This is a genomic window from Shimia sp. R10_1, assembly GCF_017744095.1.
Classification (GTDB): Bacteria; Pseudomonadota; Alphaproteobacteria; order Rhodobacterales; family Rhodobacteraceae; genus Shimia.
Genome location: NZ_JAGHQX010000006.1, coordinates 1 through 57671, shown reverse-complemented (window position 1 = coordinate 57671; position 57671 = coordinate 1). Strand labels below are relative to the sequence as shown.

The window sequence follows — 57671 nt, the reverse complement described above, 5'->3', positions numbered from 1 at the left end:
TTGGTTCGATTGGCTTTATCGGTAGCGTTCTGACGCGTCCGCTGTTTCGGTTCGTCACCATGGCGAACCTGCGGGAGGTGTTTGTCGCCACGGCGCTGGCCCTTGTGGTGGGGATTGCCTTGTTGATGTCGCTTGTGGGGCTGTCGCCAGCGCTTGGCACATTCTTGGCGGGTGTTGTGCTTGCCAACAGTGAGTATCGCCATGAACTGGAAAGCGACATCGACCCGTTTCGCGGCCTGCTGCTTGGGCTGTTCTTCATGACAGTTGGCGCGGCGATCAACTTCGGTCTCTTGGCGGATAACTTCGTGTTGGTGGTTGGGATCACGCTTGGGGTGATGCTGCTTAAGGCGGGCGTGCTGTATGTCTTGGCGCGGGTGTTCAAACTCGCTGGTGCTGACCGCTGGCTGTTCACACTTGGATTGGCGCAGGCTGGCGAGTTTGGATTTGTTTTGCTGAGCTTCACGGTCGCCAACAATGTGATCCCTCAGGACATTGCGCAGATCGCGCTCTTGGTGGTGGCGATGTCGATGTTGCTCACCCCAGCACTGTTTATCGCATATGAGCGCCTGATACTGCCGCGTTTGATTGATGCACAGGAGCAGGCGGCAGATGAGATTGATCATCGCAGCAAGATCATCGTGGTGGGTTATGGGCGCTTTGGCGGCATTGTGGCCCGGATGCTGCGCCAGATTGGTGAGCAGCCGGTGTTGGTGGACTATTCCGCCAAACAGCTGGAAGCATTGCGCAAATTTGATGTGAAGGTCTTCTTTGGGGATGGCACGCGGGCTGATCTGCTGCACGCTGCAGGGATTGAGGACGCCAAGATGTTGATCATCGCCATCGACGGCAAAGAGCAAGTGACTCATCTGACGGAGCATGTGGCACGCCACCATTCGCATGTGCATATCGTGGCGCGTGCTTACGATCGGCCGCATGTGTATGATCTCTATCAGGCAGGTGCGCATGACATTATCCGTGAAACTTTTGACAGTGCTGTGCGTGCTGGGCGCAGTGCCTATGAGGCGCTTGGCATACACCCATTCCAAGCTGAGAGGCTGGCGCAAAAGTTCAAGAAAACCGACCGCCAATTGCTTGTGGCCACCGCATCTGTGCACAAACCTGGTGTACCTGTATCCGAGAACGAGGATTTCATCGCGCTTGCTAAAGAGCTGAATGCGCAGATGGAAGAAGAGCTTCAAGGGGCGAAGGCTGGCTTTGGTATTGAGGGGGCCGACGGCTGGACGCCGCCACCGGCGAAAATTGCGGTGGATACACCGGAAGAGAAAGACTGAGACATGGCAAAAGCGGTGTTCCTGAAAGGCTCTTTGATGCGCCATGTGACTGTCATGTCGCTGACCTCTTCGGTGGGGCTCATGGCGATCTTTGCGGTTGATTTCGTCGATATGATTTTCATTTCGATGTTGGGCAACAAAGCGCTGGCGGCAGCGGTGGGCTATGCGGGCACACTGTTGTTTTTCACCAATGCCATAAACATAGGGTTATCGATTTCAGCGGGCTCGCTGGTGGCGCGCGCCATTGGGGCTGACCGGTCGCAATTGGCACGAGAATACGCAACATCGGTGGCGGTTGTTGTGGCGTTGATTGGCCTTCTGGTGCCGATAGGGGTTTTGAACGCACTTAATCCGATCATCACCTGGCTAGGTGCTGAGGGGGAGACCCTTGCGCTTGCCAAACGCTATGTCAGCATTGTGCTACCCACCATGCCTTTGATGGGGATTGCCATGGCCAGCATGGCGGTTTTGCGCGCCTATGGTGATGCGCGTCGCTCTATGATGGGGACTGTGTTTGGCGGCGTGGTGAATGCCGCGCTCGACCCGCTATTGATATTTGGCTTTGGCTTGGGACTGAACGGTGCTGCCTATGCATCGGTGACCGCGCGGATCGTGATGTGCGCCTATGCGCTTTTGTGTGTGATCCGCATTCACAATGGCTATACACGACCAGCGGCAGCATTGCTCTTGCGCGATGCAAAGGCGGTTGGCGGTATTGCGGGGCCTGCGGTGCTGACCAATGTGGCGTCGCCTTTGGGAACTGCCATCGTTACGCGTGAAATGGCGCGCTATGGTACAGATGCGGTGGCCGCTATGGCTGTCATTGGCCGGTTGTTGCCCGTGGCCTTTGCGGTGGTGTTTGCTCTCTCAGGGGCCATCGGACCAATTGTGGGACAGAACTTTGGCGCAAGCCAGTTTGACAGGGTACGTGGCACGCTGCGCGCCGGGCTGCAGTTTCTGAGCGCTTATACACTGTTGGCCGCTGCGGTTCTCTTTGTATTGCGCGTGCCGATTGCCGATATTTTTGATGCGGAAGGAGAGATGCGAACGCTGATCTTCCTTTTCTGTGGCCCCTTGGCGCTTTTGCAGTTCTTCAACGGTGTGATTTTTGTATGCAACGCCTGTTTCAACAATCTCGGTCATCCGATCTATTCGACCTACGTGAATTGGGGGCGCCATACGCTTGGGACCTACCCCTTTGTCTTGTTGGGCGGCGCGTATTGGGGCGCCTCTGGCGTTCTTCTTGGGCAAGCCTTTGGCGGTGCCGTCTTTGGGATTGTTGGTCTGATTGCGGCCTCAAAAACCATCAACCGGCTCAGTGTGCCTGCGCCGGTTGATCCATTTGCGGAAGAAAGCACGCTGCACCATGTGAGCGGCCGTCGGAACTGGTAGACGGGCTAGCGCGGGAGCTGTGAGGCTTCTTTTGCCAAAGCTTCGATTTCATCCCACGCACCTGCTTTGACCAGCTTGGACGGGGCAACCCAACTGCCACCTGCGCAAACCACATTGGGAAGCGACAGGTAGTCCGGCGCATTCTTCGGGTTCACGCCGCCGGTTGGGCAGAAAGAGATCTGCGGCAGAGGGCTGGCGAGGGACCCAAGAAATTTTGCGCCTCCTGCGGCTTCTGCGGGAAAGAACTTCAGCATGTCATAGCCGCGCTCCAGCAACGCCATGGCTTCGCTGGCGGATGCGGCGCCGGGCAAGAGCGGCAACCCTTCGGCTTCACAAGCGGCCAGTAGCGTTTCTGTGGCTCCGGGAGAGACGCCAAAGGTTGCGCCCGCCGCTTTGGCTGCTTTCACGTCCTCTGGCGTTAACAACGTGCCCGCCCCAACCATGCCACCGGGCACCTCAGCCATCGCACGGATCACCTCCAGTGCGGCAGGGGTGCGGAGCGTGACTTCGAGGGCCGGGAGGCCTCCAGCAACCAGTGCCTCGGCCAATGGCTTGGCGCTTGCGGCATCTTCGACAACCAGCACTGGTACGATAGGCGCCGCATTACAGATGTCTTGCGCGCGTGCGCTGGCCTCTTGGGGGGTGATGGTCATCAGTAAGATCCTTCAAAAACAGAGGCGCCGGTTGTGGCGGAGCCAACAGCGTTTCGGAACATGCCAAACAGCTCACGGCCTGTGCCTGCATGGTAGTCTGAGAGATCGGCGCTTGCCGCTGCGCGATCTTCTACACCTTTGGTTAACACCTCAAGCACGCCGGCCTCGGCATCGACGCGGACGATATCGCCGTCGCGCAGCTTGGCGATGGTGCCGCCATCCAGAGCTTCGGGGCAAACGTGAATGGCCGCAGGGATTTTTCCAGAGGCTCCAGACATGCGCCCATCAGTCACAAAAGCAACTTTGAGGCCCTTGCCCTGCATGATCGACATCAGAGGTGTCAGGCTGTGCAGTTCGGGCATGCCGTTGGCTTTGGGGCCCTGGAAGCGAACAACGATCACCACATCTTTTGTCAATTCGCCTGCCTGGAACGCCGCTTTCACCTCGTCCTGATCGTGGAACACACGGGCTGGGGCTTCGACAAAGCGGTGTTCTGGCGCAACGGCAGAGATTTTCATCACCGAGGTGCCAAGATTGCCGGTGAGGCGGGCCAGACCGCCTGTTGGCTGGAACGGATCTGTGGCTGGGCGCACGATTTTGTCGTTCAGCGACACCGTTGTACCGGGTTGCCAGACGAGCGCACCGTCGATGAGCTTGGGCTCATGCGTGTAGTTTTCAAGGCCCTCACCAGCGACGGTTTTGGTGTCGTCGTGCAAGAGTCCAGCTGAGAGCAGTTCGCCAATCATATACCCCAGACCGCCAGCTGCGTGGAAATGGTTCACATCTGCGAGGCCGTTGGGATAGACGCGCGCCAGAAGGGGCGTTACGTCTGAGAGTTCAGCAAAGTCTTCCCATGTCAGCACGATACCACCAGCGCGCGCCATGGCGATGAGGTGAATCAGAAGGTTGGTAGAGCCGCCCGTGGCGTTCAGGCCAATCATGCCGTTTACGAAGGCTTTTTCGTCCAGAATATCGCAGGTTGGGGTGTAGTTGTTGCCGAGTGCCGAGAGCGAGAGGGCGCGGCGAGCGCCTTCTTCGGTCAGGGCATCGCGCAATTCGGTGTTGGGGGTCACAAAACTGGAGCCGGGCAGGTGCAGCCCCATAAATTCCATCAACATTTGGTTGGTGTTTGCAGTGCCATAGAAGGTGCAAGTGCCTGGCCCATGATAGGCAGCCATTTCTGAGGCCATCAGCTCTGCTCGGTCAGCCTCCCCAGCGGCAAAGCGTTGGCGCACTTTGGCTTTGTCGTCGTTGGAAATACCGGAGGTCATCGGGCCTGCAGGCAAGAATACCGCAGGAAGATGTCCGAAACTCTGCGCCGCAATCACAAGGCCGGGGACAATTTTATCGCAGACACCGAGATAGACCGAGGCATCAAACGTATTGTGGCTGAGGGCAACCCCTGCCGCAAGCGCGATCACATCGCGGGAAAAGAGGGACAGCTCCATGCCTGCCGCGCCTTGGGTGACGCCGTCACACATGGCAGGCACGCCACCTGCCACTTGGGCTGTACCACCGGCTGCGCGTGCGGCATCGCGGATCAGTGTTGGATAGCGTTCAAACGGCTGGTGGGCGGACAGCATGTCATTGTAAGCCGTGACGATGCCAAGGTTGCCTGCGGTGCCTGTCGCGAGCGCTGACTGATCTTCGCCAGCACCCGCATAGGCATGGGCTTGGCCAGAGCAGCTGAGATGGGCACGCGCGGGGCCCTGACTGGCCGCATTGGCCATGCGTTCAAGATAGGGGGTGCGGTGCGCTTTGCTGCGCGCGATGATACGCTCGGTGACTTTCTCTACAGTTGGGTGGAGCGGCATGGGAGCCATCCTTCCTAAGTTGGGCCAATGTGACCTCAGTTACCGACCGGGCGCCAGCGACGCCCACCTTGATGCATCAACATCAGCGCTTCTTCTGGGCCAGAGCTGCCCGGGTCGTAAGGCACCGGCCGCTGATTGCTGTCTTGCCAGGCAGAGATCAGAGGGTCTGCCCAAGCCCAGGCGGCTTCGACTTCGTCGCCCCGCATAAACAATGTCTGGTCGCCGCGAATGACGTCCATGATCAGACGTTCGTAGGCGTCTTGGGAGATGAGGTCTTGGCCGAGCGCCTCAGCAAAAGACATATCCATCGCAACTTCAGTAAGGCGCATGCCGCCGGGGCCCGGCTCTTTGATGGTGGTGCGCAGGGTGATGCCTTCGTCAGGCTGCAGGCGGATGATCAGGGCGTTGCCTTTGCGCCCCTCCATCTTGTTTGGAAAAATGTTGTGGGGTGGATCACGGAAAACCACCGCGATTTCAGAACAACGATCCCGCAGCCGTTTGCCTGTGCGCAAATAAAACGGAGTGCCCGCCCACCGCCAGTTGCCGACGGCCAACTTCATCGCGATGAAGCTTTCAGTGCGGCTGTCGGGGTTTTCGACATCCTCAAGATAGCTGTCACCATCACGTCCCGCCAGATATTGGCCCCGCACAATATCGTTCAGCGCCACAGGCTCAAGAGCCTCGATGACTTTGACCTTCTCGTCTCGCACCGAGTTCGGCGTGAATTTGGAAGGGGGCTCCATTGCGATCAGGCACAAGAGCTGCATCAGATGGTTCTGCACCATGTCCCGCATGGCGCCGGATTGATCATAGTACCCGCCACGCCCGGCCACACCGATGCTTTCAGCCACAGTGATCTGAACGTGGTCGATATGGGTAGAGTTCCAAAGCGGTTCAAACAGAGAGTTGGCAAAGCGCAGCGCCATGAGGTTCTGCACAGTTTCTTTGCCGAGGTAATGATCAATGCGGTAGATTTGCTGTTCGTCAAAATGCGTCAGCAGGTCTTTGTTGAGGGCCTGGGCGCTGCTGAGATCGTGGCCGAAGGGTTTTTCAACAACGATGCGGCTGTCCGCTGTGGCGATGCTGTGTTGGTTGAGACGCTGTGCAATTGCGCCGAACAAGGATGGGCTGACCGAGAGATAAAAAGTGCGAATGGTGTCTTCGCGCAGGCTTTCACTCAGGTCTTGCCATCCGTCCTCGCCGGTGGCGTCCACATGAAAGTAAGCGAGGTGCTCTAAGAAAGCGTCGAGTGTATCGTCGGGTCGTAAGCTTTCATCGACAAACTCTTCGATGGCGTCTTTGATCAGCCGACGAAACGCGGCGTCGTCCATGTCGGACCGCGCCGCGCCAATGATGCGTGCTTCTTCGGGCATTTGACCGGCGCGAAATCGGTGAAACAGACCCGGCAAAATCTTGCGCCGGGCCAGATCACCGGTGGCCCCAAAGATCACCAGATCGAAAGGAGCTACCGGGATAACGCGCGCGACCATCTGCTTTAGCCTTTCAACAGCGCGCCCATGCGGCGGCCGGTGTCTAGCATGCGGTTGGAGAAGCCCCATTCGTTGTCATACCAACTGACCACACGCACGAGGCCATCTTCGGTGACGCTTGTTTGAGCCGGTGCGAAGACGGATGAATGGCTGTCGTGGTTGAAATCTGCAGAGACCAAGGGGGCTTCCTCATAGCCCAGAACACCTTTGAGTGGGCCTTCTGCTGCAGCTTTGATTGCCGCGTTTACCGCTTCGACTGAGGTGTCTTTGGCGGGTACGAACACAAGATCAACCATGGAAACATTCGCGGTGGGCACCCGAATTGCCGAGCCTTCCAGCTTGCCCTTCAGATGGGGCAAAACCAGAGAAATCGCACGGGCGGCACCGGTTGATGTTGGGATCATGGAAAGCGCCGCGGCACGCGCGCGATAGAGATCCTTGTGGTTTGTGTCGTGGGTTGGCTGGTCACCAGTGTAGGCATGAATGGTGGTCATGTAGCCGGTCTTGATGCCGAATGCATCGTCCAGAACCTTTGCCACAGGGGCCAGGCAGTTTGTGGTGCAGGAGGCGTTGGATACGATCACATCCTCGGCCGTCAATGCGTCGTCGTTCACACCAAAGACGATTGTTTTGTCGGCGTTGGCACCCGGAGCAGAGATCAGCACACGCTTCGCGCCAGACTTCAGCAACAGCTCGGCTTTGTCTTTGGCGGTGAAAATGCCGGTACATTCATATGCCACATCAACATCAGACCACGGCAGATCCTGTGGATCCCGAATCGCTGTGAGGCGGATTGTTTGGCCCGCGACTTTCATCACGTCCCCATCCAGCGAGACGTCAGCATTCAGTCGGCCGTGCACACTGTCATATTTTAGCAGGTGTAGGAGATGGTCATTTGGTGAAAGGTCATTAATTGCAACGACTTCAATATCGTTGGCTCCGCTTTCAATCAGGGCACGCAAAACGCCGCGTCCAATGCGGCCGAACCCGTTGATGGCAATCTTGGTGGTCATGTCTTTCTCCAAAATTCACAATTGGGCGCTTGTGGTAGCGCCACCGTTAGCGCTATCGGTATACGCTAACGATGATGGAATCAAGGGGCCTGTTGAACTTCGGCAAACTGCGCTTTCGGGGTTGCTTTGTCGGGGCGAGTATCAGACGATCCGCGCATGGGGAAAAAGCTGCTTCTCAAAGATATTGCAAAGCTCGCAGGTGTGAGTGAAATGACCGCGTCGCGGGCCATGCGGGGGGCGCAGGACGTCTCTGAGTCCACGCGTCATAAGGTCGAACAGATCGCGCGTGAAGTCGGCTATGTGCCGAATCGGATCGCGGGTGCACTTGCGTCGAGCAAGGTGAACCTTGTCGGTGTGGTGGTGCCGAGCCTGAATTCTTCTGTTTTTCCGGAAGTTTTGTCAGGCATCAGCTCCAAATTGAAAGATACGCCGCTCAAACCGGTGATTGGCGTTACGGGATATGACCTACTTGAGGAAGAAGAGGTCATTCGGGAAATGCTCAGCTGGCGCCCAACGGGTGTTGTGGTCGCTGGGCTTGAACACAACGACGCCGCGCGCAAAATGCTTGCAGCTGCGGAATGCCCTATTGTCGAGGTCATGGATGTGGACGGTGATCCCGTAAAGCACTGTGTGGGTATCTCTCATCTCGAAGCTGGGCGTGTGATGGCGCAGGCAATTCTGAAAGCGGGCTATCGCAAGATTGGCTTTATCGGAACGAAGATGCCGCAAGATTATCGAGCTGAAAAAAGGCTCAAAGGGTTTGAGCAAGCGCTTGAAGCAGAAGGCATTTCTCTTTTCGATCAGGAGCTCTATTCTGGCGTTTCCTCTATCGAAACGGGGCATCAGCTGACTGAAATGCTGCTCGCGCGTACACCCGAGCTTGAGTGTATCTATTTTTCCAGCGACGTTTTGTGTGTTGGTGCCTACATGCACTGCCTGTCAAAGGGCATTTCTGTGCCAAATGAGCTTGCTTTGGCGGGATTTAACAACTTGGAATTGCTGCGTGGCTTGCCAATGGAGCTTGCCACAACAGATGCGCATCGTTTCGAAATTGGTCAGAAAGCGGCAGAGATCATCCTGGAGACGCAAAGCGCGGGTGCGGCGGCGCGTACTGTGAAACTGGAGCCACAGGTCACCACCGGACAGTCGCTTTAATCGACGTTTCCAAACGCATGGGCAACCATTTGTGCCGCTTCTGGCCAGGTCCCGAGCGGGGGCATTAAATGTCCTGAAAACGCCGCGTCTTCAAGGGCTTCTGGGATATCTTCCCGACAGTGCTCCCCCTCCAATGCGAAGAATGGCAAGCAAAGACTTTGCGCTGGAAGGTCGCGCGCGGCGTCGGCGATAAATGGGGCTTCTTCGACAAAGCCGGTGGAGATTTGCATGCCGGGTAGGCGCGCTTGCAGGAGCTTTGCAAAAGCATTTGCGGATTCCGCCGCTTTGGGGCCGCGGGCGGACCCATGTGCGGCGAGCAGCAAGTGGCTGTCTTCAAGCCGCCATCCGCGGCTGTCCAGAGCCTTACGGACGCCGAGCGCGGCAACGTCAGGCAGCGCGGAATGAAAACCTAGCGGTGGCAAGATTTGTAGATCCGCGCCATTCAACCGCTTGGGCAGGACTTTGGAGACAAACCAGCCGTCTGCCATGAACATTGGGAAAATAGGAGATCCCAGAGGCATTTCAGCAGCTTGTCGTTCAAGCGCGTCGGGCATGGCAAGCGTTGCAGCGCGGATTTTCCAATCGGGTAGGTGATGCCCTACCGCCGCAGCAAAGCCTTGTAGCCACAGTTCTGGAGGCACAGGGACGGAGGGTTGCCCGTGGGCGACGATCAAAGCTTCGCGTTGTCGTCTGATCATGCCGAGGGGGCCTCAAATGCAGCAGCAAGATCTGCTGGAAGATCGAATTCTGTGAGCACACGCAGTCGTGCTTCTTCGGACATTTTGCGTGCGGTTTTCACGACGATATCGCGCACTTTTTCTTGCGGATGCTTGGCCGCAAATGGTGCGAAATACCACTTCAAAAAGGTGAAACATATAATGTCTTCAAGGGCTTGAACTTGATCGTTGCGTTTGATGCCTTCTTTGCGAAGCATTGCGCCGACCTCTGCAATGTCTTCATCAGAGTAATCCGCATCCGCCATAATCTGGGACACGCGATCAGCATGGTGCACGCCCAATTCACGGCGCCACTTCAGATAGCCTGCACGTCCTTCTGGAAAGTCTGCGCGTTTCAGCACCCAGCGTTCGATGTGCTGCCCGCGAGCGGCGATCTGTAAACCATCAGATGCATTGGGAAAAAGCCGATTGGCTTCCTGCGACATGCGTTGGCCATATAACAACGCTTCGGGCTGACCCTCGTCCAGTCGTGGATCTTTGGCGTTGGCTTGGTCAATGGCGTCCAAGGCAGTTTGAAGACGTGTCATGGCTGGCTCCCGGCTGGTCGTTTCTATTGAATTTAGGCGGTGGTCGCGCTGTGTAAAAGGGCAAAACAACATCGGTTTGCCGTCGGTATTGCGTCGGTAATGCGGGGGTATCGCGTCGGTGGTCTGTCGGTTTTGGTGTGTCGCGTTAGTGCGTCGGGTTTGGCGCGTGCTGGAGGGCATCGCGCAGTGCGCTCAGGTCGAGGGGTTTGTGTAACAACGGTGCCTTGAGGGATGCACAGAGTACGGCAAGATCCGGTGTGCGATTGGCAGAAATCACGCAGGCGGGCACTGGTCCATATAGCTGGCGTAAGAGCACAATCAGGTCGGTGCCAGTGGCGTTGTTGTCGAGCTGATAGTCGACCAGCACGACATCTGGAGCAATGTCAATTTCGCGCAGCAAGTCCAACGCTTCGACGTCGCCACGGCAGGGCAATACATCTGCTCCCCAGTTTTCCAACGTCATCGTGATCGCTTGGCGGAGGGCGTCATCGTTTTCCACGAGAAGGACAATGCGGTGGTTTAAAGGCTCCGTGTTTTCTGAGGGGAGGCTGTCGCCACCCTGCGCCGGTTCATTTGGGGCGGCGAGCGGGAAAGTGACCCGAAACAGCGTGCCACGATCTGGTTTGGAGCGGAGTTCCAGCGGATGGTTCAGCAATCGGCAAGCCCGATCAACAATCGCAAGCCCGAGCCCCAATCCCTCCGCAGGACTTGCAGGGGCGTGGACACGGTGAAACTCATCAAAGACTTTCTTTTGCTGCTCATGGGGAATGCCGGGCCCGGTATCCCATATTTCCACGGCAATGTTGTTGCCGCGTCGCCGTGTGCCCACGAGAACGCGGCCCGTTTGGGTGTAGCGCAGGGCATTGGCCATCAGATTTTGGAGAATTCGACGCAGATAGGTGGCATCAGAGGTGACGGCCACATCCGCAACGCGCAGGTCAAATCGCAACCCTTTCTCAGCGGCGGCCGGGGAGAGATCATTGTGAATCTGCTGTAGCATATCTCCGAGTGAAATCCGCCCGAGATGCACGGCTGCGCGTCCTGAGTCCAAGCGGGATATGTCTAGGAGCGCACCAAGGATGTCTTCGACGCTTTGGAGCGCACCAGTCGCTTTGCCCAGTCGTGCGCGTTGGTCGTGGTCTGCGAGATCATTGTCCAGTGATGCGAGATAGAGTTTGGCGGCAGAAAGCGGTTGCAGCAGATCGTGGCTGGCCGCCGCCACAAAACGTGACTTTGACGCATTGGCACGTTCAGCTTCTGCCAGCGCGGCTTGCAGTTCCAGAGTGCGTTCCTGAACGCGGCGCTCCAGGGTTTCGTTGACTTGGGAAATTGCGTGCAGGGCCTGGCGTTCGGTTGTGATGTCGGTGAAGGAAATCACAAAACCGCTGTCGGGCATGTGTTGGGCAAAAACGGCGAGGGTGCGATCTTCGCCCAGTGCTACCTCAAAGGAAAGAGGCGCACGTCTGCCCTGATGCGCGGCCCAATCCAACAGGTCAACCGCCGCAGCCGTGTTGTGAAACGTGACGCTTCGCGACAGCTGTTCATAGACTGTCTGAAACGGCAGCCCTAAGCGAAAGCGGCGCAACGGAATGGAAAGAAGCTCGCCCAGACGCCTGTTCCACCCCACAAGCCGACCGCTGGGATCAAAAATGCCGACGCCCTGATTGAGATGTTCGAGCGTGGCTTTCACGAGGCGTGCCTGATCGTCGAGCAGGCGTTCGCGTTCCTGTCTCTCCATCAGCATCATGTCGGTGACATCGGTTTGCAAAACGACCGTGCCGCCATCCCGAGTGCGGTGTTCAGAAACCTGAAGCCACCGGTCACCGGCCATGCGTGCGTTGAACACAACATGCTGCTCACGGTGGCGGATCATCCGGCGCTCTTGCCATGCCTGAGGTGACGTCCCTTCTGGCAACTCCAAGTACGGGCTTTGCGACACAATGCGCACGTATTCAGAAAACGGCAGCCCCGGTTTGAAAAGGTGATGCACGTCGCGCATGTGTTTGCCAAAGCGGCTGTTGCACAGGACCAGTTTTTCATCCGTATCAAAGAGTGCGAACCCTTCCTGCACGGTTTCAATTGCATTGGCGAGATTGGCGCGCGCGGCTTGGGCTTCTGCGTTGGCCTTCGCAAGGGAGGCATTTGAGGTGTTCAGCAGATCAAGCGCGTGTTCCAGCTCTTTCGTGCGGGCGCGGACTTCCTCTTCAAGCATCACTGCGCGCTCAAACTGGGCATAGGCAACGCCTGTTGTGTCCGGGCTCGCCTCTGCGCGGCGCATGAGGGTTTCCACAATCGTGAGTAGTTTTTGATTCTGACGTTCGAGCGGATCTTTGGGGTTGATCAGAGACAGAGGAGGCATCGCTTAGCCATCCTCTGGGGGGTAGATTGCGACGCCTGTGAAGGTTTGGTTGACATGCATCGAGTTGATCTGTTCGCCATAGGTGGAGAAGCCGACAACCTTATGCTTGGCAAGCACGCGGGAGATTTCTGTTGTGACCTGTTTTTGTGTGGCCTCGACACGGCGCAACAGGCAGTCACATCCCAATATCATGTCGGGGGTGCGCTGGGCGGCCAGCGTAGAAAGCTCCCGATCCAGATGCGCGACCATATCCTCCGGTTCTGCCAGTGTGAGCACGACGCCCTCGTCGATGGCAGAGAAAAACACCAGATCGCCATTGTCTGCGACGCGTTGAATGGCGCGGACATGGGTTTGATCGCCGATGCGCACCACAACGGGATGGGCCGCAAAAGTGAAAGTGGACAACTGCTCTGGGTCTTTGCCTAGGATACGGGCATATTCGCGCGCCGCGGGTTCTGCATTGATTTCATGCACGAGTCTGCGGGTTGGGTTTGCTGCGGTCACCACCATACGCTGCTCGGTTGGATTGAGATGGTCGGTCTTGAACACCTGCACCGGACAGTTTGACCGCAGTTGAACGAGCACGGCTGCGTTGGTGTGAAAGGCACTGTCGTGCAGGATGTGCGTGGTAGAAAAACTTTCGCCATCGCCAGCGGAACCGCCAAACAGTGGCACCGGGCCAAGGCCCAGGGCGAGCTCTGCGGTGAGCGCGTCTTCCCGTGTGGAGAGGCCATCCACCATCAGAAATGCGAACTCTGAGGTCCAGTCAGGGTGGTCAGCAGCGAGTGCGTTGCGGTTTTGGATCATTGCACGGATCCGCTCTTGCGCGCGCAGATCGCCCAGATCTTTGATGCAGAGTGTTTTGGCCGCAAAATGCGCGGCAGGCAGGCCAATGGCAACGATTTCACCTTCGGTATAGCCCGCTGCGCCCAATTCGCCGGCTGTGGTGCAGCCGATGACATCCGTTTCCGGGAAAGCCTTCTGGGTCTGTGCTGCGAAGTTGGTGAGGTCCGTGGCGGGTGACACAAAGAAGATCACCAAGGCGAGCGGTTCCGGGCCAAGCGCCATGGCGATTTGCGCAACGGCATCCGGCGCGCGGCAATCCGCGAATGCGGTGCGCACGATTTTGGTGTTTGCAAATGGTGTGCTGGCATCCATAGCTGGCATTCTCCTCCCGTGGCCACTGGCGCGGTCACGAGAATACCGTAGCCATGCTAGCCGCTGCTGCGCAAGTGCTGCTCAAAGCTGGCTTCTTTGGCGATCAGCACGGCCTGTGTGCGGCTGTGTACGCCAAGTTTGCGCATGATTGCCGTCACATGGGCCTTGACGGTGGTCTCTGCGATAGAGAGCTCGTAGGCGATTTGTTTGTTGAGTTTGCCTGCACAGATAAGATCCAGAATACGGGCCTGCTGTGTGGTGAGAGACGCGAGCCGGGCGACGGCGTCATTTGTGTTGTCATCGGTGTTGGTGCAGGGCGCGTGGCCTTCCGGCACAAAAACGTGACCTGCGGCAATCGTCTCAAGCGCGCGGCGGAACATGTCGCGTTGGCTGTGTTTGGGCACAAAGCCTGACGCGCCAGCTTGAAGTGCGGCGCTGATGGTGCGGCTGTCGGCCATGGACGATACCACAAGTACCTGCGCTTTGGTTGTGCTGCGCAGGCGCAACAAACCATCGAAGCCGTCGACATCAGGCAGGTTGAGATCCAGTGCAATCAGGTCTGGCTGTGGGTTCTGCGACAGCCAGCGCAGTGCGTCTGACATGCTGGCAGCGGTTGCCACCTGTTTGATGGGGGAAATGGCTTTTAAGGTCATCACCAGCGCGTCGCAAAACAGCGGGTGATCATCCACCACAAGCGCACTGGTGGCACGGGGCTGGGGGGACGGGCTCTCGGTCATGGGGCCACGGTAGCAGAGAACGGGGGGCGACCAAGAGGGCCAAAGGTCGTATGCGCAAAAATTTTCATGGTGGCCCTGATGGGCGGGGGACTGCCGGGCGGGCGGCCATTGCTTGGAAACGATATGGCGCTGTGTTTAGGTTGCAGAGAGCCGTAGCGGTATTCAGAAAACGAAAGGCGAGCTTCATGCAGATTTTTGAGAAGTTTAGGGGGATAGCGTGTGGATGCGGGCTGGTGGCGGCGATGCTCGGAGGCAGTGCAATGGCCGAGATACAGGATTTGCATGGCAGTGTAGGCTATCGTGAGCGGATTGGGTTGCCGCCAGAGGCCGTGATTGAAGTCACGCTGGAGGACGTCAGCAAGATGGATGTGGCGTCCATTGTTTTGGCGCGGCAGACTTTGCGCCCCGAGGGCCGGATCCCTGCGGAGTTTCGCTTGGCCTATGATGACCGCATGGTTCAGGAGAACGGGCGATATTCGGTGCGCGCTGTGATCCGTGTGGGTGAGGAGGTGCAGTGGCGCAGCACGCAGAACTTTGCCGCTTTGACACAGGGAGCCCCGGAGCGTGTGGATGTGGTGGTGCAGCGTCTGGTTGAGGCAAGTGAGGTGGATCTGACACTTGGGAATTGGCTGGTTGTTGAAATGAACGGGGCGGTTGTGCAGGGCGACAGCATTCCCCAGATGGATTTTGGCGAAAATGGTCAGGTGAGCGGAACCAGCGGCTGCAACCAGTTTACCGGCAGCTATACCTATGAGGATGGCAAATTGGCCTTTGGGCCGCTTGCCAGTACGCGCAAGGCCTGTTTCGGGGAGCTGAACACGCAGGAAGTGACGTTTTTTGAAACACTGACACAGGTTGCTTCGGCCGGGGTACAGTCTGGGGGAACAGTTTTGATGGACAGTCAGGGCAATATTTTGATGCGCTTCCTTGCAGAGTGAGCCCAAGGAGCCGCGGGTGTGGGCCAAGTCTGATCCAAATCAAGGTCTTGGCCCGCGCTTCTGATAAGTGTGTCGCAGCAAACAGAACGGAGCCAATCCCATGCTGAGACTAGCCCTTATTCTTCATATCTTCATCGGATCCACACTCGCTGGTGTGGGCGTGATCGCGGCACTGGTGGCTGGGATCAACACAGGGCTCGGATTGTTTGGCGCTGCGTTGGTTGGCTTTCTTTTGGCCTTCCCTGCGAGTTGGAAGGTGGCTCAGGCGCTCTATGCGCGCTGACGCCTGATCGGGGCAGGCGTTAAAGATCCAGCCAAGCCTGTACCGAGGCAATAAACTCGCGTGGCTTTTCGGCGTGCAGCCAATGACCGGTGTCTCGAATTTTGGCAAAGCGCGCTTTTGGAAACTTCTCCCGTATTGCTGGTCGATAGTCTGGGATCACATAGTCCGAGTTGGCCCCGCTCAGAAACAGTGTGGGGCCTTCGTAGGACCCAGAGACTTCTGGAAATTTCAGAATTTTTGGCATCTCGCGGTCCAACACATCGAGATTTAAGCGCCAGCGCTGCTCTTTCACATCCAGAGATTGGGTGAAGAAGGTCTGAAGCGTTGTGTCGTCCAGATACTGTGCCAATTGTTCCATCGCATCTGAACGCTTTGTCACGGTGGAAAGGTCAACTGCGCGCATGGCGGCGATGTTTTGATTTTGGTCGTGGGTGTAGTCAACCGGCGCGATATCCGCGACAATCAGGCGGTTCACAAGCTCTGGGCGGGTGAGGGCAAGCAGCATTGATGCTTTGCCTCCCATCGAATGTCCAAGCACATCCATCGGTGTGCCCATATCTTCGATCACCTTTGCCAGATCTTCGGCCATGTCTTCGTAAGAATGGCTGTCATACCATGGGCTTTGGCCGTGGTTGCGCTGATCAACGCAGATCACGCGACGGCTTGCAGAAAGTCGCTTTGCGATGGCGCCCCAGTTGCGGCCGGAGCCAAAAAGCCCATGCACGATCAGCAGGTCAGGTTCGTCGGTGGCGATGCCGTGGATAATCGAATTCAACATAAGAGCGTGATAGCGCGGCTTGGTCAGGGGTTCCAGCGTTGAGTGTCGCGCGGGTGCAAGCTAGATTAGGCGCATGATGACAGGTGATGAAATCGACGCAAAAGTTGCCCAGCTCTTGGATTTGGCGCGCGAAAAATATGGTGTGCGTGCAAAGACACTTGAACGCGCCATGCGAAAGATCGGGCGGCGCGCGCCAAAGCGGCTGCATCGACAGGCTGAGGTGATTGCGCAGGCGCACAAGGTGGGTCATCACCCCAAGCTCATGGTGCAGGTTGATGGCGCGGCTGTGACGCGGGCTTTTGGGGAGATAGAAGCGCATTTGGCCGCGATCGATGTGGGCAGGCGGCGTGTTGATCGCATTTTGGATGTGTTGGGCTCTGTCAGCTTTAATCTGATCCTGTTTACAGCATGCCTGGTTGTGTTCCTACGCTGGCACGAGGTGTTTTAGGCGTTGGGCGCTGCGCACTGCCAGCGCAGCTCTGATGTGCCGATAAAGCGCCCCATACGCGCAAGTTCAGCATCCAGTTTCTTGGCGCGTGCTGCCGTCCAGCGCACGCCGGGCTCCGCCCAGATTTGCGCTATGGTGAGGTTGCCTTTCTTGCGATCCGCCTTACATTCGATCCGTCCGACAAAGCGATCCCCCTCCAGCAGCGGATAGACATAATATCCCCAAACGCGTTTGGCGGCGGGCACAAAGATTTCAATGCGGTAGTCAAAGCCAAAGAGGCGCGACAGCCGCTCGCGATCTCGGATCACCGGATCAAAGGGATTGAGAATCCGCAAGCGGGATGTGGGGACGGGTGCGGTTTGTAAATGGGTTTCGATGTCCGGGGGCGCCAGCATCGGGAGCCACTCCTGATTTGCGGTTTGCACTTCCACTGGGATGAGATCGGATGCAGTGACCCAAGCACGCACATCCGCAGTATCAACGGCCTCCCAAAAGCGTTTGATGTCGCCGGGGGTGGCAAATCCAAGGCGGGCCATCGCCTGATGGCATAGCCAGTTGATTTGCTCTTCGATGGGCACGTCTTGGTTGCGGTGGGGGGCTGGGATGACCCTTTCGGGCAGGTTGTAGAATTTCTTGAAATTCTGGCGATAGCAGGTTGCGAGTTCTCCTGCATACCACATGTAATCCAGCGCGCGTTTGTGCGGTGGGCGGGACCACATCTCGCGCGGGCCTTCGATTTTGGTGTCAAAGGCTTCTGTGGAAAGTGCGCCTTCGGCGGTGATGCGCTCTTTGATACCGAGATCGGCGCAGGAGGCCATAGCGTCCGCATACCAGCCCTTGGCGTCCATACGCGCCTTGCGTCGCGAAAATTGCGCGCGCCAGTACGGGTAGGTTTCGATGGGCAAGACAGACGCGTCGTGGGTGAAATGTTCAAACACGGCACGGTCTTTGGAGAGCAGCGTGTCGAGCATGGGTTCGCGGTAGTTCTGGTTGCGTGACCACAGGATGTGGTGATGGGCGCGGGCCAGCACCTGAATGCTGTCGAGCTGCACAAACCCAAGTTTGCGAATCGTGTCACGCGGGTTGGCGGGGCCGGTGGGCGTGGCCGCCAAGCCCTGAAGAGACAGCCAAAGCCTGCGGGCGTCACGGTTTGAGATGCGAAGAACCATATGGAGAGGCTATCGCCGCAGTCGGAACAAATAAAGAACAAAGTTGGCGATTTCGGGAGATGGTTTGAGATATTTGGCTGCTCAACCTGTAGGCTCTGAAGCGACGTTCAAAAGCCACTTGCGAAAGGTGCGAAGATTCGCGCTGTCTCGACCGGGTAGCGTGACGATGTGGTAGCCAAGGTCTGCACGCGGCAAAGAACAGATGTGGATGAGCGTGCCAGCGGTGACATCGCGTTCGACAATAGAGCGGGGATGCACGGAAACGCCCAGGCCTGCGAGGGTGGCGGAGATGATCAATTCGTTGCTGTCCAAAACATTGAGGTTCACCGCACTCAGATCGAAACCGGTTTCCTCGATCACCCGGCGCAGCTCCAGCATCTGAGCGTCGAGCAACCACGGATCCTGCTGAAGCTCCGGTAGGGAGGTGGGGTGGCGCCCTTCCAAGAAATTCGGCGCGGCCACCACCCAGAATTCCCCACTTGTGAGCGGGGTGCTTTCAAGCCCCGGCCACTCCCCGTTGCCAAAGCGGATCGCCATGTCAAATCCGTCGTGGCGCAGATCTACCAAGGCTGCACTTGGCGTGAGGCTGACGGTGATGTCGGGGTGAGTCTGCCAGAAGCCGCCCATACGCGGCATCAACCAGTTCATTGCAAATGAGGGGGTGAGACTGACCGTAAGGGGGCGGGTCGCAGACTGTTCACGCAAGGCGTCGACTCCTTCTGCAATGAGAGCGAAGCCTTCGCCCAGTTTTTGGGCCAGCTTTTGTCCAGCCTCAGTCGCGGCAACGCCCCGGCCTGCGCGAAACAAAAGCTGTTCAGACAGGTCAGCCTCCAGATGGCGCACGTGTTGCGCAATGGCGGCATGGGTGACGTTCAGCTCACGCGCGGCGCGGCTGAGGCTTTGGTGCCTTGCTGCGGCTTCAAAAGCGCGCAGAGCTGACAGTGATGGGAGCGAGGACCAATCCATAATGTAACCTATACTTACAATATGGAAATCATAGTGAGTCGCATTCCGCGTCTTTGTCCAGACATATTGGGCACATCACATCGTAAGGAGTGCGCGATATGTTGGGAATAGTTTCAGGTGCGCTGCGTGTTGCAACGCGTGAAGAGTCTTGGGGTGGTCGCGACCGGATGCAGGATGGGGCGACAATTTCGCTAGATCTGGTGCGAGACAGTGATCATTGTGTGCAGTCCGCGCAGGCTAAGGGCCGCAAGCGGTTTTGGTGGCGGTGAGCAAGGAGATGACGCAGCGAACGTAATGTTCGCAGGGCGATTGAGATCAGGACTTGCCTTTGAACGATCGCAAAACAGCGCGGGTTGCGGCCACCAGCGGCTCGTGCGTCTCTTTCAGAATTTGCACACGGTCAAACCGTTCCGGATCTGCATTGACCGCATCACGTAAGGCCGCGCCGAAAGCCATGCGCAATTCGGTGCCAATGTTGAATTTGCAGATTTTGGACCCTTGCGCCAAGGCAGTGCGCTGGGCCACGGGCACGCCAGATCCACCATGGATCACCAGCGGCACGTTGGTGAGGGCTTCGATGGCGCGAATGCGCGGCTCATCCAGCCCGCCCTCTTTGTCCTGCTGTAAGTGCACGTTGCCCACTGAAATCGCCATCGCGTCGACATTTGTTTCGCGGGCGAATTGTGCGGCTTCCTCGGGGTCTGTTCCGGCGGAATTTTCGCCGCCAGAATAGCCGACAAAGCCGATTTCCCCCTCGCAGGAGACGCCTGCCGCATGCGCCATTTTCGCGATGGCTGCGGTTTCCGCAATGTTTTCGGAAAGCGGCATGCGCGAGCCGTCAAACATCACGGAGGAAAAGCCGCTTTCAATGGCAATGCGACACTCATCATGGGTGTAGCCATGGTCAAGATGCGCCACGACGGGCACAGAAGCCTGTTCCGCGAGATGGGTGAACATTTTGCCAAGCACAGGCAGCGGCGTGTGTTCGCGGCAGGATGGGCCCGCCTGCAAGATTACAGGCACATTTTCGGCCTCTGCCGCAGCAACATAGGCGCGCATGTCTTCCCAACCAAGCGTCACAAGCCCGGCCACAGCGTGCCCCTGTTTCAACGCGGGTTGCAGCACATCAGACAGCGTCACAAGGCTCATTTGAACTTCGCCACCATATCCATGATGCCCGGAATGGTGTGCAGTTGTTCCGCATGTGTGGGCTGAAAATACTGCTTCAAACTGCGTTGGCTGAGACCGCCGAGGATTGTGAAATAGTACATTTCATAGCCCGGCAGGGCGGCGCAGGGGTGATACCCTTTGTCGATCAGGATCGTTGAGCTGTCCATGATGTGGTAGGCGTCGCCGGGTGTGTTGTCCTCGCGCTGAAGCATCTGAAGCCCCGAGCCGTAGTTTGGCTTAAAGCGGAAATTATAGGTTTCATCATGGCGGGTTTCGATCAACTCGCCCGTTTCGTCAGTGCGATCGGTGTCATGTTTGTGGCTCGGGAAGCCGGACCAGCCGCCAGCGCCCACGGTGAATAATTCACTGACCAAAAGGCGGCCAACCTTGTCATGGTGGCTTGCGCCAAGAATGTGTTTGATTTTGCGATGAGTTTTTGTGTCATCGGACCCATATTGCACGAGGTCCAGCTCCGGCACGCGCACGTCAAAAGGTTCCAGAACCTTGTCGTATTTGGCTCCGGCGATGAAGGTTTCTGTGGCGTCGGTCACGCAAGTGATGCGCACTTTTGCACCGACAGGCACATAGACGCCTTCTGGGTCACCATCCCAAACATCAATGGTGCGGTTGCCGAGGTTTTCATACAGGGCCCCCTCGACATCCACGTGGACCGTGCCTGTGGCGGGCACGACGCAGGTTTCATATCCCGGCACCGAGTATTCAAAGACCTCGCCTCGCTTCAATTTGATGATGTTGAAATAGTTCAGCGGCACCAGATCGTGGTCGACGTCGACGATGGGTTTGTTGTTGTTATCATAAGGCGCGATGTGCATGGGCCTCTCCTTTAAGGATGGGTGGGGCCAGCGTGCGCGGCGAGAAACGCCTCAAGCTCGACCGATGTGGGCATGGCCGGGGCGCAGCCCGGCTGAGAAACGACAATTGAGGCGCAGGCAGATCCGCGAAGCACCGCGTCGCGCAAAGGCAGATCATCGGCGATGCCAGCCAGCAGGCCCGCCATAAAGCTGTCCCCCGCGCCGTTGGGTTTCACCGCTGTCACCGGGAAAATTCCGGTGCGGATCTCTTGGTCGCCTGAGAGTGTGATCGCGCCGTCCTGGCCCATTTTGTAAATCACCAGCTTGCCGGATGCGGCTAGCTCGCGGGCTTTATCAAGGCCCTTTTCGATGCCACCCGCCATGAAGCCGAACTCTTCATCGTTGCCAACGATCAGATCGCTGGCCTCGCCTGCGCGGGAGAGCACCTCGGCCGCTACTTCAGGGGAGGGCCAAGAGTAAGGCCGGTAGTCGATGTCAAAAATCACCGGCATGTTTGCGGCGCGGGCGTTTTCAAAAGCGCGGAAAGTGGAGCTGCGGGACGGCTCGGCTGCAAAAACAGTGCCTGCGGTGATGAGTGCGCCAAATGCGTCGTAGTTCACCCGGTCCACATCTTCGTTGGTGACCTGAAAATCCACAGCGCCATTGCGATAGATGACATTTTGGAAGTCGTCGATGCAGCTCTCATAGACCGCAAGGGACAGGCGGTATTCGCCCCCCAACACGCGCAGGTACTGTGTGTCCACGCCATAGTGTGTCAGGCGATTTTGGGCGAATCGTCCCACAGCATCATCTGAAACGGAGGTCACCAGCGCGGCCTCGCAGCCCAGTTTGACAAGCCCTGCGCAAATGTTGGCAGAAGATCCGCCAAGATCTGCGCGAAAGGTTTCGGCGACCTCAGATTTTGTGCCAATGGGATCGGCAAACATATCCATGCCTGCACGGCCAAAGACCACGAATTTGCGAGACTTGATGGCATCAATCAGATTGGGCATTACACCCCCCGGCGCTGTTTGGCGCGTTCTGCTTCGATTTCGCGGTGCTTTTCGCGCACGCTATCGCTGTCTGAAACTTGTGGCGTGCCCACTTCCCACCATGTGTGGCCTTCTGTTGTCCAGCCGTCGTAGGCATCCACATCCATCACGATCACATAGGTCTTGTCGCTGGCTTTTGCGCGTTTGAACGCCTCGCCAAACTCCGTAGGGTTTGACACTTTCTCAGAGGTGGCCCCCATAGAGGCCGCATGTGCAGCGAAGTCGACGCCAAACGGCTCTGGGATGGTTGGGCAATCGGACAGCAAATTGTTGAAGCTGGCATTCCCAGTGTTGTTCTGAAGCTTGTTGATGACGGCAAATCCGCCGTTGTCGAGCACCAGAACGATCATCTTTTTGCGGCTCAACACCGACGAGTAGATGTCTGAGTTCATCAATAGATAAGAACCGTCGCCGCAGAAGGTAATTGTGTCTTTGTCAGGTTCGCGTTCTGACTGCGCGATGCGCGCGCCCCAGGCACCGGCGATTTCATAACCCATGCAGGAAAAGCCGAATTCCACATCGACGGTGCCGATATCCAGTGTGCGCCAATTTGCTGTGACTTCGGCTGGTAGCCCGCCTGCCGCGGCCACGATGCGGTCGCGTGGATCGCAGAGCGCATTCACCACGCCAATCGCCTGCGCGTATGAGTTTGGTCGATTGCCATGCGCAACGTTGCTTGCGACATATGCCTCCCATTTGCTGCGTTCTGAGCGCGCGAGATCCAGCCAGCTTTTGGGTGTTGATAGGCTGAGTGCAGCGTCAATTGCCTGCAGCGAGAGTTTGGCATCGCCCACAACAGGCAGAGCCATGTGTTTGCCAGCATCATGTCGCGCAGCGTTGACCGACACAAACTGTGCGTTTTCATCAAAGGCGGTCCAACTGCCGGTTGTGAAGTCTTGCAGGCGGGTGCCGACCGCGAGGATTACATCTGCCTTAGCTGCGAGCGCATTGGCGCTGTCAGATCCGGTGACTCCGATTGGGCCGCAATTCAACGGATGATCTGCGCGCAAATTGGCGCGCCCGGCGATGGTTTCGACCACCGGGATCTGGTGTCTTTCTGCAAGGTCTGTCAGCTCCTTGGTGGCTTTTGAATATTGCACCCCGCCACCGGCAATGATCATCGGGCGCTCTGCCTTTGCAAGTGCGGCGATGGCATCTTCTATCTCTGCGCGATCAGGGGGCTGGCGCCGGATCCGATGCAGTTTTTTCTCAAAGAACTTGGTGGGGAAGTCATAGGCCCAGCCCTGAACATCTTGCGGGAGACCCAAAAAGGCGGGGCCGCAATCCGCCGGGTCCAGCATGGTGGCGAGCGCATTTGGCAGAGATTGAATCACTTGCGCGGGGTGGGTGATGCGATCCCAGTATCGCACGACAGGTTTGAATGCGTCATTCACGCCGAAGGTCGGGTCGTTGAAATTCTCCATTTGTTGGAGCACCGGATCCGGTAGGCGCGTCAGGAAGGTATCGCCACATAACATCAACATGGGCAGTCGATTGGCGTGGGCGAGACCTGAGGCGGTCAGCAGGTTGGCTGTGCCCGGACCTGCGGACGCGGTGCAGAACATAAAGCGCTGCCGCAGCCATTGTTTGGCATAGGCTGCAGCGGCAAACCCCATGCTTTGTTCGTTTTGCCCGCGGTAGAGTGGCAACTCCTCTTGCATTGTGTTGAGGGCCTCTCCGAGGCAGGTCACATTGCCGTGGCCAAATATGCCAAATCCGCCCCCACAGACGCGCAGTTCCTGGCCATCAATCTCGATAAATTGATTGGAGAGCCAACGAATGATGGCCTGTGCAGTCGTGAGGCGGATCGTGGAGTTTTCTGTCGTCATGGGGCGCGAACCTTTTGGAGATTTTCGAGGAAATGGTGGCCTTCCTCGAATGCAGCTTGCGAGCTTTCGATTCCCACGATACAAGTTTTGCAACCGGTTGCAAATTGAATTTCAGACACGGAGCGGACGCGGTGACAGAGATTGGTATTGGAATATGTGGCGGCGGCTACATGGGCAAAGCGCATGCGGTTGCCATGTCTGCTGTGGGGGCCGTGTTTAACACAACCCTGCGTCCCCGGCTTGAGATGGTCTGTGCGTCGAGCGCTGAGAGCGCGGAGCGGTATCGCTGCGCCTATGGGTTTGCGCGCGGCACGGCGGACTGGCGCGCATTGGTTGAGGACCCAAGGGTCGAGGCGATCGTGATTGCGACCCCGCAAGAGACACATCGGGAAATAGCTGAAGCGGCGTTTTCCCTTGGCAAACCTGTCTTTTGTGAAAAGCCGCTCGGCGCCTCTATCGATGACAGCGCCGCGATGATGGCCGCTGCAGATGCGGCTGATGTCGTTAACATGGTTGGCTTTAACTATGTGCGGACCCCAGCAACACAGTTTGCACGTAAGCTGATTGCTGAAGGTGCGATCGGGGATATCACCTGGTTCCGGGGGGAGCACACCGAGGATTTTTATGCGGATCCAAGTGCGCCAGCGACGTGGCGCACCACGGGGATGGCCAATGGCACAATGGGGGATCTGGCGCCACATATGGTCAACGCGGCTTTGGCGTTGATGGGACCAATTGCCAAAGTCATCGGAGAGATCGAGACAGTGCATGCAGAGCGGCCCGGTGGGCGCGTGACCAATGATGATCACGCCCAGCTTATGTGTCGCTTCGAAAATGGCGCGATGGGTCACATGTATTTCTCACGTATCTCGACCGGGCGAAAGATGGGCTATGCTTATGAAATTACGGGAACAAAAGGTGCGATCCGATTTGATCAGGAAGATCAAAACGCGCTGTGGCTCTATCGGATGGAGGGGCCGGAGGCGACGCGCGGGTTTGTGAAGGTGCTGACTGGGCCGGCGCATCCGGACTATGAAGCGTTCTGTCAGGGACCGGGTCATGGGACTGGGTATCAGGACCAGATTATTATTGAGGCGCGGGATTTCCTGCGCGCGATTGAGGCAGGGAACGCCCAATGGCCAACCTTCCGTGATGGGCATGAAGTAAACCGCGTGATCGCGGCAGCTTTGGCATCTGATGCCGCCAAAAGCTGGCAAGATGTCAACAGCTTCTGAATTTTCGGAGTGAGAGCAAGATGGCGATGAGAATTGGCAATGCGCCCTGTTCCTGGGGTGTCGAGTTTGCGGAAGATGACCGCAATCCAAGCTGGAAAACTGTTTTAAAGCAATGCGCTGAGGCGGGCTACAAAGGGATCGAACTGGGCCCGGTTGGTTTTATGCCCGAAGATCCGTCACTGCTTTCGGAGGCTTTGGCGGAGCATGATTTGGAGCTGATTGGCGGTGTGGTTTTCCGGGCCTATCATGACCCGAATGCCTGGGAGGATGTGCTGGATGCCACCCATCGTACAGCCAAAGCGCTGAAGGCGCATGGTGCGCAACATCTTGTTTTAATTGATTCAATTTCACCACGCCGAGCACCGACGGCGGGGCGCGCGGGTGAGGCTGAGCAGATGGACAAGGCGGAATGGACAGCGTTTCGGAATCGTATCGCAGAGTCGGCGCGGATTGGGGTGGAAGAGTATGGTCTGACAGTCGGCATCCATGCACATGCTGCCGGGTTCATGGACTTTGAGCCAGAGCTTGAAAGATTGCTCAGTGAAGTCGATGAAAGCCTGTTGAAGATCTGTTTTGACACCGGGCACCATTCTTACGCGGGCTTTGATCCGGTTGCTTTCATGAAGACACATATCGACCGCATTTCTTATATGCATTTCAAAGACATAGACCCCAAGGTGAAGGCAGAGGTGATTGCCAATCGCACTGGGTTTTATGATGCATGCGGGCAGGGGATTTTCTGTAACTTGGGCGATGGGGATGTAGATTTCCCGGCCGTGCGACAGGTGCTTGTGGACGCTGGGTTTGAAGGCTGGTGCACGGTTGAGCAGGACTGTGACCCGCTGTTGGATCCGGATCCGGTCGGCGATGCACGCAAAAACCGAACCTATTTGGAGCGCATCGGTTTCACCTAAAACGGCGTCGGTATCGCATCTGTATCACGTCGGTAACGCGACAGTATTGCGGAGGTGCATCGTCGGTCTACTTCCGGCGCATCTTCGGTGGCTTCATGAGGAGGAGACAGGCTCATGACAACGTTCAAATGGGGTATGATTGGCGGTGGCGAGGGCAGCCAGATTGGGCCAGCGCATAGGTTGGGTGCGCTCGCGGATGGTCGCTTTGAATTTGCGGCTGGGGCGTTGGACCATCGGCCCGACGTCGGGCGGGCGTATGCGCAGCGGCTTGGTATTGCAGCGGACCGCGCTTATGGCGACTGGACGGAAATGTTGGCTGGTGAAAGCGACAGGGACGATCGCATAGATTTGGTGACGATCGCGACCCCAAACGCCACGCATTTTGAGATCACCAAATCTTTTCTTGAGGCAGGGTTTAACGTGCTGTGCGAAAAGCCGATGACCATGACCGTTGAGGAAGGCGAAGAGATTGTCAAAATCGCCAAGGCCTCAGGCAAGATCTGCGCGGTGAACTATTGCTATTCGGCATATCCGATGGTGCGCCAAGCCCGTGCGATGGTGCGGGCGGGGGAGATCGGCAAGGTGCGACTGGTGGTGACGAACTTCAGCCACGGTCACCATGGCGATGCCACGGATGCGGACAATCCTCGGGTGCGCTGGCGCTATGATCCCGCGATGGCTGGTGTGTCTGGGCAGTTTGCGGATTGCGGGATTCATGCTTTGCATATGGCGAGCTTCATTGCGGATGATGAAGTGGAACGGCTGTCAGCTGATTTTGCTTCGACCATTTCCAGCAGAGAGTTGGAAGATGACGCCATGGTGAATTTCCGTATGATGGGTGGCACGGTGGGCCGGCTCTGGACCTCATCTGTTGCCATTGGGCGCCAGCATGGTTTTGACATCCAAGTCTTTGGGGAAACGGGTGGTTTGCGCTGGGCGTCAGAACAGCCAAACCAACTGATTTACACGCCAGTAGGTGGGCGTACGCAGGTGATCGAAAAAGGCGAAGCCGGTCTTTGCGAAGATGCGCAACGGCTCAGTCGCGTGGCAATTGCCCATCCAGAAGGCTTCCCGCTCGCAGTGGCCAATATCTATTGTGATTTGGCGGATGCGATAGCGGGCGAAGCGCGTGATGGGTTGCCTGATGCTGCGGCTGGGGTGCGCTCCATGGCGGCGGTGTATACAGCTGTGGCCTCTGCCAAAGACGGCGGGGTATGGTTGGATGCGCGACCGCCGATGTTTAGATAAGCGGCTGATAATGAAGGTTTAGCGAGAGCCCAGTTCACATTTAGAACGAAGGATTTGGGGTACGGCGCAATGTGCCGCGCTCTACCACCGAGCAGGGGAAGATCCGCGTTTCTGGATAACGCTGCGGTTCATCCAGCATCGCCACCATCAACTCTATGGAAGAGGTCACAATCTGGCGAATGGGTTGGTGTATGGTGGTGAGGTTGATGTTTTCCCACCGTGCCATTTCCATATCGTTTAGGCCGATTAGACCAACATCGTCAGGGCAGGACAGCCCGCTGTCACTGATTGCGGAAAGCGCGCCGATGGACAGCACATCATCTCCGCAGAAGAACGCTTCAGCGTGTGGCTTTTCCAATAGGCGCAGCATTTCACGGCGTCCGGCATCAAAGGAATATTGATCTGCGTAGGAGTGGCTGACCTTTATCTCTGGGTGCGCTGCCATTTCAGACATGAACCCGGCAAAGCGATCTTGCGTCGAGGTCGCGTTTTCCGGTCCGCCCATAAAACCAATGTGTTGATAGCCGCGTCCGACCAATTCACGCGCGGCCATACGTCCGCATTCTGCGTTGTCGACCCCCACCACATGCACTTGCGGGGTGGAGGTTGCGCGACCAAAGGAGTGCACGACAGGCACGCCAGCATCCCGGAACGCCTTGGCAAAACCGGGTGGCAGGGTGGAGGAGGCAACGACGACGCCATCCACGGAATATTGTCGCAACATGCGCACAGAATTTTCTGGGTCTATCTCGTCCGTGAGGTTGACCAGCAGCGGGCGCAAGCCGCGCTCCTGTAGGCCACGTGTGAAGAGATCAAACACTTGCAGAAAGATCGGGTTGTGAAAGTTGTTGGACACAAGGCCAATGAGTTTGGTGCGCCCCGTGGTGAGCGAGGAGGCCAGCGCGTTTGGGCTGTAGCCGAGTTCTCGCGCAGCTTTTTCCACTTTGCGCCGCATTTTGTCAGAGACAGAGGCCCCGTCGGTGAATGTGCGCGACACTGCTGATCGGGATACCCCCGCGCGTTCAGCAACCTCTTTCAGTGTCACGGTCATGTCTGTGCGTCCCGGTTTGGTGTTTTGGGGTGTCTACTCTGATTTTTGCATGCGTGCAGCATGAAATGACCGGGCAAAAATTGCAACCGGTTGCAAAATGAATTGGCCTGTGCTTTAACTTTACTTGGAGAAGGCGGGGAGGAGCCGCCTGCGTGCCATGAAGACGTGATATTGGGAGGAAAACATGACTTCATTTAGTAAGAAGCTGGCTTTGGCAGCGGCTGTTGTTGCAGCGCCATTTGCTCTGGCCAATACGGCCGCGGCAGAAGGGGAAAAATACATTCTCGTAAGCCACGCGCCGGACAGTGACAGCTGGTGGAACACCATCAAGAACGGCATCGCTCTGGCCGGGGACCAGATGGGCGTTGACGTGGAATATCGCAATCCGCCCACGGGCGATTTGGCGGATATGGCGCGCATCATTGAGCAAGCGGCGGCGTCTGCCCCCAATGGGATCATCACCACGCTGAGCGACTATGATGTGTTGTCTGGCCCGATCCGTGCGGCTGTGGACAGTGGCGTTGACGTGATCATCATGAATTCCGGGACGCCCGATCAGGCTCGTGAAGTTGGTGCGCTGATGTATGTTGGGCAGCCAGAGTATGACGCGGGTTACGCCGCTGGTCTGCGCGCCAAGGGCGATGGCGTGGGCAGCTTCCTCTGTGTGAACCACTATATTTCGTCTCCGTCTTCTACTGAGCGCTGTCAGGGGTTTGCCGATGGTCTGGGGATCGATCTGGGCGATCAGATGATTGACAGCGGGCAGGACCCTGCCGAGATCAAAAACCGTGTGCTGGCCTATCTGAACTCCAACCCAGACACGGATGCGGTGCTGACACTTGGCCCGACATCTGCGGATCCAACCCTTTTGGCGTTGGATGAGAATGGCATGGCCGGCGATATTTACTTTGGTACTTTCGATCTTGGCGAAGAGATTGTGAAAGGCATCAAGGCGGGTGTCATCAATTGGGGCATTGATCAGCAGCCCTTCTTGCAGGCGTATCTGCCCGTTGTTGTGTTGACCAACTACCACCGCTTTGGCGTCCTGCCGGGCAACAACATCAACTCCGGGCCTGGCTTTGTGACAGCTGACGGTCTTGAAAAAGTCGAAGCCTTTGCGGGCGAGTATCGCTAAGCCGTACGGTTGATATCGACGTCTGGCGAGGGGCGCCTTTTGGTTCGGCGCCCTCCGCCCTCTCTATAAAATCCAATCCAAATCTTTAGCAGATGGGAGATGTCGCATGTCCAACGCGACGCAACCCACGGCCAATGCTGACGAGCGCATCAAGGAAATTTCGCGTTTCCGAAAGGCGCTGATCCGTCCAGAGCTGGGCGGGATCGTCGGCACCGTTGCCGTGTTCACCTTTTTCCTTTTGTTCGCGTTTGACAGCGGCATGTTCAACAGTCAGGGCATTATGAATTGGAGCCAGATCTCGGCGCAGTTCATGATCATCGCTGTTGGCGCTTGCCTGCTGATGATTGCTGGGGAGTTTGACCTTTCGGTTGGCTCTATGATTGGCTTTGCCGGGATGCTGATCGCGATTTTCAGTGTCACGCTTGGCTGGCCTGTGTGGATGGCGATCATTCTGACGTTTGTGATTGCTGTTTCCATTGGGGCGCTCAATGGGTTCATCGTCGTGCGCACGGGGCTGCCGAGCTTTATCGTGACGCTGGCGTTTCTGTTCATCCTGCGCGGCTTTGCGATTTATTTGCCCCAGACCATCGAGCGCAAAACCATCATTGGTGGTGTGAGTGAAGTGGCTGAAGGCGATTGGCTGGCGGCTGTCTTTGGTGGAAAGATCTTCACCGGTGCGTTCCAGTGGATGGGTGACGCGGGCATTATTGCGGTGTTTGAGCGGGGCACACGCAAGGGGCAGCCGGTGGTGGACGGGCTGCCAATGCTGATTGTCTGGGCGTTGGTCCTGGTGGTCATTGGGCATGTGATCCTGACAAAGACCCGCTTTGGCAACTGGATATTCGCCGCAGGAGGCGATGCAGAAGCGGCGCGCAACTCCGGTGTCCCGGTGAACAAGGTCAAGATTCTGATGTTCATGTTCACCGCCTTTTGCGCGACGGTGTTTGCCACGTGTCAGGTGATGGAATTTGGCAGTGCCGGGTCTGATCGCGGATTGCTGAAGGAGTTTGAAGCCATCATTGCAGTTGTGATTGGCGGGGCTTTGCTGACGGGGGGCTACGGGTCGGTTATTGGCGCGGCGCTGGGCGCGCTGATTTTCGGGGTCGTGCAACAGGGGCTGTTTTTTGCTGGCGTAGAAAGCTCGTTGTTCCGCGTGTTCCTTGGGGTGATCCTGCTGGGTGCCGTGATCCTGAACACCTATATTCGTCGCATCATTACGGGGGAGCATTGATATGAACCCGGAAAAAGCCCCCATCATTCAAATGAACGATATCGCGAAACACTTCGGGCGGGTGATCGCACTGGCGGGTGTGTCTGTCGATGTCTTTCCCGGCGAATGTCACTGTCTGCTCGGTGACAATGGCGCTGGCAAGTCCACGTTCATCAAGACGATGTCGGGCGTGCACAAACCCACCAAGGGTGAGATCCTGTTTGAAGGCAAAGAGATGTTTTTTGCTGATCCACGGGATGCGATCGCTGCAGGCATCGCAACGGTGCACCAGCATCTTGCGATGATTCCGTTGATGTCGGTAAGCCGCAATTTCTTCATGGGCAATGAGCCTATCAAGAAAATCGGCCCGATGAAGTTCTTCGACCATGACTATGCCAATCAGGTGACCATGGAAGAGATGCGCAAGATGGGCATCAACCTGCGCGGCCCGGATCAGGCGGTTGGCACTCTGTCTGGTGGGGAGCGTCAGACCGTGGCGATTGCGCGCGCTGTGCATTTTGGCGCAAAGGTCTTGATTCTTGATGAGCCGACTTCCGCGCTTGGCGTGCGTCAAACGGCGAATGTTTTGGCGACGATCGACAAGGTGCGCAAGCAAGGGGTCGCGGTTGTCTTTATCACGCACAATGTGCGTCATGCGATGGCCGTTGGAGATCGCTTTACCGTGCTCAATCGTGGGCAGACCCTTGGGACATCACAGCGCGGGCAAATCACGCCGGATGAACTTCAGGATATGATGGCTGGTGGTCAGGAGCTTGTGACGCTGGAAGACAGCCTGGGGGGCACCGTCTAAAGCCCGTTTGCATTTTCGGTTTGTTTGCCCCGGTGCCGTGTCGCCGGGGCTTTCTCTTTTTGGGCGAGCGTATGGCGGCGCGCACATGTTTGGTGCTTTAAAAACGTGTCATAAGAGTCGCAGCATCTATTTTCTGACTGTTTTAATATGGTTATTTTGGGCGCTGTCTTTTAGGCGGTGGGCGAACGCCGATGCTTTCGCAGAAAGCTCGACCGACTCTACCATACCCAGCAAAATGCCAGGCTAAACCACTCACGCGCCGTTCATCGGATTGGCGCTTGCGGCGCTTGGGCGTCGCCTTGTTAGAAGGGACTATTTGCGTGAAAAACTCTGTTTTTGCGTTGGGGAAAACGTCTGGTGCGCTTCTGAGCATCGTTTTGGCAGGTGCAGCCTCTGCACAGAGCGCTGAGGATTTCGAACTGGGCACCATCACGGTGACAGGCACCGGCCTGCCCACCGAAGTGTTTGACAGCCCTGCATCTGTGACTGTCATTGACGAAGAAGATATCAAGAAGATCCCACCCAAATCGGTTGCGAGCCTGTTGAAAGGCGTGCCGGGTGTGCGTGTGACCGAATCCGGGATTGAGCGCATCAGCATTCGTGGCGAAGCGTCTCAGCGTGTCGCCATTCTGATTGATGGGCAGCGCATTTCTGACCACACCACATACGGCACGCCGGTTCTGATCGCGCCAACCGAGATTGAGCGTATCGAAGTGGTGCGTGGCCCGTCGTCTGTTGTGTCGGGCAACCGGGCCATCGGCGGTGTGGTCAATATCATCACCAAGCGTGGCGCCGACAAACCTGTGGAAGTGACCCTGTCTGGCGGGTATCTGGGCGAAAACGAAGGCTATCGTGCCGCGACCAGCATCGCAGGCACAGTTGGCAACTTTGACTATCGTGTCGGCCTGTCAAAGTCGGATCTGAATGACCGTGTGACCCCGAATGGTCCGTTGGTTCCATCAGGTGGCGAAGATCGCGAAATCAATGCCTTCGCGGGCTATCGTTTCGGAAATCACTATGTTGGCGTGCGGGCGCAGGATTTTGATCTGGCGGCGGATGTTTATACCGGAACCCCCGCGTTTGCGATTGATTTGCCGGAGCGTGATCTGCGCAAATATAGCGCCTTTTATGAAGGTGAGAACCTAACGCCTTGGATGTCGATGCTGAAGGTGGATGCCTACACGCAGACCATCGATCGTTTGTTCCGGAGTCAGCTCACTGTTGCGCCGGGTGTCGGCAGTGTGTCCACATCTGATGACGAGCAGAAGACGTCAGGGTTCAGAGCAACTGCAAATCTGGAATTTGCAGAAGGCCACCGGACCGTTGTTGGGTTGGAGTATGAAAACGATTCGATGATTTCGGATAAGTCATCGACGTCCACTTTTGGCCCTCCAACCACCACCACGCGCTATTCTGACGCAACTATTGAGACATATTCGTTGTTTGCTCAGCATGAAGTGTCATTCTCTGATGCGACCACCGGTACGTTTGGTTTGCGCTACTACAACGTGGACAGCACATTGGACCAGTATTTGGTCAATGGGGTCGATCAGGGGCAACGCTCCAACTCTGATGATCGTCTGCTTGGTTCTATCGGGCTTGTTCATGAACTCTCAGACAGCACTGTTGTGCGTGCGAACATCTCTCAGGGTTACACATACCCCTCACTGAGCCAGTTGTTCCTGACTTCAGTTGGCGCTGGTGGCACAGTTATTGGTAACCCTGACCTGAAACCAGAAACAGCCACCAACTATGAAATTGGGGCCCGTATTGATCGCGGTAATCTCGTGTTGGATGCGGCACTTTTCTATACCGACTCCAACGACTACATCACCTCGATCAATGTCGCGCCTCGGACCTCGGTTTATCAGAACGTCAACAAAGCACGCAGCTATGGTTTTGAACTCGCAGCAGAGTTTGACCCGGGTTGGGCAAATGGCATCCGCCCCTATGCAAACCTGGCGTATGTGTCGCGGGAGTTCACATTTGCCAATGGCTATTCCACCAAAGACTCCGGTACGCCAAACTGGGCTGGTGATCTGGGTGTGCGGGGCGATTGGAACCTGTCCAGTGTTGGCGGCACCTGGGATGCCTTTGTGCGCGGTGAAACATCTGCAACACAGCGCAACTCCAGCGGGGCTGTTGCAAATGAAACCGCGGGCTGGGCAACGCTTAACCTGCGCGGAACCGTTGATCTGACGGACAATGTCAGCATGTCTGTGGAGCTGGGCAACTTGTTTGATAAGTCCTATCAATCACTTGGCCAGATTGAGGGCGCAGGTCGCAACGCGAGCGTCTTCCTGACCGCTAAGTTTTGATCGCTGATTTAAGTACGGAAGGGGCCTGTTTCGGGCCCCTTTCATGTGCCCAAATGGGCCATCTGTCTAGGCTATTTTGGGCGCTATATCGACTATGGCGCCGGGTTGCGTGACCACGTGCGCGGCGATTTTGTGGCCAAGTTCCATCGCGTCCTGATGGGTTTCACCTTTGCAGATCGCGGCAAGATATCCGGCGTTGAAACTATCCCCTGCCGCGGTGCTATCAATCATTGTCACCGCCGGTGCGGACTGCGCGCATGGCGCTCCGCTGAGAATGTCACAAGGCCCCTGCGCCCCACGTTTGAGGGCGCCAGATGTCACGCCGTAGCCACGTATGCGTTTGACTACCGCGTCTTCAGTGACATCCTCAAACAGCTCCATTTCATCGTCCAATGACGGCAGGGCGATGTCTGTGCGTTTCCACATTTCCGCGTTGACGTGCCGTGCCGCAGCTGCGCTTTCCCAGAGGCGTGCACGATGATTGCTGTCATAGGCCACAACCCCGCCATTTGCGCGGTACGTGTCGATCCAGTTTAGGATGTGCGTGCGGGTGTCTGGTGGCAGGATCGCCATGCTGATCCCGCTCAAGAATATCATGTCGAAATTCCGGAGCGTTGAGAGCGGCACGTGGCACGGCTCGGCAAAAAGCGTGCGTGCCGCTGAGGCAGATCGCCAGTAGCTGAAGCTGCGCTCGCCTGCGAGGTCGGTTTGGATGGCGTACAGCCCTGGCATCTGGCCAGCGCGTATTTCGATGCAGTCCGTCTTGATGCCATGTGATGTGATTGTTGCGCGAATGCGGTCAGAGAAGGCATCGTCCCCAAGTGCTGTGACATAGGAGATTTTCGTCTCAGTTTCTGACAGCAGGGTGCGCAGGTAGTAGGCTGTGTTGAACGTGTCTCCTGCAACCCCCACATGCGCGTGGTTTGCCCCCTCCATAGCCAGTTCGATCATCACTTCGCCGACACATGCGATTGATCTGAATGGATGATTTTTGGTTGGCATGTTGTGTGTCCGATCGCGCGAAATGTGTTTCGGGATACGCTACGCCCGAAAGATCTGAAGGCAAGCGCTTTGGCTTAACGGCAACGCGATCTTGCCTGCCTCCAGCGTTTAAACAGTGCCTGTAAAACAGGATGTCGGCAGGTGTTTGCGTCCAAATCTTATGCGTCGTGCACAAAGTGATGCCGCGATACTTCTTGCCGAAACCGGTTTCGGAAAAAATAGTTAAAGCATGTCAGCGATTCGAAACCCATCAGAAACGGCCTCACCAGCACAAGAAGTGCGCACCGCGCGGCGGGTGACGATCAATGATCTGGCGGCGCATCTGGGCATGTCCAAGAGCACCGTGTCGCGCGCCATGAATGGGTATGCTGACATCTCTGAAAGCACCCGCAAACGTGTGGCGAGCACAGCCCAGAAGCTTGGCTATCAGCCGCTGAGCCACGCGCAGGCGATCCGCACGGGGCGCGTCCGGGCCCTGGCGCTTGTGCTCCAAATGGATGAGCCAGATCGGCACAATCCGTTTTTGCAGGAGTTTCTGATGGGAGCGTGCGAAACCGCGAGCGGTTTCGGTTGGACCCTGACTGTATCGACCGCGACGTCTGATGCTGACATGCGGGACGTTCTGGGCCGTTTGATTGATGAGCGCAAAGCGGATGGCTTTATCTTGCCCAGAACCGAGGTGCGGGATGCGCGGGTTGCGCTGCTGCGCGCCCGCGGGGTGCCACATGTGTTGTTTGGGCGCACGGAGCACGGCGTGCCAACAGCCAAGCAAAAAGGCTCTTGGTATGATATTCTTGGTGAAGCGGCGATGTGCAGTGCTGTGACCCGGCTGGCTGGTTTGGGCCATGAGCGGATTGGCTATGTCGGCAGTACGGCAAATTTTAACTACACACATCTGCGCCGCGAAGGGTTTAAGGCCGGCCTTGTGGCCAGTGGGCTGCCTTATGATGCGAGTTTGCTGCGCGAAGGGGCGCGGACACGTGAGGAAGGGGCGCGAGAGGTGCGTGCCCTGATGCAGCTTGAGCACCCGCCAACCGGAGTGGTCTTTGCCACCGACATGGCCGCATTGGGTGGCTATGACGCTCTGAACGATCTGGGGCTTCTTGTCGGCAAGGATGTGTCGGTCATCGGATACGACGGGGTGCCGGAGGCGGAATATGTTCGCCCCGGACTGACCACGTATCAGGTGGACACACGCCGCGCTGGGGCGCGATTGGCGGAGTTGTTGATCCGACAGATCCGGGGCGAGGCGCCTGAAGCGCTGCGCGAGGTTTCTGATGCCATTCTAGTAGAGCGACAGTCTGACGGGCCACCCGCGCTGACGTCGGCACAGCTCGCTGAAAAAATCGAAAATACAAAGACCAAAAATACGTGATCAACGATACGGGAGGACAATCATGTCACGTCACTTTAATGCAAAGCTGCTGATGAGCACGTCACTGGCGCTGGCTTTGACGGCAATGTCTGTGCAAGCGGATACGATCCGTTTCTGGACCACCGAGGAGCAACCCGAGCGGCTTGCGAAACAGCAGGATATGGCCGAGCAATTCAAATCCGCGACTGGAACCACGGTTGAGGTGATCCCAGTGAGCGAAAGCGATCTCGGCACGCGCGCGACCGCAGCCTTTGCCGCGGGCGATTTGCCGGATGTGATTTATCACACGCTGCAATACGCGCTGCCTTGGGCAGAAGCGGGCATTCTGGACACAGAAGCCGCCTCCGAAGTTGTCGAAGATCTGGGCGTGGGCACCTTTGCACCGGGTGCAGTGGCCATGGCAGATTTCAACGGCGAAACCGCCTCGGTTCCGGTGGACGGCTGGACCCAGATGGTGGTCTATCGCAAGGACCTGTTTGATGCGGCGGGCCTCGCTGCGCCAAGCAGCTATGCGACTGTTTTGGCGGCATTGGAGAAGCTGCACAATCCACCAGAGATGTATGGCTTTGTGGCCGCAACCAAGGTGGATGAAAACTTCATGAGCCAGGTTCTGGAGCATGTGTTTCTGGCCAATGGTGTAAGCCCGGTGGGTGCGGATGGATTCCAGCCGCTGGATGAAGCCAAGACCACGGAAGTTCTGGACTTCTACAAAGCGATTTCCAAAGCGTCGCCTCCGGGGGAACTGTATTGGAAGCAGTCTCGCGAACTCTACTTCGCGGGCAAGGCTGCGATGATCATCTGGTCGCCCTTCATTCTGGATGAGCTGGCCGGTCTGCGTGACAGCGCGCCACCCACCATCACCGACGATCCAACTTCCAACAAACTGGCGGGGATGACTGGAATTGTGACCAACTTCTCTGGCCCATCCAACCCTGATGGAGCCGCTTGGGGTGATGTGCGCTATTTCGGTATTACGTCGGATGCAGACACCGATGCGGCGATGGATTTTGTGAAGTTTGCAATGGATGACGGCTATACGCAGACACTGTCGATTGCGCCAGAAGGCAAGTTCCCGGTGCGTCGCGGTACGGCGGACAACCCAACAGCTTTCAGCGAAGCATGGTCCAAGCTGCCGGTTGGTGTGGATCGGAAGGCACCGCTGGGTGAGCTCTATGATCAGGCGATGATCGACGAAATCGTTGGCGGTCTTGATGTGGCGCAGCGTTGGGGTGTCGCGGAAGGTCAGCTGTCGCTGGCGTCCAAGATCATCAATAGTCAGGCAATCAACCGCATTGTGCGCCAGTATGTCGATGACGAAATCGACGCGGCTGCTGCGGTGGCTGCGATGAACGACGAACTGTCTAAGGTTCAATAACCACAGACATTTTGCAGCGGCCTGCGCATCTGCGGGCAGGCCGTTTGCGCTCTTTTCATTAGAGGTTCCCCATGTCTACGGCACTTCCGCCAACGGGCACGGGCGCATTGGCCAAACGCGAGGCACGGCTGGCTTGGGGCTTACTGGCCCCGACGCTGATCAGTGTGGCTTTGGTCGTGGTGCTGCCCCTGCTGGCTGTCATTTGGATCAGTTTCAAACCCTTTGCGCTGTCTGATCTGCGCCCACCTGCGCCAATTGTGCGCGAAAGCTTGCGTGGCAGTGGCGACGAGATGCGCGTGGAGTACCGCGTGCGCAACTCGTCTCAAGAGGAAACCATTCAGGGTGTAACCCTGCGCGACCACGTGCCTGAAGGTGTTGAGATCATTGGGGATCTTCCAGAGGTGTGCACGCTTACGGGGCGTGACCTGTTCTGTGATTTTGGCGATATGGAAGGTGGGGAGCGGGAGCGGCTGCGTTTGCCTATCACCGCCAATCTGGACGAAGATACGCTGGAAGCGGCGGTTGAAGACAGTGAACCCACGATGACCGGCGCAGGTAAAAGCGTGCTGACCAGCCCGGCGCTGTCGATGGAGAACTACAAACGCCTGTTTGACGGCGGTGAGTTCTGGACCGTTTTTGGTGTGACGATGTTTTACACCGTCTTTGGCACCATTGGCGCGCTTGTCATGGGGCTGTTTGGGGCGCTGCTTTTGAACAAAAGCTTTACAGGACAGGGGTTGGTAAGAGGGCTATACCTCTTCCCCTATGTGGCGCCAGTGATTGCGGTGGCCTTCACATGGGTCACGCTGTTTGATCCTTTCTCAGGCTCGGCGAATGCGTTGCTCATTCAGATGGGCGTCACAGAGAGTGCAATCAACTTCTTTGGGGATCGCCCTCTGGCACTGATCATGGTGACGGTGTTTGAGATCTGGCGGTACTTTCCTCTGTCCTTCCTCTTCATTTTGGCACGCATGCAGAGCATCGACTCCTCAATGTATGAGGCGGCGGATATGGATGGCGCGTCGCCCTTCCAGAAGTTCTGGCTGCTGAGCCTGCCACAGCTTTTGGGCATCCTGTCGGTGTTGTTCCTGCTGCGCTTCATTTGGACGTTCAACAAGTTCGACGACATCTTCCTGCTGACGGGTGGCAACGCGGGCACGCGGACCTTGACGGTGAACGTCTATGAACAGGCGTTTGCGATTTCCAACATTGGCGCGGGTGCGGCGGTGGCGGTGGTGATCCTGCTCTGTTTGCTGTGCTTTTCCTTCTTCTTCTTCAAGTTCATCAGCCGCGAGGAGGGCCTCTAAATGCGCAAAGGCTTTATCACTGGCCCCGTGCTTGGCGCGCTTTGGCTGATTGTTATGGCAACAACAGTTGCGGTGGCGATGTCGTTTGCCACCGGGGCGGCGTTCCGCCCGCAGCTGTTGCTCTGTCTGCTATGGGGCGCTGTCGCTGGGCTGATTTATGTGCGTTTTGCGCCGCGCCATGCGCTCGCTCGGCTTACGATCAGCGGGGTGATGGCGCTTGCGATGGCGTCACCTGTTGGACCGGTCGTGACCGGCGAGGGCGTTTCTTCCTCGGCAGTTTTGGTGGCCATGATCGCGCTGGGCGGAGGCATGCATTTGGCCATGGCCGCGATCTTACAGGACACGCCGTTTGGCACCCTGACACGGCATGAGTATGAGGCTGCGGTGATCCGGTTTCTGACGGGTTTTGGCTACATTTTCTTCACGGCGATTGTGCTGATCCCATTCTATGTGATGGTGATGACCAGCCTGAAATCGCAACAGGCCTTGCTGCAAAATCCGCTCGATTTCTCTGTTGAAATAAGCAAGGGGGCTGAGCTGTTCCGCAGCTATGTTGAGCTGTTTCGTGATTTCAACTTTGGCACCTATCTCTGGACGTCGTTTTATGTGTCTGTGCTGACGGTGGCGATTACCTTGGCGTTCAGCGTGCCCGGGGCCTACGCGGTTGCGCGGTTCCGGTTCAAAGGGCAGAAAGCGTTCTCGCGATCGATCCTGCTGATCTACATGGTGCCGATGATCGTTCTCGCGCTGCCGATTTACATCGCCTTTTCGATGACGGGGCTGCGCAATTCGATCCTTGGCATTGTGATGATTTATCCGGTCACGACGATCCCGGTCGCGCTTTATATGTTGCAGGGCTACTTCCGTGGATTGCCAACCGAGGTTGAGGAAGCCGGTCTGATGGATGGGCTGTCGCGCCTTGCGGTGATCTGGAAGATCACGTTGCCGCTCAGCTTGCCAGCGCTCGCGTCGGTCTCGCTTTATGTCTTCATGATCGCCTGGAACGAGTTCCTGCTCGCCTTCATGTTGCTAGATGACCCCTCCAAATTCACGCTCACCCGTGGGGTGGCGATGCTCAACTCTTCTGAAATTCCCAGACAACACCTGATGGCGGGGGCGGTGATCGCCACGGTGCCGATCATGGTGCTTTTCTTGGGACTTGAACGCTTCATGACCAAAGGCCTGACGGCTGGGTCTGTCAAAGGATAAGACGATGACTTCCGAAATTTCTCTTATGGATCAAGCGCAACAGATCCTGATCACCAATGACCGAGGTGGGTACACTGTGCCAACGGATGGGCTTTATCCATACCAGTGGAACTGGGACAGCGCGATTGCAGCGCTGGGATTTGCGCAGTTTGATGTGGAACGTGCGTGGGTAGAGCTTGAGACGTTGTTTCAAGGGCAATGGGCCGATGGCATGGTGCCCCATATTCTGTTTCACAAAAACGATCCGGGCTATTTTCCGGGGCCGGATGTGTGGGGTTGCAATGGGCCAATCCCGTCATCCGGGATCATTCAGCCACCGATTGCTGCGACGATGGCGCGGCTGGTTTGGGAGCAGGATCGCGAAATGGGACAGGCGCGCATGGCGGCGCTTTATCCAAAAATGCTCGCCTGGCACAATTGGATCATGCGCTGGCGCTTGCATATGGGCGCAGTTTGCACAACCCACCCGTGGGAGACGGGTCGAGACAATGCGCCTGACTGGGACAATACCATGGCGCGCATGGATGCCTCTGACGTTGGGCATTACACGCGGCGTGATACGACACATGTGAATAGCGAGGATCGCCCAACCAAATTTGACTATGACCGCTATATCAAGCTGGTGCAGTTGGGGCGGCGATTGAAGTGGGATCAGGCGGCGATGCTGGCGGAAAGCCCGTTTCGGGTGGCGGATCCGACGATGACATTTACCACTCTACGTGCGGCAAGAGATTTGCACGCGCTGGGCCAAGCGCTTGGTCAGGACGTGTCGCAGATTGCGTCTGATATCAAGCGGTTGGAAGCGGGTGTTGCAACTTTGTGGAACGCTGACCTTGGCGGATTTGACAGTCGGGATGTCCACAGTGGTGAGTGGGCTGGTTGCATTTCAAATGCCTCCTATCTTTGCTGGTTTGCGGGAGTTGAAAACCCGGCGATGCTGGCGCGGTTGCGAGAGATTTTGGCGCAGGTGCCCTATCCGGTGCCAAGCAATGATCCCGATGCGGAAACCTTTGATGCGCGGCGGTATTGGCGTGGCCCAACCTGGGCCATCGTGAACATGCTGATCGGCATGGGGCTGAAGGATATGGGGCATGTGGTAGAGGCGGAAACCTTGGCCAAGAAAACAGCGGCGCTGATCGCAGAGCATGGGTTTGCCGAGTATTTTGATCCCTTTAGCGGAGACGCTGCAGGTGGTGGCTCGTTCACGTGGACAGCAGCGGTTTGGCTGGCATGGGCAGGGAGGGTCTGATGGGCAGTATCACTCTAAAGGCGGTCGAAAAGTGGTTTGGTGACATTCAGGTCATCAAAGGGATCGACTTAGACATTCAGGACGGGGAATTCGTGGTTTTTGTCGGCCCCTCCGGCTGCGGTAAGTCAACGTTACTGCGCATGATTGGTGGTCTTGAAGACATCAGTCGCGGTGCGCTTGAGATCGACGGGAATGATGTGACGGATCATCCGCCAAGCAAGCGCGGGTTGACGATGGTGTTTCAATCCTATGCGCTTTATCCGCATTTGACGGTGGCGGAGAACATGGGATTTTCCCTGAAAGTAGCGGGCGTTAGCAAGGATGAAATCGCACGTCAGGTGGGGCAGGCGGCAGAGATCCTGAAACTGACGGACTATCTGGAGCGCCGACCCAAGGATCTGTCCGGTGGACAGCGGCAGCGGGTGGCCATTGGGCGCTCTATCGTGCGGGATCCAACGGCGTTTCTGTTTGATGAACCTCTTTCCAATCTGGATGCCGCACTGCGCGTGGAAATGCGTTACGAGATTGCCAAGCTGCATCAGAGCCTGAAGCGCACGATGATCTATGTGACCCACGATCAGGTCGAAGCCATGACGCTGGCGGATCGTATTGTTGTGCTGGAATTTGGCCATATTGCGCAGGTCGGGACGCCGCGCGAACTCTATGAAAAGCCAGGGAATTTGTTTGTTGCGCAGTTCATCGGAAGCCCCAAGATGAACATTCTGGACTGTCAGGCAGCAGCGGGTGATCCAGAGTATCAACTGGCGATTGGCGGCGCTGGGCCATTTGGTAAAACCGGTGACGCGGCCAAGATTGGCGTGCGCCCTGAACATATCGAAGTCTGCGCCACTGGCGCGGGGCAATGCGATGGCACAATTGAGGTTGTTGAGTACCTTGGCGCGGATACTTTTTTGATTTTGGACGTGGGGCAGGAGGACAAACTGGTGGTGCGTGTCACCGGCGGCGACGTGCCTCACGGGGTTGGTGATCAGGTGGGGCTGCGCTTCCCGGAGGCGGCCTGTCATTTCTTTGACGCGGATGGTCAGCGCGTCGAGGATGAGCGTTAACACTTGTCAAAATGGAACGTCTGTAACGCGTCGGTATTGCGGCGGTATCGCGACAGTGGATTTTCGCGTTAACCATTTTGCAATGGCGCGTTGAACTGCAGGATGTTTCCCTCGATTTCGAGGGCGCGCTGGAAAGTTTCCAGTCTCGTCGCATGTGAATTGGTGTGTGTTGTGGATCTATACGATTGCTTTAGCTCTCTCGTTTATCGCATAGCTTGGCCAAGAAGGCCGATTTCCCGCGAATTTGCGTGTGAGTGGGGTGGGCAGTCCGTCAATTGAATGATATGTCCCCGCCAAATGCGCATGGCGCACCACGATTTTGACTCGATTCTGGAGAGCTTTTTCATGACCCGGATGCATCGCCGCCGATTTCTGACCATCGCCGCCGCCTCTGCGGCGCTGCCCGCTGGCCTGAGCCACGCTGCTACCGTAACCGAAACTGCCAAATGGCAAGGTGTTGCGCTGGGCGCACCAGCACAGATGTCGCTGGTTGGCCTGAGCGACGCAGATGCGGCGCCGATCATTGCAGATGTGACTGCAGAGCTGGACCGTCTGGAAGGCATTTTCTCGCTGTACCGCGACAGCGAACTGACACGCCTGAACCGTGACGGTGTTCTGGCTGCGCCTTCTGCAGAGCTGATCGAGGTTCTGGAACTGAGCGACGCGCTGAACAAAGCCAGCGGCGGCGCATTTGACCCAACCGTTCAGCCGCTGTGGCTGGCCAAAGGTGGTCAGGGCGACGTGACTGATGCGAAAGCACGCGTTGGCTGGGACAAGGTTGCTTTTAATGCCAATGAAGTGCGCTTTGGCGCAGAAGGCATGGCGCTGACGCTGAACGGTGTTGCGCAGGGTTATGTGACCGATCGTATCGCCGCGATCCTCAAAGATGCTGGCCTCAAAGACGTTCTTCTGGACATGGGCGAAGTGGCCGCACTTGGCCACCGCGCGGATGGCGCACAATGGACCGCAGGTGTCAGCACCCCAGCCGGTGAGATCGTGGCACGTGTGAAGCTGACCGATCGTGCGCTGGCAACCTCTGCGCCGATGGCAACTGTGCTGTCTGGCAACGACGCGCATATCTTCCGTCCAGACGGCCAAGAAGGCGCGCTGTCTCTGGCAGCCGCGTCTGCTCCTTCTGCCGCTGTGGCAGATGGCCTGTCCACCGCGCTGTGCCTCGTGGATGACGCGACTGCCGCCGCAATGGTGGCGCAGTTTGCTGGCGCGCGTATCGAGAGCATCGCCTAAGCGTTTCCTGTCGACAGACACCGAAGAGTTTGACACCGCTTGCGTCTTTCGCAGGCGGTGTTTTTTTTGCGTGGTCAATCCATGCGAGTTTTCCACAGGTTTTTGACGTGTTTTCGATTTGGTTAAGGCTTCCGTTAACCAACTCCCCCTTAAGAGATGCGAAAGACTTAAGCGTCCGGGAAGAAGGGGCTCGCCGATATGGCCAACGCGTTGGAAGAATTCACAACAGAAATGCGTTTGGATAAGGATGATCTGGCTTTGTTGCGCAAGATTGCCATCAAGGTTGCGCCTGCTTTGGATGCCGCCATAGATGCATTTTACTCCGACATTCCGCCGGACGTGGATCTGGCTGTCTTTGCGGGTGCGAAAGCGGCAATGAAAGACCATTGGGCGCGGCTTTTGAAATCAGGTCTGGAGGGGCAGTATCCTGCATCTATCCGACGTTTGAACGACGTGCACTTTCTCGAGATGGGTTGGCGTATTGAAGCCTTTATGGCGGGGCATGCTGCTGCGGCGGCGCTGCTGCAGGCGGAACTGGTTGCGCAATCTGGGCTGGTGATTTTTGCACGCGGCAAGGCGCGGCTCGCACAAGAGGCGGCGCTGCTTTCGCGGTTGCTTCAACTGGATCTGGCCGCCGCTGCGACGGCCTTCACCCATGCCCGGAAAACCAAACAGGCGGTTGCGTTTGAGTATCTTGAGCGCGGTATGAAGCGGGTTGCGGCCAAAGATCTGTCCGAGGATATTCCGGCACCTCAGGTCAGTGATTTTCCGCAGGAATTTGAGCCGCTTCGGTTTGCGTTCAATGAATTGCAGCGCGGATTGCGTTCGGTGGTGAAGACAATCAAATATGCCACCGACGATCTGAATCTGACAGCTTCAGAAATGAATGAAAGCGCGGGAGATCTGGCACGTCGTACAGAAACACAGGCGGCCACGCTTGAGCGTACGGCGGCGTCTATTTCTGACATTAGCACACAGTTGCAGTCGTCCTCTGAGGCGACGCAAAAGACAGATGCCATGATGCGTCAGACCCATGCGCAGGCCCAGACAGGCCGCAGTGTCATGGGGGAAACCGTTGGAAAAATGCGCGAGATTGCGCAGAGCTCCGCACAGATCTCCCAGATCACTGGTGTGATTGATGACATCGCGTTTCAAACCAATTTGTTGGCGCTGAATGCGGGCGTTGAGGCTGCACGGGCCGGAGAGGCGGGGCGTGGCTTTGCTGTTGTGGCATCTGAAGTGCGCGGTCTGGCACAGAAAGCTGGGGATGCCGCCAAGGAAATCAGTGAACTGATCAAGACGTCTTCTGAGCTGGTGGAAACGGGTGTCACGCTGGTTGATCAGGCTGGCAGTGTGCTGGAAGACATTGTTCAGGACGTGGAAAATGTATCTGCGCTCAGCACTGAGGTTGCTCAGTCCACCAGTGTGCAATCAGATGGGTTGTCTGAGATTGCAAACGGGCTTGGCCTGTTGGATGAGGCCACACAGCAGAATGCGGCCTTGGTAGAAGAGGTGGTTGCCGTTGTGGACAATATGCGTCGTGACACATCGCAGGTGTCTGAGATCGTCAAGAAGTTCGAAACCCGCGCCACAGAAGACGACACGCCAATAGAAATATTTGCGAGCACGCGCGCGGCGTAAGCCCGCGCTGGGTGTGACGGAGAAAAGGGCGCTTGTGGCGCCCTTTTTTGATCGCTTTACAGTGTCTTGCGATCGTCGACTATGGTCATATTCGCCAGACCGCTTTCCCCCAGATCAACAGCCGCGAAGGGGCCGCCGATGCACACTTGTGCGGGATCATGCGGATCAGCTGGAGGCGCGGCGGCGAGGATTTCAGGCGCGAATTGTTCGGCATTGTCCTGTGGGCGATAGCCGAGATGGGAGGCACCAGCGTTGTTGACGGGCATGCGGTCGTTGTTTGAGATGCCATAGACAATGGAGAAGCCGGTGGTGGGTGTGTCGATGGCGCGGGTCACAAGGCGGATCAGATCATCATAGCTGAGCCATGTGGACAGCGAGCGGGGGCTGACCACTTTGGCGCAGGAGAAAATCCGCATATGGACGCTTTCCAGCCCGCGCTTTTCCCAATACATGCGCCCGAGATCTTCGGCGAAACATTTGGCGAGGCCGTAGAATGTGTCGGGGCGGTGGGGCACGTCCACCCCAATGCAATCAGAGGACGGATACATGCCAACCGCGTGCACGGAACTTGCGTAGACAACGCGACGCACGCCATGCCGGTGGGCGGCCTCCCAGACGTTGTAGGCCCCAATGATGTTGGGGCCGAGGATTTCTTCGAACGGGGCTTCGTCGACGATTGCACCAAAATGCACAACCATATCGGCACCTTCCAGAACGTCACTGATCTGATCTAGAGAGGCGAGGTCGGCCTGAACATAGCGTTCGCCGGGGTAGAGTTTGCCAATGTCATCGACAATATCGGTGGAGACAAGCTCGTCCGCCATTTTGGAAAGCGGCTCACGCAGATAGGATCCAAGGCGGCCAGCGGCACCGGTGAGGACGAGCTTTTTCATGTTTAAGTTCCTGTAGTTTGAGCTTTTAGGTCAGCGAGACGTTGGTCTGCTGCTTGGGCGAGAAGGCCCGTATCCGAGCCGCAAGCGACAAAGGTGAAACCCGCGCTGAGCAGTCTGCGTGCAAATGTGACGTCAGAAACCACCGTACCAACGGGAATGCGTTTGCTGATGAGCCGCATCGCAAGCGGCAGAATTTTGGCCCAGACATCATCATGCATGGCCTGACCAAGATGGCCCATTTCCGCCGCGATGTCGGCTGGTCCGAAGAACACGCCATCAACGCCACCAACCGCGGCGATCTCATCAATATTGTCGAGTGCCTGCAGGGTTTCCACTTGCACTAAGGCGGCGGTCTGTTTTTCAACTTCGGCAAAGTAGCTTTTGTCGCGTCCGTAGGCGGTGGCGCGGGTGGTGCTGCCGACGCCACGAATGCCGCGTGGCGCAAAACGCGTTGCGGCAACCGCTGCGGCGGCTTCCTCTGCACTGTTCACCATTGGAAAGAGCAGGCCCGGCGCGCCCATATCCAGCAGGCGTTTGACCTTGACCGGGTCGTTCCAATCTGGACGCACAAGCGCGGTGGTTGCGGCGCTTTCAAGCACGCGCAGCTGATCTTTCACAGAAGAGAGATCATTGGGGGAATGCTCCATGTCAATCAGCGCCCAGTCAAAGCCGGAATGGCTCACAATCTCTGTGGATTGCGCTGTGGCCATGCTGAGCCAGATGCCAATTTGCGCTTGGCCTGCGCGGATTGCTGTGAGGAAAGGGTTCGGGGCTACCATCAGATCACGGCCTTTTCGACGATTGGTGTGTTGGTCAACACACGTTCGAACGCAAACGGGGACATGTCCAGTGCGCGATAGGCGCCGTAGGTGATCCATTCGGCCATGGCGCGGCCCATTGCAGGGCTTTGCTGCAGCCCATGCCCGGAGAAGCCGTTTTGGAAGAGGAAGTTCCCGACCTCCGGGTGGGGGCCCAGAATGGCGTTTTGATCCAAGGTGTTAAACGCATAGTGGCCAGCCCATTCGGTGACCACTTTGATGGCCTCAAACTGAGGAATGCGGGTCGCGATGATCGGCCAGACGTGATCCTGCCAGCGATTGTGATCCATGTGGAAGTCATCAAAAGCCACGGCTGGATCTGGATCAGGGGCGGCGCCTGCCAAATAGGTCTCTGGGCCATCCTGTCGGAAGTGGACACCGGAGGGATCGATGGTGAGCGGCAGCTCCATTGGCAGGGGCTGTTCAGCGGAGAAAATCCAGGTGAAGCGTTTGCGGGGCTCAACAGGGATCTGGATGCCAGCCATTTCGGCGGTGCGCGCGGCGCGCGGGCCGGAGGCATTCACGACCTGACCACAAGCGACCACATCCCCGGAGGCCAGCGTGACAGAGGTGATTTTGCCCGCTTCGCGTGCCATGGCGACCACTTCGCCTTGCACGTATTCCACACCCCGTTCGCGAGCGGAGCGGCGGAACCAATCAAACACGGCGCCGCCATCCCAATAGCCTTCGTCCTTGGTGTTGATGGAACCTAAAACGATGTCATCCACGTTATAAAACGGGTAGCGGGCTGCGATCTCTTCTGCGGTCAGCAGTTCTGTGTCAGCTCCGGCAGCGCGCTGAATTTTCTGGTTTTCACGTAGGGTTTGCGCAAAGCCGTCATTGTCAGCCAGATAGAGGTAGCCGTAGCTTTGGATATCAAGCTCAGGAACACGTGCATCGCCACCCATGTGGCTGCGCAGATTTTTGACAAAATCCGCTGCAAACTGCGAAATCTGCACGTTGACCGTGTTGGAAAACTGCTGCCGGATGCAAGAGTTTGTGTGAGCGGTGGAGCTGAATTCGTAAGATGGGTCTTTCTCAACCACCAAAACAGACCCCGTGAAATCAGGGTTGTCGGAAAGAAACCATGCGGTGGCAGAGCCCATGATGGCCCCGCCGATGATTACCACATCATAAGATGTTTTGGTTGGTTTGGTTGCCCAAGTCTGTGCTGCCATTAAAGCGTGTCCCCCAGATTTGCCCGCGCGAGGGCCTCGGCAATTTCATCGGCCGAGATGTTGTAGTGCTGTGCTGCGTGCTCTGGAGTGATGTAGCCTAGGGCCAGGTCGCGCTTGATGCTCTCCTTGTCACGCGCCTGAGGGTTACCGTAGCCCGCGCCGCCAGGGAAGGCCATTTGGACAACTTCTCCGTGTGAAACGAAGTGTTTGCCTTTGCCCGGCATGGCGGAGCCATCGCCGCGTGTGATGCGGGTTGCGCCACCGGGTTCGCCGTCGCGGCGGCCCTGTGCCGGGTGGTTCACACGATCCAGCATGAGGGAGATGTCAAACTCGTGCCCTTCGCGGGCGCCAACATCCATATATTGGCCCAAGCCACCGCGGAATTCGCCCGCGCCGCCGCTGTCCGGGCGCAGCTCTTTGCGCCAGATGATCACCGGGCCGACCTGTTCTGTCGCTTCAACCGGCATGGTCATCACGCCAGAGGGGAACGCGGTGGTGCTCATGCCGTCCAGTGTGGGGCGCGCGCCAGAGCCACCGGAGTTAAAGGTCAGCACTTCTGCGCGGGTTGCATCTTTGGGCGCAGGCGCATCGGTGCGGGGGCGCAGCGAAAGCTGGAAGTTGCACAGGCATCCGGCGCCTTCGGCAGGCACCATATTGGGCAAAAGCTGATCCAGCGCGTTGTAGACCGTGTCTGGCACCATGTGGCCAATCACGTGGCGCAGCGCGACGGGGGCGGGGAACTTTGCATTGACGATGCTGTTGTCCGGCGCGGTGATTTCAAACGGGGCGAGGGAGGCCGCGTTGTTGGGGATCTCTGGCGCGATGGCGCATTTGAGCGCGTAGCAGGCGTAAGCCTTGGTGTAGACCAGCGGCACGTTGATGCCTTTTTTGTCGAGCCCCGAGGTGCCGTCCCAATCGCTGAGGATGCGGTCTTTTTCGATGGTCAGGGTGACATGCAGGTCGATGGGCTTGTCATAGCCATCAATGCGCATGTGGCCCGAGGCCGTGCCGGGTGTCAGCGCATTGATGCGTGCCAGTGTGGCAGCGCGCGAGTTGGTCAGGATGAAATCCGAGATTCCGGTGAGATCAGAAAGCGCGAATTCTTTGACCATGTCGATCAGACGCTGGTGGCCAATGTCATTGGAATTGGCGAGCGCGTAAATGTCGCCCACCAGCTGATCAGGTTCGCGCACGTTGCCGCGAATGATGCTGAGGAGGCTGCGATCCACATCGCCCTTGTGGGCGAATTTCATGATCGGGATGTAGAGGCCCTCTTCGTGTACGTCATTGGCATCGGCGCCAAAGCCGCGCCCGCCAATGTCGGTGACATGGGCCGTACAGGCAAAAAAGCCAATCAGTTTACCGCCATAGAAAGAGGGGGTCACAACCGTGATGTCGTGTTTGTGGCCAGTGCCCTCCCACGGATCATTGGTGAGGTAGACATCGCTCTCAAACATGTTGTCTGGCCCGATGCGGCGGATGAAATGCCCCACGGCATCGGCCATGGCGTTCACGTGGCCCGGCGTGCCGGTGACGGCCTGTGCGAGCATCTCGCCGGACGCATTGTAGACCCCGGCGGAGAGATCGCCTGCCTCGCGCACAGAGGTGGAAAAAGCTGTGCGGACAAGGGCTTGTGCCTGTTCTTCCACCACGGAGATCAGGCGGTTCCACATGACTTGATACGCGACTTTGCTGTGCTGTGTCATTTGCGTGTCTCCTTCAGGCGCACATCCAGAGTGCCGTCTGTGTGGGTCAAAACTTCGCGGCTGCTTGGCACAACGACGGTGGTTTCATCCTCAGTGATGAGGGCAGGGCCTTGGGCGATATGGCCTGTGGGCAGATCTGCGCGCGCGATCACGGCGGCGTCGACAGTTTGCGCAAGGGCCGGATCAAACAGGGGGCGCGTGTTGTCTGATTGCGCGGCTTGCTTTGTGGTGACGTCGGCCAGAGGGGCTGCCGCCTCCTGTGCGGTATAGGCGTTTACCGACCAGACGGTGATTTCCATTTCCATGCCTTCCACAGCGCGGCCAAAGAGGGCCTCATAGTCGCGCTCAAAGAGGCGTTGGAAAGTTGCAACATCTGGGTTTTCGGCCTGTTGCGCCGTCAAAGTGATCGGGATTTCCCAGCCCTGACCTGCGTAGCGCATGTAGATTTTATGGTCGCGCAGAATCTCAGCTTCGGCATCACAGGACCGCACGAAGCGCGTGGCTTCATCAGACATGTCGGCAAAAAGGGCTTTGACCTTTGCCGCATCAAACGCGCCGAGGCGCATGAAAACGGAGCGGTTGGCCTCAAAGCTGAAGGGCGCGCGCAGGAAGCCGATGGCAGAGCCGACGCCCGCACCTTGGGGCACGAGACAGCGGGACACGCCAAGTTTTTCACAGAGTCGTGCGGCGTGCAGAGGGGCCGCGCCGCCAAATGCGATCATTGTGTAGTCGCTGAGGTCTTCGCCATTTTCCACAGCATGCACGCGGGCGGCGTTGGCCATGTTTTCATCGACCACTTCCGCCACGCCAAAGGCGGCTTCCAATGCGTCCATATCAAGCGTTTTGCCAACGGCATCGGTGAGTGCCTGTTCGGAGTTTGCCGGATGCAGCGGGATGGAGCCGCCTGCAAAATTCTTTGGGTCAAGCTTGCCAAGAATCAGATCTGCATCTGTCACCGCCGGTTCTTCGCCGCCACGCCCGTAGCAGGCCGGACCCGGCTCTGAGCCAGCGCTTTCCGGGCCAACGCGGATCTGGTTCATGGCGTCCACATGGGCGATGGAGCCGCCACCGGCACCAATTTCAACCATGTCGATCACCGGGATCGAGATGGGCATGCCAGAGCCCTTTTTGAAGCGATAGGTGCGCGCCACTTCAAACACGCGGGCGGTTTTGGGGGTCTGGTCCTTGATCAGGCAGATCTTGGCGGTGGTGCCGCCCATGTCAAAGCTGAGCACTTTGTCCAGGCCATGTTTGGCGGCGATGTCTGCGGCAAAAATCGCGCCCCCGGCGGGGCCACTTTCCACAAGGCGCACTGGGAAATCCGCAGCACTTTCCAAGGACATGATACCGCCACCTGAGTGCATCAGGAATACGGGGCAGGCTGCGCCTTCGTCAGCAAGGCGGGATTTCAGGCGGCCCAGATAAGATTTGATCAGCGGCTTGATATAGGCATTGGCGATGGTGGTGTTGAAGCGTTCGTACTCGCGCATTTGCGGGGACACTTCACAGGACAGAGAGACCATCACGCCGGGTAATTTTTCTGCCAGAACCTCGGCGATGAGGCGCTCGTGTGTGTCATTCACATAGGAATGCAGAAGGCCCACGGCGATGCTTTCATATTCGGCCGCGCGCAGTTCATCGGCGAGGGCTTCAATCTCTTGCAGATCCAGTGGAATCAGGCGGTTGCCATTGGCATCCATACGCTCAGTCACCACGTAGCGGCGGTTGCGTGGCAGCAGTGGTTCGGGCAGCGTGAGGTTCAGATCATACTGTTCAAAGCGGCTTTCAGTGCGCATTTCGATGACATCGCGAAAGCCCTTGGTGGTGATCAGCGCGGTTTTGGCACCGCGTCGTTCGATCAGCGCGTTTGTGGCCAGTGTGGTGCCGTGGATGATCTGAGAGATCGCGGCAGGGGAGACGCCTGCTTTGGCGCAGACCTGATGCATGCCGTCAACAATTGCGTTTTCCGGTGCGGCATAGGTGGTGAGCACTTTTGTGGAGTGCCGCGCGTTGCCAATTTCCAGCACCACGTCGGTGAATGTGCCGCCAATGTCTACGCCCAAGCGGGCCGCTTCTGTGGGCATGGGGTGCCTCTTTCCTGTCAACTTGGTCGCAGGTTAGAGGCAGTGCAGCCATGAAATCCAATTATTAGATTGGATGTATAGGATAAAGAAAATCTATCCTGTGGCGGCGTCTGCGTGTTTTTGCGCTTCGATCTGCGCCAAATCTGCTGCTGCGCGCACGAAACTGGGGCAGGTGTCGGCGTCAAATCGGGCGAAGAATTGCAGCGCATCGGGCACCCAGAGGTAGCGCAGCGGCATCAGAATGCCGTTGGCAAGATCCTCACGTACCATCGCTTCTGGCAGGCAGGCCACGCCCAGTCCGTCGCGTGTCATCTGATGGCAGGCAGCGAGGTTGGAGGAAGAGACATGGCGCACTGAAATGTCTGGAAAGGCTGCGAAGTGGTCTTGCATCTGCTCATAGGGGATCGTTCCGCGCGCGTGGGTGAGGACCGGATGTTGCGCGAGATCGCGCAGCGAAAGCACTTTGGTGCCGATGTTGAGGCTGGGGGCGCCAACCCACATCATGGGCAGGGGCCCAAGGTCCGTGTTGCCGGTGGTGGTTCTGAGAAAGGGGCCATTTTGCAGTGCAAGATCAAGCCGTTGCTCGGAAATTGCATCGGACAGGTTCATCGAGAGGTCGACCGTCAGGTCAACGTCAATGTTTGGAAAGCGTGCCTTGAGCGCCTTAAAAAAAGCGCCAAGCCAAGTGTGGACAATCATCTCTGTCACACCGATGCGCAGGGTGCCGTCAAACAGGCTGTCATCTTCGGCCGCGAGCAAAAACCCATCCATGGCGCGCAGCACAGACCGCGCTTCGATGAGCAGTTTCTCCCCCATCGGCGACAGGCGCACGGAGCCCGCGTCCCGCGCCATCAGGCGGTGGCCCACTTGTGTCTCGAGGCTGGAAATGCGGCTCGAGATATTGGGTTGGGTTGTGTTGAGCTTGTCAGCGGCACGGCGGAAGCTGGCGAGATCGGCGACTGCCACAAAGGCCTGAAGCTGTTTGAAGCTGATTTGTGCCATGTGGCCTCCGTTTGCCGACTTGAGCGTTTTAAAACAGCGGGCAGTTTATTGAAAGCACTGTCGTTTTTGCCGGAATCTGGATGGGCAACAAAAATATCGAAAAAGTCGTTGCAAAATTTAGAACGTTCCAATTATGCTGCAGCTTGAGTATTGGATCGTTCCAAAACGTTGGCGCTGATCCGAAAAGGGAGGTGATATTCTGATGCGTTGGGTTTTTGTTGGGGCGAGCACAATTGCGTCTCAGTATATGCTTGGAGCAGTGCGGGCGCAGGATGGTGGCGAGGTTGCTTGGGTGGTGAGTGGATCGGCCGCGCATGGCGCCGCTTGGGCGGCTGAGCATGGCGTGCCCAACGTCACCACGGATCTTGCTGAGGCGCTGGCGGATGACAGGTGTGAGGCTGTTTATGTGTCGTCCACCAATGAAAAGCACCTGCCCCAGGCGATGGCGGCCATCAAGGCGGGCAAACATGTGTTGTGTGAAAAACCATTGGCCATGCGCATCGCGGAAGCAGCGGGTATGGTGCAAGCGGCAGAAGAGGCTGGTGTCACATTTGCAACCAATCACCACCTGCGTTGCTCTGGCTCCCATCGCGCCATGCGGGCGCTGATTGCTGAGGGTAAGATCGGCAAGGTGCTGTCGGTGCGTCTGTTTCATGCGGTGCATCTGCCGCCACATCTGCAGGGCTGGCGCATCAACGATGCCGCAGCAGGTGGGGGGGTGATCCCCGACATTACGGTGCATGATGCAGACGTGGTGCGCTTTTTGTTGGGCGAAGACCCCAAGCGTGTGGTTGCGCAGATGGCGGCCTCTGGCATGGGTGAGGGGGTTGAGGACAGCGCGATGTCCGTCTGGACCATGCCGAGCGGTGCCATGGTGATGAGCCATGAGAGTTTCACCCACCCCTTCGCGGGCAGCGGGCTTGAGGTGCATGGCACGGAAGGCTCAATTTTTGCCAGTGGTGTGATGACGCAGGAGCCTGTGGGCGAGGTTGAACTGGTGACGGCGGCGGGCCGTGCTCCGGTCGAGGTCTCCCGTCACAACCTTTACGAACAGGGCGTCTCAGATTTCTACAGCGCGGTTGCGGGCACTGGGCGTGCGGCGGCGGACGGGCCGGATGGTGTCAAATCTCTGGCTGTGGCGATGGCGGTGCGGGATGCGGCAAAACTGGGTCAGGCCGTCGATGTGGATTACGGAGAAATTTCATGAGCAAGCTGGTTTCAGCAAGCCAAGCAGCGGCGCGGATCAAAGATGGCGCGGTCGTTTCGGTTTCTTCGAGTTCGTCATTGGGCTGTCCGGATCTGGTGCTCAAGGCGATTGGGGCGCGATTTGAAGCGGAGGGGCATCCGCAGAACATCACTTCTATTCATCCGATTGCGGCGGGTGACATGTATGGCGTGAAAGGCATGGATTACCTTGCCCAAGATGGTTTGCTGTCCCGCGTGATTGCAGGCTCTTATCCGTCCGGGCCATCGAGCCTTGAGATGCCAGCGATCTGGAAGATGATCGTCGAAGACCGGGTGGCAGCCTATAACGTGCCCTCCGGCATTCTGTTTGACATGCACCGCGAAGCGGCGGCCAAGCGGCCCGGCGTGTTGACGCAAGTTGGTTTGCAGACCTTTGTGGATCCTGTGCGCGAAGGCTGCGCGATGAACGAAAAAGGCGCGGCGGCCCCGATCGTGAGCCGTGCGGAATTTGGCGGGCAGACTTGGCTGCATTTTCCAAACATCGCGCCGGATGTGTGCATTTTGCGTGCCACGACGGCGGATGAGCGCGGCAACCTGACTTATGAGCATGAGGGGGCCTATCTTGGTGGGCTTGAGCAGGCGATTGCGGCGCGTAACAATGGTGGGCTGGTGATTGCGCAGGTCCAACGCGTGACAGCCAGCGGCAGTCTGCGGCCACATGATGTGCGGGTACCGGGGCATCTGGTGGATCTGGTCGTGATCGACGCGGATCAGAAGCAGACCTGCGAAACGCCGTATGATCCTGCGATTAGCGGACAGGTCATGCGCCCATGGGACAGCTTTGCACTGGCAGATTATGGCGTGGAGAAAGTGATTGCGCGGCGCGCGGCGATGGAGCTTACCAAAGGGCAAACCGCCAATCTGGGTTTTGGCATCAGCGCAATGGTGCCGCGAATTTTGCTGGAAGAGGGCCATCCAGAGGCGGTGACATGGGCCATTGAACAAGGCGCTGTTGGGGGCGTACCACTCACGGGATTTGCATTTGGATGTGCCTCCAATGCAGATGCATTCGTACCAAGCCCCCAACAGTTTATCTATTTTCAAGGCGGCGGGTTTGACATGTCTTTCTTGTCCTTCCTTGAGGTCGATGTGCAGGGCAATGTGAATGTCTCCAAGCTGGGTAAAAAACCTTACCTGACAGCTGGTTGCGGCGGGTTTGTGGACATCACGGCGCGGGCGAAGAAGATCGTTTTTTCCGGCTGGTTTGAAGCCGGTGCGCAGATGGACCTGTCTGAAGATGCGCTGAAAGTGGCAACGCCGGGCAAATTCACCAAGATGGTGGATCAGGTGGAGCATGTGACCTTCTCTGGCGCGCGGGCGCGGGAGACCGGCCAGGAGGTGCTCTATATCACTGAACGGTGCGTGATCCGGCTCACGGATCAGGGGTTGGTGGCCACGGAAATTATGCCAGGCATTGACGCGCAGGCTGATATCGTCGGGCCGACCGAAGGCCGGGTGCGTGTGGCTGAAAATGCGACTGTCATGGACAAAAAGCTGCTGAGCCAAGCGCCAATGGGGCTGGTGCTGTGAGCGGGGTTGCGCTGCAGGTTGAGGGCGGGGTTGCCACGCTGACGCTTCAGAATGAGGCGAAGTACAATGCGCTTGATGTTCAGATGCTGGAGGATCTGGAAAAGCACGTTGAAGAAATCGAAGGTGACCCAGAGGTGCGTATCTTGATCCTGACAGGCGCTGGGCAGAAGGCGTTTTGCAGCGGGGCAGACATTGCGGCCTGGGGCAGCCTGACGCCGGCGGAGTTCTCGCGCCATTGGGTGCGCGGGGGGCATCGGCTTTTTGACCGAATTGCAAGGTTGTCCAAACCGTCGATCGCGGCGTTGAACGGACATGCCTTTGGGGGCGGACTGGAGCTGGCCACGGCGTGTGATCTTCGGATTGCGTCTCCCAAGGCGCTGTTGGCCCTGCCCGAGGCACGTGTGGGGATCGTGCCCGGGTGGTCCGGCACGCAGCGTTTGGTGCGCCTGATGGGGGAGTGCCTTGTCAAAGAGATGGCGCTTTTTGGTCGCCGGATAGAGGCGTCGCGGGCGATGCAGGCGGGCTATGTCTCTGAAATTGCGGAGGATCCCCTGTTGGCGGCTCAGACGCTGGCGCAGGCGCATATGGCGCTGTCGCCGCGTGCGACGGAGATTGCCAAGGCGATGATTTTGGCAGGTAGCGGCGAAGACAGTGCCGCGATGATTGATGCGCTGGGCAGTGCGGCGATCGCAGCGAGTGACGACAGAGAAGAAGGCGTTGCAGCGTTTATGGACAAACGCGACGCGCAGTTTACGGGGAAATAATCAATGAGCGAGCTTGCGATACGGCCGTCGATTGGCTTTGTGCCAGCTGCGGAGCCTTTTGAGGGGTGTCACTTGATTGACGGCGCTTGGCAGGGGAGCGTCGACGGGGCGACCTTTGAGCGGATTTCTCCAAGCCACGGTGTTGTGGTGAGCCGGTCCGCACAGGGCAGCGCCGCAGAGGCAGAGGCGGCGGTTTTGGCGGCAGAGCGTGCGTTTGACGCTGGGGTCTGGAGCCGGATATCGGGCAAAGAGCGCGCAACTGTTCTGTTGAAAGTTGCCGATCTGATCGAGGCCAATGCGGACCGTATGATCGAACTTGAAGTGCTGGAAAGCGGCAAGCCGATTGCGCAGGCCCGCGGGGAAGTCACGGGGGCCGCCGATCTTTGGCGCTTTGCGGCGAGTCTGGCGCGGACAGTGCATGGCGACAGCCACGACACACTGGGCGAAGATATGGTGGCCATGGTCCTGAAGCAGCCCATTGGCGTTGTATCGATTATCACGCCTTGGAATTTTCCGTTCTGGATCTTGAGCCAAAAGCTGCCCTTTGCGCTGGCGGCGGGATGTACCTGTGTGGTGAAGCCTTCAGAAATGACGCCAAGCACCACGGTGATGCTGGGCGAGCTGTTAATGGAGGCGGGCTTGCCGGCAGGTGTGTGTAACATCGTGCTGGGCTATGGTGAGCCGGTGGGCAGCGTGCTTGCGGCGCATAAATCGGTGGCGATGGTGAGCTTTACCGGGTCCACCCGCGTTGGCAAACTGATCAGTGAGGTTGCCGCCGATACGCTGAAGAAAGTGGCGCTGGAGCTGGGCGGAAAAAACGCACAGGTGATCTTTCCTGATGCGGATCTTGAGGCTGCGGCGGATGCGGTGGTGTTTGGCACGTATTTCAATGTCGGGCAGTGCTGTAACGGCTCAAGCCGTGTGATCGTGCACACAGATATTGCGGAGGCCTTTGTGGAGCGTGTTGTGGCGCTGTCGCGTAAAGTGCGTTTTGGCGACCCTATGGATGAAGCCACACAGGTCGGCGCGATTGTGACCGAAGCGCACAATGCGCAAATTCACAAACATGTGGAAGCCGCACAAGCCGCCGGTGCGAAGGTTGTGCTGGGTGGTGGGCCGTTGAATGTGGATGGTTTGAGCGATCAGTTTTATCAACCAACTGTTTTAATTGATGTGAGCGCTCACATGGGGGCTGCACAAGACGAAATTTTTGGTCCAGTGTTGTCGGTGATGACATTTGACTCGCTGGAGGAGGCGGTCACATTGGCCAATAGCACGGATTACGGG

General features: G+C 57.5%; 50 protein-coding genes (1 of these 50 running past the window's edge). 26 read left to right on the top strand and 24 right to left on the bottom strand.

Features of this window, described 5'->3' with window-relative positions; translation table 11 throughout:
* Positions 1-1292: the 3' portion of a cation:proton antiporter gene (locus J7413_RS12380; RefSeq protein WP_209098624.1), read on the top strand. It extends 664 nt beyond the left edge of the window; only the last 1292 of its 1956 coding nucleotides appear in the window; its start codon lies beyond the left edge, outside the window; it ends in the stop codon at positions 1290-1292.
* 3 nt (positions 1293-1295) lie between these two features.
* Positions 1296-2684, top strand: coding sequence for an MATE family efflux transporter (locus J7413_RS12375; RefSeq protein ID WP_247743504.1), 1389 nt, complete (start codon positions 1296-1298; stop codon positions 2682-2684).
* A 5-nt stretch (positions 2685-2689) separates the two neighbouring features.
* On the opposite strand, the gene eda is transcribed toward J7413_RS12375, so the two are convergent.
* The 4 genes from eda to gap are packed head-to-tail and all read right to left on the bottom strand — an operon-like array spanning position 2690 to position 7654.
* Positions 2690-3337 (bottom strand): bifunctional 4-hydroxy-2-oxoglutarate aldolase/2-dehydro-3-deoxy-phosphogluconate aldolase, encoded by a 648-nt coding sequence (eda, locus tag J7413_RS12370; RefSeq protein ID WP_209098622.1) that lies wholly within the window; start codon positions 3335-3337, stop codon positions 2690-2692.
* Positions 3337-5151 carry a phosphogluconate dehydratase gene (gene edd / locus J7413_RS12365; RefSeq protein WP_209098620.1) on the bottom strand — a complete coding sequence of 605 codons (1815 nt, stop codon included), beginning with the start codon at positions 5149-5151 and terminating at the stop codon, positions 3337-3339. Before edd ends, eda begins: the two co-directional genes overlap by 1 nt.
* Before the next feature lie 35 nt (positions 5152-5186).
* On the bottom strand, positions 5187-6641 hold the full coding sequence (zwf, locus tag J7413_RS12360) for a glucose-6-phosphate dehydrogenase (RefSeq protein WP_209098618.1): 1455 nt from the start codon (positions 6639-6641) through the stop codon (positions 5187-5189).
* Positions 6642-6646: 5 nt separating this feature from the next.
* Positions 6647-7654: a type I glyceraldehyde-3-phosphate dehydrogenase gene (gap, locus tag J7413_RS12355; protein WP_209098616.1), complete on the bottom strand. Its 1008-nt coding sequence runs from the start codon at positions 7652-7654 to the stop codon at positions 6647-6649.
* Positions 7655-7810: 156 nt separating this feature from the next.
* On the opposite strand from gap, the gene J7413_RS12350 reads away from it, so the two are divergent.
* Positions 7811-8809 (top strand): LacI family DNA-binding transcriptional regulator, encoded by a 999-nt coding sequence (locus tag J7413_RS12350; RefSeq protein WP_209098613.1) that lies wholly within the window; start codon positions 7811-7813, stop codon positions 8807-8809.
* Here the strand turns inward: J7413_RS12350 and J7413_RS12345 are convergent.
* The 5 genes from J7413_RS12345 to J7413_RS12325 form a co-directional block, all read right to left on the bottom strand.
* Complete coding sequence (locus tag J7413_RS12345; RefSeq protein WP_209098611.1) at positions 8806-9507, bottom strand: CbiX/SirB N-terminal domain-containing protein; 702 nt, start codon at positions 9505-9507, stop codon at positions 8806-8808. The two genes, J7413_RS12350 and J7413_RS12345, sit on opposite strands and share 4 nt — an antisense overlap.
* Positions 9504-10073: a DUF4202 domain-containing protein gene (locus tag J7413_RS12340; RefSeq protein ID WP_209098609.1), complete on the bottom strand. Its 570-nt coding sequence runs from the start codon at positions 10071-10073 to the stop codon at positions 9504-9506. Before J7413_RS12340 ends, J7413_RS12345 begins: the two co-directional genes overlap by 4 nt.
* 145 nt (positions 10074-10218) lie before the next feature.
* Positions 10219-12432 (bottom strand): PAS-domain containing protein, encoded by a 2214-nt coding sequence (locus J7413_RS12335; RefSeq protein ID WP_209098607.1) that lies wholly within the window; start codon positions 12430-12432, stop codon positions 10219-10221.
* Positions 12433-12435: 3 nt separating this feature from the next.
* Complete coding sequence (locus J7413_RS12330; RefSeq protein ID WP_209098605.1) at positions 12436-13599, bottom strand: FIST N-terminal domain-containing protein; 1164 nt, start codon at positions 13597-13599, stop codon at positions 12436-12438.
* A gap of 47 nt (positions 13600-13646) precedes the next feature.
* Positions 13647-14327 carry a response regulator transcription factor gene (locus tag J7413_RS12325; RefSeq protein WP_209098603.1) on the bottom strand — a complete coding sequence of 227 codons (681 nt, stop codon included), beginning with the start codon at positions 14325-14327 and terminating at the stop codon, positions 13647-13649.
* A 260-nt stretch (positions 14328-14587) separates the two neighbouring features.
* On the opposite strand from J7413_RS12325, the gene J7413_RS12320 reads away from it, so the two are divergent.
* Together J7413_RS12320 and J7413_RS12315 are read left to right on the top strand one after the other, a co-directional pair.
* Positions 14588-15265, top strand: coding sequence for a YbaY family lipoprotein (locus J7413_RS12320; protein ID WP_209098601.1), 678 nt, complete (start codon positions 14588-14590; stop codon positions 15263-15265).
* A 100-nt stretch (positions 15266-15365) separates the two neighbouring features.
* Positions 15366-15548, top strand: coding sequence for a CTP synthetase (locus J7413_RS12315; RefSeq protein ID WP_209098599.1), 183 nt, complete (start codon positions 15366-15368; stop codon positions 15546-15548).
* A 19-nt stretch (positions 15549-15567) separates the two neighbouring features.
* Here the strand turns inward: J7413_RS12315 and J7413_RS12310 are convergent, their stop codons facing one another.
* Positions 15568-16326: an alpha/beta fold hydrolase gene (locus J7413_RS12310; RefSeq protein ID WP_209098597.1), complete on the bottom strand. Its 759-nt coding sequence runs from the start codon at positions 16324-16326 to the stop codon at positions 15568-15570.
* Positions 16327-16399: 73 nt separating this feature from the next.
* On the opposite strand from J7413_RS12310, the gene J7413_RS12305 reads away from it, so the two are divergent.
* On the top strand, positions 16400-16774 hold the full coding sequence (locus tag J7413_RS12305) for a hypothetical protein (protein WP_209098595.1): 375 nt from the start codon (positions 16400-16402) through the stop codon (positions 16772-16774).
* On the opposite strand, the gene J7413_RS12300 is transcribed toward J7413_RS12305, so the two are convergent.
* On the bottom strand, positions 16771-17943 hold the full coding sequence (locus tag J7413_RS12300; RefSeq protein WP_209098593.1) for a crosslink repair DNA glycosylase YcaQ family protein: 1173 nt from the start codon (positions 17941-17943) through the stop codon (positions 16771-16773). The two genes, J7413_RS12305 and J7413_RS12300, sit on opposite strands and share 4 nt — an antisense overlap.
* An 81-nt stretch (positions 17944-18024) precedes the next feature.
* A complete protein-coding gene (locus J7413_RS12295) occupies positions 18025-18909 on the bottom strand; it encodes a LysR substrate-binding domain-containing protein (RefSeq protein ID WP_209098591.1) in 885 nt (294 codons plus the stop codon).
* Positions 18910-19007: 98 nt separating this feature from the next.
* Between J7413_RS12295 and J7413_RS12290 the strand changes: the two genes are divergently transcribed.
* Positions 19008-19178: a hypothetical protein gene (locus J7413_RS12290; RefSeq protein ID WP_209098589.1), complete on the top strand. Its 171-nt coding sequence runs from the start codon at positions 19008-19010 to the stop codon at positions 19176-19178.
* Between the two features lie 46 nt (positions 19179-19224).
* Here the strand turns inward: J7413_RS12290 and J7413_RS12285 are convergent, their stop codons facing one another.
* The 4 genes from J7413_RS12285 to iolD are packed head-to-tail and all read right to left on the bottom strand — an operon-like array spanning position 19225 to position 23772.
* Complete coding sequence (locus J7413_RS12285; protein ID WP_209098587.1) at positions 19225-20058, bottom strand: class II fructose-bisphosphate aldolase; 834 nt, start codon at positions 20056-20058, stop codon at positions 19225-19227.
* The gene (locus J7413_RS12280) at positions 20055-20912 is read right to left on the bottom strand and encodes a 5-deoxy-glucuronate isomerase (RefSeq protein ID WP_209098585.1); all 858 of its coding nucleotides are present in this window, start codon (positions 20910-20912) and stop codon (positions 20055-20057) included. Before J7413_RS12280 ends, J7413_RS12285 begins: the two co-directional genes overlap by 4 nt.
* An 11-nt stretch (positions 20913-20923) precedes the next feature.
* Positions 20924-21904, bottom strand: a complete 981-nt coding sequence (locus J7413_RS12275; protein ID WP_209098583.1) for a PfkB family carbohydrate kinase — start codon at positions 21902-21904, stop codon at positions 20924-20926.
* Positions 21904-23772: a 3D-(3,5/4)-trihydroxycyclohexane-1,2-dione acylhydrolase (decyclizing) gene (gene iolD / locus J7413_RS12270; protein ID WP_209098581.1), complete on the bottom strand. Its 1869-nt coding sequence runs from the start codon at positions 23770-23772 to the stop codon at positions 21904-21906. Before iolD ends, J7413_RS12275 begins: the two co-directional genes overlap by 1 nt.
* A 131-nt stretch (positions 23773-23903) precedes the next feature.
* On the opposite strand from iolD, the gene J7413_RS12265 reads away from it, so the two are divergent.
* The 3 genes from J7413_RS12265 (at position 23904) to J7413_RS12255 (ending at position 27169) form a co-directional block, all read left to right on the top strand.
* Positions 23904-25007: a Gfo/Idh/MocA family oxidoreductase gene (locus tag J7413_RS12265; protein ID WP_209098579.1), complete on the top strand. Its 1104-nt coding sequence runs from the start codon at positions 23904-23906 to the stop codon at positions 25005-25007.
* A 20-nt stretch (positions 25008-25027) separates the two neighbouring features.
* Positions 25028-25921 (top strand): TIM barrel protein, encoded by an 894-nt coding sequence (locus J7413_RS12260; RefSeq protein WP_209098577.1) that lies wholly within the window; start codon positions 25028-25030, stop codon positions 25919-25921.
* Positions 25922-26035: 114 nt separating this feature from the next.
* On the top strand, positions 26036-27169 hold the full coding sequence (locus J7413_RS12255) for a Gfo/Idh/MocA family oxidoreductase (protein ID WP_209098575.1): 1134 nt from the start codon (positions 26036-26038) through the stop codon (positions 27167-27169).
* Positions 27170-27209: 40 nt separating this feature from the next.
* On the opposite strand, the gene J7413_RS12250 is transcribed toward J7413_RS12255, so the two are convergent.
* On the bottom strand, positions 27210-28220 hold the full coding sequence (locus J7413_RS12250; RefSeq protein WP_209098573.1) for a LacI family DNA-binding transcriptional regulator: 1011 nt from the start codon (positions 28218-28220) through the stop codon (positions 27210-27212).
* Positions 28221-28404: 184 nt separating this feature from the next.
* Here J7413_RS12250 and J7413_RS12245 point away from each other — a divergent pair, with 184 nt between their 5' ends.
* From J7413_RS12245 to J7413_RS12230, 4 genes are all read left to right on the top strand, one after another.
* Positions 28405-29355: a sugar ABC transporter substrate-binding protein gene (locus tag J7413_RS12245; protein WP_209098571.1), complete on the top strand. Its 951-nt coding sequence runs from the start codon at positions 28405-28407 to the stop codon at positions 29353-29355.
* A gap of 106 nt (positions 29356-29461) precedes the next feature.
* Positions 29462-30586, top strand: a complete 1125-nt coding sequence (locus tag J7413_RS12240; RefSeq protein ID WP_209098569.1) for an ABC transporter permease — start codon at positions 29462-29464, stop codon at positions 30584-30586.
* Between the two features lies 1 nt (position 30587).
* Entirely contained in the window at positions 30588-31376 is a 789-nt protein-coding gene (locus J7413_RS12235) for an ATP-binding cassette domain-containing protein (RefSeq protein ID WP_209098567.1), read from the top strand.
* Between the two features lie 320 nt (positions 31377-31696).
* Positions 31697-33694, top strand: coding sequence for a TonB-dependent receptor (locus tag J7413_RS12230; protein WP_209098565.1), 1998 nt, complete (start codon positions 31697-31699; stop codon positions 33692-33694).
* Positions 33695-33760: 66 nt separating this feature from the next.
* On the opposite strand, the gene J7413_RS12225 is transcribed toward J7413_RS12230, so the two are convergent.
* Positions 33761-34696 (bottom strand): sugar kinase, encoded by a 936-nt coding sequence (locus J7413_RS12225; RefSeq protein WP_209098557.1) that lies wholly within the window; start codon positions 34694-34696, stop codon positions 33761-33763.
* Between the two features lie 229 nt (positions 34697-34925).
* Between J7413_RS12225 and J7413_RS12220 the strand changes: the two genes are divergently transcribed.
* The 8 genes from J7413_RS12220 (at position 34926) to J7413_RS12185 (ending at position 45164) form a co-directional block, all read left to right on the top strand.
* Positions 34926-36071, top strand: coding sequence for a substrate-binding domain-containing protein (locus J7413_RS12220; protein WP_209098556.1), 1146 nt, complete (start codon positions 34926-34928; stop codon positions 36069-36071).
* Positions 36072-36093: 22 nt separating this feature from the next.
* Entirely contained in the window at positions 36094-37446 is a 1353-nt protein-coding gene (locus J7413_RS12215; protein WP_209098555.1) for an extracellular solute-binding protein, read from the top strand.
* Positions 37447-37517: 71 nt separating this feature from the next.
* Positions 37518-38753: a sugar ABC transporter permease gene (locus J7413_RS12210; RefSeq protein ID WP_209098554.1), complete on the top strand. Its 1236-nt coding sequence runs from the start codon at positions 37518-37520 to the stop codon at positions 38751-38753.
* Entirely contained in the window at positions 38754-39962 is a 1209-nt protein-coding gene (locus J7413_RS12205) for a carbohydrate ABC transporter permease (protein ID WP_209098553.1), read from the top strand.
* Positions 39963-39966: 4 nt separating this feature from the next.
* Complete coding sequence (locus J7413_RS12200; protein WP_209098552.1) at positions 39967-41211, top strand: hypothetical protein; 1245 nt, start codon at positions 39967-39969, stop codon at positions 41209-41211.
* Positions 41211-42278, top strand: coding sequence for a sn-glycerol-3-phosphate ABC transporter ATP-binding protein UgpC (gene ugpC, locus J7413_RS12195; RefSeq protein WP_209098551.1), 1068 nt, complete (start codon positions 41211-41213; stop codon positions 42276-42278). Before J7413_RS12200 ends, ugpC begins: the two co-directional genes overlap by 1 nt.
* Before the next feature lie 345 nt (positions 42279-42623).
* On the top strand, positions 42624-43523 hold the full coding sequence (locus J7413_RS12190) for an FAD:protein FMN transferase (RefSeq protein ID WP_209098550.1): 900 nt from the start codon (positions 42624-42626) through the stop codon (positions 43521-43523).
* 198 nt (positions 43524-43721) lie between these two features.
* Positions 43722-45164 carry a methyl-accepting chemotaxis protein gene (locus tag J7413_RS12185; RefSeq protein ID WP_209098549.1) on the top strand — a complete coding sequence of 481 codons (1443 nt, stop codon included), beginning with the start codon at positions 43722-43724 and terminating at the stop codon, positions 45162-45164.
* Positions 45165-45220: 56 nt separating this feature from the next.
* Here J7413_RS12185 and J7413_RS12180 read toward each other — a convergent pair whose 3' ends face one another.
* From J7413_RS12180 to J7413_RS12155, 6 genes are all read right to left on the bottom strand, one after another.
* Positions 45221-46057, bottom strand: a complete 837-nt coding sequence (locus J7413_RS12180) for an NAD(P)-dependent oxidoreductase (RefSeq protein WP_209098548.1) — start codon at positions 46055-46057, stop codon at positions 45221-45223.
* A gap of 2 nt (positions 46058-46059) precedes the next feature.
* Complete coding sequence (locus J7413_RS12175; protein WP_348538747.1) at positions 46060-46836, bottom strand: HpcH/HpaI aldolase/citrate lyase family protein; 777 nt, start codon at positions 46834-46836, stop codon at positions 46060-46062.
* Positions 46836-48053 carry an FAD-binding oxidoreductase gene (locus tag J7413_RS12170; RefSeq protein WP_209098547.1) on the bottom strand — a complete coding sequence of 406 codons (1218 nt, stop codon included), beginning with the start codon at positions 48051-48053 and terminating at the stop codon, positions 46836-46838. The genes J7413_RS12175 and J7413_RS12170 overlap by 1 nt, the downstream gene beginning before the upstream one ends.
* Positions 48053-49759 (bottom strand): hydantoinase B/oxoprolinase family protein, encoded by a 1707-nt coding sequence (locus tag J7413_RS12165; protein WP_209098546.1) that lies wholly within the window; start codon positions 49757-49759, stop codon positions 48053-48055. The genes J7413_RS12170 and J7413_RS12165 overlap by 1 nt, the downstream gene beginning before the upstream one ends.
* Positions 49756-51843, bottom strand: a complete 2088-nt coding sequence (locus J7413_RS12160; protein WP_209098539.1) for a hydantoinase/oxoprolinase family protein — start codon at positions 51841-51843, stop codon at positions 49756-49758. The genes J7413_RS12165 and J7413_RS12160 overlap by 4 nt, the downstream gene beginning before the upstream one ends.
* Positions 51844-51936: 93 nt before the next feature.
* Positions 51937-52845, bottom strand: coding sequence for a LysR family transcriptional regulator (locus J7413_RS12155; protein WP_209098538.1), 909 nt, complete (start codon positions 52843-52845; stop codon positions 51937-51939).
* Positions 52846-53047: 202 nt separating this feature from the next.
* Between J7413_RS12155 and J7413_RS12150 the strand changes: the two genes are divergently transcribed.
* The 4 genes from J7413_RS12150 to J7413_RS12135 all read left to right on the top strand — a co-directional run.
* Positions 53048-54052: a Gfo/Idh/MocA family oxidoreductase gene (locus tag J7413_RS12150; RefSeq protein ID WP_247743502.1), complete on the top strand. Its 1005-nt coding sequence runs from the start codon at positions 53048-53050 to the stop codon at positions 54050-54052.
* Positions 54049-55620, top strand: a complete 1572-nt coding sequence (locus J7413_RS12145) for a CoA-transferase (protein ID WP_209098536.1) — start codon at positions 54049-54051, stop codon at positions 55618-55620. Before J7413_RS12150 ends, J7413_RS12145 begins: the two co-directional genes overlap by 4 nt.
* Positions 55617-56384: an enoyl-CoA hydratase/isomerase family protein gene (locus J7413_RS12140; protein ID WP_209098533.1), complete on the top strand. Its 768-nt coding sequence runs from the start codon at positions 55617-55619 to the stop codon at positions 56382-56384. The genes J7413_RS12145 and J7413_RS12140 overlap by 4 nt, the downstream gene beginning before the upstream one ends.
* A gap of 3 nt (positions 56385-56387) precedes the next feature.
* On the top strand, positions 56388-57671 hold a 1284-nt coding region (locus tag J7413_RS12135), incomplete at its 3' end, for an aldehyde dehydrogenase family protein (protein ID WP_209098532.1).

What these genes read in the sequence shown, in the direction of transcription:
- J7413_RS12175 (WP_348538747.1), bottom strand. Translation starts at nt 46,836, where the DNA reads ATGGTAGCCCCGAACCCTTTCCTCACAGCAATCCGCGCAGGCCAAGCG.
- edd (WP_209098620.1), bottom strand. Translation starts at nt 5,151, where the DNA reads ATGCCGCTCCACCCAACTGTAGAGAAAGTCACCGAGCGTATCATCGCG.
- J7413_RS12190 (WP_209098550.1), top strand. Translation starts at nt 42,624, where the DNA reads ATGACCCGGATGCATCGCCGCCGATTTCTGACCATCGCCGCCGCCTCT.
- J7413_RS12330 (WP_209098605.1), bottom strand. Translation starts at nt 13,599, where the DNA reads ATGCCAGCTATGGATGCCAGCACACCATTTGCAAACACCAAAATCGTG.
- J7413_RS12160 (WP_209098539.1), bottom strand. Translation starts at nt 51,843, where the DNA reads ATGCCCACAGAAGCGGCCCGCTTGGGCGTAGACATTGGCGGCACATTC.
- J7413_RS12170 (WP_209098547.1), bottom strand. Translation starts at nt 48,053, where the DNA reads ATGGCAGCACAGACTTGGGCAACCAAACCAACCAAAACATCTTATGAT.
- J7413_RS12150 (WP_247743502.1), top strand. Translation starts at nt 53,048, where the DNA reads ATGCGTTGGGTTTTTGTTGGGGCGAGCACAATTGCGTCTCAGTATATG.
- J7413_RS12310 (WP_209098597.1), bottom strand. Translation starts at nt 16,326, where the DNA reads ATGTTGAATTCGATTATCCACGGCATCGCCACCGACGAACCTGACCTG.
- J7413_RS12300 (WP_209098593.1), bottom strand. Translation starts at nt 17,943, where the DNA reads ATGGTTCTTCGCATCTCAAACCGTGACGCCCGCAGGCTTTGGCTGTCT.
- J7413_RS12215 (WP_209098555.1), top strand. Translation starts at nt 36,094, where the DNA reads ATGTCACGTCACTTTAATGCAAAGCTGCTGATGAGCACGTCACTGGCG.
- J7413_RS12205 (WP_209098553.1), top strand. Translation starts at nt 38,754, where the DNA reads ATGCGCAAAGGCTTTATCACTGGCCCCGTGCTTGGCGCGCTTTGGCTG.
- J7413_RS12295 (WP_209098591.1), bottom strand. Translation starts at nt 18,909, where the DNA reads ATGGATTGGTCCTCGCTCCCATCACTGTCAGCTCTGCGCGCTTTTGAA.
- zwf (WP_209098618.1), bottom strand. Translation starts at nt 6,641, where the DNA reads ATGGTCGCGCGCGTTATCCCGGTAGCTCCTTTCGATCTGGTGATCTTT.
- J7413_RS12350 (WP_209098613.1), top strand. Translation starts at nt 7,811, where the DNA reads ATGGGGAAAAAGCTGCTTCTCAAAGATATTGCAAAGCTCGCAGGTGTG.
- J7413_RS12255 (WP_209098575.1), top strand. Translation starts at nt 26,036, where the DNA reads ATGACAACGTTCAAATGGGGTATGATTGGCGGTGGCGAGGGCAGCCAG.
- J7413_RS12155 (WP_209098538.1), bottom strand. Translation starts at nt 52,845, where the DNA reads ATGGCACAAATCAGCTTCAAACAGCTTCAGGCCTTTGTGGCAGTCGCC.
- J7413_RS12145 (WP_209098536.1), top strand. Translation starts at nt 54,049, where the DNA reads ATGAGCAAGCTGGTTTCAGCAAGCCAAGCAGCGGCGCGGATCAAAGAT.
- J7413_RS12240 (WP_209098569.1), top strand. Translation starts at nt 29,462, where the DNA reads ATGTCCAACGCGACGCAACCCACGGCCAATGCTGACGAGCGCATCAAG.
- ugpC (WP_209098551.1), top strand. Translation starts at nt 41,211, where the DNA reads ATGGGCAGTATCACTCTAAAGGCGGTCGAAAAGTGGTTTGGTGACATT.
- J7413_RS12305 (WP_209098595.1), top strand. Translation starts at nt 16,400, where the DNA reads ATGATGACAGGTGATGAAATCGACGCAAAAGTTGCCCAGCTCTTGGAT.
- J7413_RS12210 (WP_209098554.1), top strand. Translation starts at nt 37,518, where the DNA reads ATGTCTACGGCACTTCCGCCAACGGGCACGGGCGCATTGGCCAAACGC.
- J7413_RS12235 (WP_209098567.1), top strand. Translation starts at nt 30,588, where the DNA reads ATGAACCCGGAAAAAGCCCCCATCATTCAAATGAACGATATCGCGAAA.
- J7413_RS12335 (WP_209098607.1), bottom strand. Translation starts at nt 12,432, where the DNA reads ATGCCTCCTCTGTCTCTGATCAACCCCAAAGATCCGCTCGAACGTCAG.
- J7413_RS12325 (WP_209098603.1), bottom strand. Translation starts at nt 14,327, where the DNA reads ATGACCGAGAGCCCGTCCCCCCAGCCCCGTGCCACCAGTGCGCTTGTG.
- J7413_RS12225 (WP_209098557.1), bottom strand. Translation starts at nt 34,696, where the DNA reads ATGCCAACCAAAAATCATCCATTCAGATCAATCGCATGTGTCGGCGAA.
- J7413_RS12320 (WP_209098601.1), top strand. Translation starts at nt 14,588, where the DNA reads ATGGCCGAGATACAGGATTTGCATGGCAGTGTAGGCTATCGTGAGCGG.
- gap (WP_209098616.1), bottom strand. Translation starts at nt 7,654, where the DNA reads ATGACCACCAAGATTGCCATCAACGGGTTCGGCCGCATTGGACGCGGC.
- J7413_RS12180 (WP_209098548.1), bottom strand. Translation starts at nt 46,057, where the DNA reads ATGAAAAAGCTCGTCCTCACCGGTGCCGCTGGCCGCCTTGGATCCTAT.
- J7413_RS12280 (WP_209098585.1), bottom strand. Translation starts at nt 20,912, where the DNA reads ATGCACATCGCGCCTTATGATAACAACAACAAACCCATCGTCGACGTC.
- J7413_RS12260 (WP_209098577.1), top strand. Translation starts at nt 25,028, where the DNA reads ATGGCGATGAGAATTGGCAATGCGCCCTGTTCCTGGGGTGTCGAGTTT.
- eda (WP_209098622.1), bottom strand. Translation starts at nt 3,337, where the DNA reads ATGACCATCACCCCCCAAGAGGCCAGCGCACGCGCGCAAGACATCTGT.
- J7413_RS12185 (WP_209098549.1), top strand. Translation starts at nt 43,722, where the DNA reads ATGGCCAACGCGTTGGAAGAATTCACAACAGAAATGCGTTTGGATAAG.
- J7413_RS12200 (WP_209098552.1), top strand. Translation starts at nt 39,967, where the DNA reads ATGACTTCCGAAATTTCTCTTATGGATCAAGCGCAACAGATCCTGATC.
- J7413_RS12340 (WP_209098609.1), bottom strand. Translation starts at nt 10,073, where the DNA reads ATGACACGTCTTCAAACTGCCTTGGACGCCATTGACCAAGCCAACGCC.
- J7413_RS12345 (WP_209098611.1), bottom strand. Translation starts at nt 9,507, where the DNA reads ATGATCAGACGACAACGCGAAGCTTTGATCGTCGCCCACGGGCAACCC.
- J7413_RS12165 (WP_209098546.1), bottom strand. Translation starts at nt 49,759, where the DNA reads ATGACACAGCACAGCAAAGTCGCGTATCAAGTCATGTGGAACCGCCTG.
- J7413_RS12375 (WP_247743504.1), top strand. Translation starts at nt 1,296, where the DNA reads ATGGCAAAAGCGGTGTTCCTGAAAGGCTCTTTGATGCGCCATGTGACT.
- J7413_RS12245 (WP_209098571.1), top strand. Translation starts at nt 28,405, where the DNA reads ATGACTTCATTTAGTAAGAAGCTGGCTTTGGCAGCGGCTGTTGTTGCA.
- iolD (WP_209098581.1), bottom strand. Translation starts at nt 23,772, where the DNA reads ATGACGACAGAAAACTCCACGATCCGCCTCACGACTGCACAGGCCATC.
- J7413_RS12275 (WP_209098583.1), bottom strand. Translation starts at nt 21,904, where the DNA reads ATGCCCAATCTGATTGATGCCATCAAGTCTCGCAAATTCGTGGTCTTT.
- J7413_RS12315 (WP_209098599.1), top strand. Translation starts at nt 15,366, where the DNA reads ATGCTGAGACTAGCCCTTATTCTTCATATCTTCATCGGATCCACACTC.
- J7413_RS12250 (WP_209098573.1), bottom strand. Translation starts at nt 28,220, where the DNA reads ATGACCGTGACACTGAAAGAGGTTGCTGAACGCGCGGGGGTATCCCGA.
- J7413_RS12290 (WP_209098589.1), top strand. Translation starts at nt 19,008, where the DNA reads ATGTTGGGAATAGTTTCAGGTGCGCTGCGTGTTGCAACGCGTGAAGAG.
- J7413_RS12220 (WP_209098556.1), top strand. Translation starts at nt 34,926, where the DNA reads ATGTCAGCGATTCGAAACCCATCAGAAACGGCCTCACCAGCACAAGAA.
- J7413_RS12285 (WP_209098587.1), bottom strand. Translation starts at nt 20,058, where the DNA reads ATGAGCCTTGTGACGCTGTCTGATGTGCTGCAACCCGCGTTGAAACAG.